This is a genomic window from Adlercreutzia sp. CNCM I-6207, from assembly GCF_977072305.1.
Window position 1 is genome coordinate 1 of sequence record NZ_CDRVLZ010000020.1, and the last position, 41,139, is coordinate 41,139.

Genomic DNA, 41,139 nt, shown 5'->3' on the forward strand with positions numbered 1-41,139 from the left:
CCTCCTCTCCGGTGCTTTCTCGACAATCGCATCGTAGCGGGAGGCCCCTTTCCGCGTGTACCGAAAGTGGGTCTATGTCAATGGTGGTTTAACAGCGGGCCCAAAGATTTTGTGCAGGATTTTGCGTTTGGGAGAGTCGCACGCTCCCTGCGAGCTCTCCCAAACGCAAAATCTTGCACCGAAAAGGCCCATAAGGAGTTCCGAGGCTCTCCCAAACGCAAAATCCTGCGCTTTTGCTCGTTAGCGAGGGTTCTGCTATACTTTCCGCGCTATTTCGGGACGTGGCGCAGTCTGGTAGCGCGCCTGCTTTGGGAGCAGGATGTCGCAGGTTCGAATCCTGTCGTCCCGACCATGAATTTAGGCTGCGAGCCCTGCCGAGCAATCACGTTTGGCAGGGCTCGCCTTTCCCTTACCAAAAAGCTCACCGAAAATAAAGAGCAGTTGGCCGATTTGCAGGTGACAAATAGGTGTCATCTCGTTTGCGCTGAGACAACTAAAGCTCCCAGCCCCTAGAGCGAACCCCAAGTTGTGGGACAGTAGATGCCGTCAAACACAACAGACCTTGTTACGACTTGGTGGGCCTCTGCTCTCGAAGCCGCGTGAGATCTTGTGTGGCTGGCACGTTTCTATCTGTATCCGATCTAGGATAGGAGAGCTTCTATGCAAGGAGTAAACGTCAAAAGCGAGATCGGCAATCTCAAGAAGGTCATCCTTCACCGCCCCGGCGACGAGTTGCTGAACCTCACCCCGAACACCTTGGAAGAGCTGCTGTTCGACGACATCCCGTTCCTTCCCGTGGCCCAGGAAGAGCATGACGCCTTCGCGAAGATCCTTCGCGACGAGGGCGTCGAGGTCGTGTACCTGGAGGACCTCATGGCCGAGGTCCTGGACGCCAAGCCCGAGCTGCGCCGCCAGTTCCTCGATCAGTGGATCTACGAGGCGGGCATCCGCACTGATATGTACCACGACATCATCACCGACTATATCGAGAGCAACTACCCGAACACCAAGGACATGGTCATGAAGACCATGGCCGGCATCAACCTGCAGGAGCTGCCGCAGAAGGACACGCACCTGCTCGTGGACATGGTGTCCGACCGCTGCAAGCTCGTGTGCGCCCCGATGCCGAACCTGTACTTCACCCGCGACCCGTTCGCGATGATCGGCAACGGCGTGTCCATCAACCGCATGTACAGCCAGACGCGTAACCGCGAGACCATCTACGGCGATTACATCTTCAAGAATCACCCCGATTTCGTGGGCACCCCCGAGTATTACAGCCGCAACGACACCTTCCACATCGAGGGCGGCGACATCCTGAACATCAACGAGCACGTGCTGGCCATCGGCATCTCTCAGCGCACCGAGCCCGACGCCATCGACCACATCGCTCACAACATCTTCAACGACGAGACGAGCCCGATCGACACCATCCTGGCGTTCAACATCCCGGTGTCCCGCGCCTTCATGCACCTCGATACCGTGTTCACGCAGATCGACCGCGATAAGTTCACCATTCATCCCGGCATCATGGGCCCGCTGACCGTCTTCGAGATCACCCCGGACGGCAAGGGCGGCACCAAGATCCGCGAGCGCAACGAGGATCTGGAGTCCGTGCTCTCCGAGTACGTCGGCGAGAAGGTCACGCTCATCCCCTGCGGCGGCGGCGACCGCATCGCGGCCGAGCGCGAGCAGTGGAACGACGGCTCGAACACCCTGTGCGTGCGCCCCGGCACCGTGGTGGTGTACCAGCGCAACAACGTCACCAACGACGTGCTGTACAAGAACGGCATCAACTGCCTGGTCATGCCGTCGGCGGAGCTCTCCCGCGGCCGCGGCGGCCCGCGCTGCATGTCCATGCCGGCCTGGCGCGAGGCGCTGTAAGGCAACCCATCGCGCGGCTTGAAGCGCTGCGCATTGCTTGAGAATTTCCCGGCGGCCGGCCTGTCGGTCGGCCGCCATCTCATTGAAAGGAACGTATTATGCCCGTGAATATTTCCGGCCAGTCCTACCTCCGCCTGCTCGACTTCTCCACCGAGCAGATCGAGTACCTGCTGAAGCTCTCCAAGAACTTCAAGGACTTGAAGCGCACCGGCACCCCGCACCGCTATCTCGAGGGCAAGAACATCGTGCTGCTGTTCCAGAAGACCTCCACGCGCACCCGCTGCGCCTTCGAGGTCGGCGCCATGGACCTCGGCATGGGCGTGACCTACCTTGATCCCGGTTCCTCCCAGATGGGCAAGAAGGAGTCCATCGAGGACACCGCCCGCGTGCTCGGCCGCTTCTACGACGGCATCGAGTTCCGCGGCTTCGCCCAGTCCGATGTGGAGGAGCTTGCCGAGAAGGCCGGCGTCCCGGTGTGGAACGGCCTGACCGATATGTGGCATCCCACCCAGATGCTCGCCGACGCGCTCACCGTGCAGGAGAACTTCAACTACGACATCAAGGGCCTGAAGTTCGTCTTCTTCGGCGACCTTAAGAACAACATGGGCCGCTCGCTCATGGTGATGTGCGCCAAGCTCGGCATGAACTTCGTCGGCTGCGGCCCGAAGGACTGCTGGATGGACGATGAGCTCATCAAGACCTGCGAGGGCATCGCCGCCGAGAACGGCTGCACCGTGAAGTGCACCGAGGACGTGAAGGAAGCCGCTACGGACGCCGACGTCATCTACACCGACGTGTGGGTGTCCATGGGCGAGCCCGACGAGGTGTGGCAGCAGCGCATCGAGCAGCTGCAGCCCTATCGCGTGACCAAGGAGATCATGGCCATGGCGAAGCCGACGGCCATCTTCCTGCACTGCCTGCCGGCCTTCCACGACACCAACACCACCACCGGCGCCGACATCGCGAAGCGCTTCGGCGTGACGGAGATGGAAGTGGAGGACGACGTGTTCGAGTCGAAGCAGTCGAAGGTCTTCGACGAGGCCGAGAACCGCATGCACACCATCAAGGCCGTCATGTACGCCACGCTGCAGTAGCTTTCGTACCGCTACGGTAGCTGGCACATAGTTCGACACCTCGGGGCCGTGCGGAGTCGGGAGGGGAACCGCACGGCCCCCGTGTTTTGTCAGTCATTCGATTAAGGAGGGATAACCATGGCAGCTGCAGAGAAAGGCAAGAAAAAGAGGGCGCCTCTGTCCTCGTTCACCATCTTGCTCATCATCTTGGTGGTTCTGGCGATTGTCACTGTTGTCATGTCCGCGTCGGGCGTCGAGGGCGTCCAGGGCGCGACGCTTTCCCAGGTGCTCACCGCGCCCGTGTTCGGCTTCCAGGACGCCATCGGCGTGTGCCTGTTCGTCATGATCCTGGGCGGCTTTCTGGGCATCGTCACCGAGACCGGCGCCCTTGACGCCGGCATCGCGGCCCTCGTGCACAAGCTGAAGGGCAACGAGCTCGTGCTCATCCCGATTTTGATGGCGATCTTCTCCATCGGCGGCACCACCTACGGCATGTGCGAGGAGACGGTGCCCTTCTACCTGCTGCTCGCCGCCACCATGGTGGCCGCCGGCTTCGACAGCCTGACCGGCGCGGCCGTGGTGCTGCTCGGCGCCGGCGTCGGCGTCATGGGCTCCACCGTGAACCCGTTCGCCGTCGGCGTGGCCGTCGACGCTTTGAACGGCATCGGCGTGTCCGTGAACCAGGGCATCATCATCGCGCTCGGCGTGATCATTTGGCTCGTGTCGCTCGCCATCGCCATCGTCTTCGTGATGCGCTACGCCAAGAAGGTGAAGGCCGACAAGGGCTCCACCTTCCTGTCGCTGCAGGAGCAGCAGGACATGATGAACGAGTGGGGCATGAAGGAGTCCGAGACCGAGGCCGCCGACGATGACGCCGCCGCGACGCCGAAGATGTCCGGCCGCCAGAAGTGGTCGCTCATCGTGTTCGCGCTCACCTTCGTCATCATGATCGTCTCGTTCATTCCCTGGGCCGACCTCGGCGTCACCATCTTCGATGCCGGCGCCACCACCCAGGAAGTGACGACCACCGTGACCGGCGAGGAGCTTGTGAGCGCCTACGACGAGGCGAACGGCACCACGACGACGCTTGCCGCTCCGGTTGAGGCCACCTCCGTTGCCGAGGAGGAGGTCACCCCGGCCTGGTCGAGCTTCCTGACCGGCGTGCCGCTGGGTAGCTGGTACTTCGACGAGGCCTCCACGTGGTTCCTGCTCATGGCGCTTATCATCGGCGTCATCGGCGGCGTGTCGGAGAGCCGCTTCGTGAAGGCGTTCATCAACGGCGCCGCTGACATGATGTCGGTCGTGCTCATCATCGCGCTGGCCCGCTCCATCACCGTGCTCATGGCCAAGACGGGCCTTGACATGTGGATCCTGAACAACGCCGCCGCGGCGCTGACGGGCATGTCGGCGATCATCTTCGCGCCGCTGTCGTTCCTGCTCTACATCGTCCTGTCCTTCCTGATCCCGTCCTCCTCCGGCATGGCGACGGTCTCCATCCCGATTCTGGGCGGCCTGGCCCACCAGCTGAACTTCTCGGTCGAGACCATGGTCATGATCTACTCCGCCGGCAACGGCCTTGTGAACCTGTTCACGCCGACCTCCGGCGCCATCATGGGCGGTTTGGCCCTCGCCAAGGTGGAGTACTCCACGTGGCTCAAGTTCGGCGCCAAGCTGTTCGTGGTCCTCGGCGTGGTCTGCATCGTGATCCTCACGGCGGCCATGGTGATCCTGTCGTAGCATCCAGGGCAAGCGCGCGAACTTGTGCACTTGCACAGTTCTGACCTGCGGAACCGTTAGCGGGAGCGCCCGGGCACAGTGCTCGGGCGCTCCTGTTTTTCTCGGGTCGTTCATGCTATTATGGCCGCTTATAGGCGCGATTGGGTACGGCACAGCCCGCGCGCGTGGTAACGCCGACGTACTGAAGACGTACAGAAGAGGAAGTTAGACCAATGGAAATTCGCGAATCCCTCGAAGCAATCATCGACGCCGCGATCGACGCGGCCCGTGCCGACGGCTCACTTGAGCTGGCGGAGGCCCCGCAGGCAGCTCTTGAGCGACCCCGCGACGAGGCCAACGGCAACTGGGCGAGCACCGTCGCCATGCGCACCGCGAAGCTCGCTCACAAGAACCCCCGCGAGATCGCCCAGATCATCGTGGATCACATTCCCGCAAACGACATGATCGCCTCCGTGGAGATCGCCGGCCCCGGCTTCATCAACATCCGCCTGTCCGATGCCGTGCTGCAGGGCGTGGTGCGCGAGGTGCGCGAGGAGGGCGACAACTTCGGTCGCGGCACCATTCCCGAGGGTGAGCGCTACGTGAACCTCGAGTACGTGTCCGCCAACCCCACCGGCCCCTTCCACGTGGGCCATGGCCGTTGGGCGTCCTTGGGTGATGCCATGGCGCGCGTCATGCGCCACGGCGGCTACGACGTGTACGAGGAGTACTACATCAACGACCACGGCAACCAGATGGATGTGTTTGGCAACTCCGTGAACGTGCGTTACCAGCAGCTGCTCGGCCGCGATGTTGAGATGCCCGAGGCGTGCTACGGCGGAGCCTACGTGAAGGACATCGCCCAGGACATCATCGACCAGGACGGCGACAAGTGGCTGAACGTCTCCGATGAGGAGCGCGTCGAGGCCTTCCGCGAGATGGCCTACGACATGACGCTCAAGAACCAGCGCGAGGTGCTGGCCAACTTCGGCACCACCTTCGACAAGTGGTTCTCCGAGCGCTCGCTGTACGTGGAGGACGAGAACGGCGAGAGCGCCGTGTCCCGCTCCCTGGACGCCATGCGCGAGAAGGGCTACCTCTACGAGAAGGACGGCGCCCTTTGGTTCCGCTCGACGGATCTGGGCGACGACAAGGATCGCGTGCTCATCAAGGGCGACGGCGAGGCCACCTACTTCATGAGCGACGTGGCCTACCACTACGACAAGATGATGCGCGGCTTCGACCACCTTATCGATCTGTGGGGCGCCGACCACCACGGCTACATCAAGCGCTGCGAGTGCATGCTCGAGGCTTGGGGCTGGCCCGGGGCGCTCGAGGTGCAGCTGGGGCAGCTCGTGAACCTGTTCCGCGATGGCAAGGCCGTGCGCATGTCCAAGCGCACCGGCGAGATGGTCACCTTCGAGGAGCTCATCGACGAGGTGGGCGTGGATGCCACCCGCTACCTCATGCTCTCCCGCTCGGCTGACCAGCCCATCGACTTCGATATCGAGGTGGCGAAGAAGAAGGACGCCTCCAACCCGGTGTACTACGTGCAGTACGCCCACGCGCGCATCTGCTCCATCCTGCGCAAGGCGGCCGATGAGGCCGACGCCGCCGCCGTCGAGGCGGGGGAGATGACGATGGGCGAGCTCGCCGAGAAGATCATTCCCGAGGATTGCGACCTGACGCCGCTCACCCATCCCTCCGAGCTGGCGCTCATGCGCAAGATGGCCGACTTCGGCAACCTCATCGCCCTGGCGGCCCGCGACCGCGCGCCGTTCCGCCTGACCCACTACGCGCAGGACCTGGCGTCGCTGTTCCACCAGTTCTACACCAACTGCCACGTGCTCACCGACGACGCCGACGTGCAGACGGCGCGTTTGGCCCTGTGCGACGCCACCCGCATCGTGCTGGCCTTGAGCCTGAACCTGCTGGGCGTGTCGGCTCCGGTGAAGATGTAGCCATCGGATTTTGTGCTTTCACCCATTTGAAATAATTTGAGTAATTGACTATCGGGAAGAACGGCCGTAATATCCTTCCCGTCGAACAACTACATAGCATCTTCAGGGCAGGGTGAGATTCCCGACCGGCGGTAAAGTCCGCGAGCCTTAGGGCTGACTCGGTGAAATTCCGAGACCGACAGTACAGTCTGGATGGAAGAAGATCTTCAGCGTGCGCGCGTATGCTCAAGGGCCCTGGAACCTCGTGTTTCAGGGCCCTTTGCAATGCGGGCGCCCCCCTGTCCTGAGGTGTCTTTGTGAAAGGAGGCATGATGGACGGAGGGCGCAGCGTCCCCGATGGGGCGCGAGGGGGCGTGCGATCGTCGGAAGTGGGTGCGCAATCAGCGGATGCCGACGGCTCGCTGCCCGCTGAGGCTGATGAGCGCTTCATGGCCCGAGCCGTTGAGCTGGCCCGGCGCGGAGCGGGATGGACGAGCCCCAACCCCCTTGTCGGCGCCGTCATTGTGCGAGACGGCCGTATCATCGGCGAGGGCTGGCACCACCGTTTCGGCGGCCCCCATGCCGAGCGGGAGGCGCTTGCGGCTTGCAGCGAGTCGCCGGCCGGTGCCACGGCCTATGTCACCTTGGAGCCCTGCTGCCATACGGGCAAGACGCCGCCGTGCACCGAGGCGCTTATCGAGGCCGGCATTGCGCGCGTGGTCGTGGGCGTGCTCGATCCCAACCCTCTTGTGGCGGGCAGGGGCAACGAGGCTCTGCGGCGGGCCGGCATCGAAGTGGCCGTGGGGGTCTTGGAGCCATCGTGCCGCGCTGTCAACGAACCGTTCCTGCACGCCATGGAGCAGCGCCGTCCCCTGGTGATAGCCAAATACGCCATGACCTTGGACGGGAAGGTGGCCACGCGGGAGGGGCTTTCTCGCTGGGTGACCGGAGAGGCGGCGCGTCGCCGCGTTCATGAGGACCGCCACCGCCATGCCGGGGTCATGGTGGGCATCGGCACGGCGCTCGCCGACGATCCTCTGCTGACGTGCCGCCTCGATGGACGCGAGGTCTCCCAGCCGGCGCGCGTCGTGGTCGATGCCGCCGCGCGCCTTCCCCTGGAATCCCAACTGGTTCGCACGGCAAGCGAGGCGCCCGTGATAGTGGCCGTGGCCGAGGGCGCGCTGCTGGCTCGCCGCAACGCTCTGGCCGAGCGCGGATGCGCGGTGGTTGCGGTGCCTGCGAGAGAAGGTCGCGTTGACCCTCGCATTCTCATGGAGCTGCTCTGGCAGCGCTTCTCTCTGGACTCCCTGATCGTGGAAGGGGGGCCGACGCTTCTCGGCAGCCTTTTCGACGAAGGTTTGGTCGATCGCGTCCAAGCCTACATTGCGCCCAAGATTTTCGGCGGCTTAGAAGCTTTGGGCCCCGTGGCGGGGCGCGGGGTGGGGGATCCGGCGGATGCGCCCGTCCTTTCCGAGGTGTCCCTGCAGATGATGGGAGGCGACGTGCTGCTGGAAGGGAGGCTTCAGCCATGTTCACCGGTATCGTAGAGGAAGTGGGACGCGTGCGTTTCCTGCGCGGCGGCTCCAAAGACGGCGTGCTACGCATTGCCGCCAAGCGGGTTTTGGGCGATGTGCGACTGGGCGACTCTATCGCAGTCAATGGTGTGTGTCTGACGGTGACGGACTTCGACGGCGGCTCTTTCACGGCAGATGTCATGCCCGAGACCCTGCGGCGATCGAATCTGGGAATGCTCCGCGCGGGGAGCCCCGTCAATCTGGAGCGCGCTCTGGTGGCCGACGGGCGCTTCGGGGGCCATATCGTATCGGGCCATATCGACGGTATGGGCACGATTGCCTCGGTGCGCCAGGAGGCGAACGCCGTGTGGTACGAGATAGAGGCGGCGCCCTCCCTCCTGCGTCTGGTCGTCGAGAAGGGCTCGGTTGCCCTCGACGGCATCAGCCTGACGGTGGCAAGCGTCTCGGACGCTTCTTTCACGGTTTCGGTCATTCCGCACACGCGGGAGCAGACAACCCTCGCCTCCAAGGGCGTCGGCGATAAGGTCAACATGGAGAACGATGTCATCGGCAAGTACGTGGAGCGTCTGCTGCCGCGCGCATCGCCCGGGAAGGACGAGCTTTGGGGAAAGGGTGGCGGCAGTCCGAAGGCGAGTCCGTCGTCACCGGGTCTCACGCGGGATTTTCTTGCGGCCCATGGGTTTTAGGCTCGCATCTGCACGGCAAGGCTATCAGAGAAAGAGAAGCATCATGAACGACTTCCAATTCGACACCATTGAACAGGCCTTGGGGGACCTGCGCGCGGGAAAGGTCATCCTGGTGACCGACGACCCCGATCGCGAGAACGAGGGCGATCTCATCTGCGCCGCGCAATTCGCGACGACGGAGAACGTGAACTTCATGGCGAGCGTGGGAAAGGGGCTCATCTGCATGCCTATGAGCGCAGAGCTGTGCCGCCGCCTGCGCTTCCCCCAGATGGTCACCGACAACACCGACAACCACGAGACGGCATTCACCGTGTCGGTGGATCATGCGGACACGACAACGGGCATCTCGGCGGCCGAGCGCGGCCTTACGGCGCGCAAAGTGGTGGATCCCACCTCGTCGCCCAGCGACTTTCGCCGGCCGGGCCACATGTTTCCCCTTATGGCGAAGCCCCTCGGCGTGCTGGAGCGCAATGGGCACACTGAGGCAACGGTGGATCTGTGCCGGCTGGCCGGCCTTGAGCCGTGCGGGCTGTGCTGCGAGATCATGGCCGATGACGGCACGATGATGCGCACGCCGCAGCTGATCGAGCTGGCAAGGCGGCATGGCCTGACGTTCGTGTCCATCAAGGCGCTGCAGGACTATCGCAAGAAGCACGAAGTGCACGTGGAACAGGTGGCCGACGTGTTCATGCCCACGGAATACGGCGAGTTCCGCGCCAAGACCTTCGTCAACCGCTTGAACGGCGAGCACCATATCGCCCTCGTTAAGGGAGCGATCGGCAACGGCGAGGACGTGCTGGTGCGCGTGCATTCCGAATGCCTGACCGGAGACGTGTTCGGCTCGCAGCGCTGCGACTGCGGCGCGCAATTTGCGGCGGCCATGGCCCAGGTGGAAGCGGCCGGCCGCGGTGTGGTGCTGTACATGCGCCAGGAGGGCCGCGGCATCGGGCTCGTGAACAAGATGCGCGCCTACGAGCTGCAGGAGCAGGGCCTCGACACGCTGCAGGCAAACGAGGCGCTGGGGTTTGCCGGCGATCTGCGGGAATACTATATCGGAGCCCAAATTCTGCAGAGCCTCGGAGTGAAGACCATGCGCCTGCTCACGAACAACCCCGACAAGGTGTATCAATTGGAGGATTTCGGCCTGGTCATTGCTGAGCGGGTGCCGATCCAGATCGCACCTACAGCCCACGACGGCTTCTACCTGAAGACCAAGCGGGAGAAGATGGGCCATATGCTCAAGGCGGAGGAGCCGCAGCCCCAGGTGGCGTAACAGACGGAAAATTCGAAAATTTGGAAACTCGAAAGGAATTGAGAGAAAGGCAAGATCATGACCGTATTTGAGGGAAAACTGGTATCCGAGAACGTCAAGGTGGGCATTGTGGCCTCCCGCTTCAATGAGTTCATAACGAGCAAGCTGATCGCCGGGGCCATGGACGGGCTTCTGCGCCATAATGTTCGCGAGGAGGATGTGGACATAGCTTGGGTGCCCGGTGCCTTCGAGGAACCGCTTGTGGCGCAGCGCATGGCCCGAAGCGGGCACTACGATGCCGTGATCTGCCTGGGAGCGGTCATTCGCGGCGCTACGTCCCACTACGATTTGGTTTGCAACGAGGTTGCCAAGGGCATCGCGCAGGTGGCGCTGGCATCGGATGTGCCGGTGATGTTCGGCGTCGTCACCACGGACACCATCGAGCAGGCCATCGAGAGGGCGGGCACCAAGGCGGGAAACAAGGGCTTCGATTGCGCCACGTCGGCCATCGAGATGGTGAACCTGCTGCGCGAGATCGAGGGCTAGCTGACGCGCGCCCTGGGAAAGGAGAGGCGAATGGGCGATCGACGAGGCACGGTGTTCTTCGACTACGATGGCACGCTGCACGATACGATGGCGCTCTACGGACCGGCTTTTCGCGCGGCCTGCGCATGGCTTTCGAAGGAGGGCTGGCTCGAGCGGCGCACCTACGCTGACGCCGACATTGCATGTTGGCTCGGCTGGACGACCGAGGAGATGTGGACCACCTTCGCCCCGCATCTTCCCGAGCCCGTGTGGCGCGAGGCCTCGCTGCGGGTGCGAGACGAGATGGAGCGTTTGCGAAAGGAAGGCCGGGCCCGGCTGTTCCCCGGCGTTGAGGAGGCCCTCGATGAGGTAGCTTCCCGAGGGGCGACCATGGTGCTGCTGTCGAACTGCTGGCGCTCCTACGGCGAGGATCACATGCGGGAGTTCGGCCTTGGCCGATGGATTGAAGGGCTTCACTGTGCCCAAGACTTCGACTGGATTCCCAAATGGCAGATCTACCGCGAGGTGGCTTCTTTCTATCCGTTGCCCCATATTATGGTAGGGGACCGATTCCACGATCGCGAGGTGGCCCTGCGCAACGACATTCCCTTCGTGGCCTGCGCCTACGGATTTGGCGAGCCAGGGGAGTGCGAAGGCGCAGACGCCATCGCCGAATGCGCGGAAGAGCTTCCCAGGCTAATCGCACAAAAGCTCGCCGCGTTTGAAAGATAGCGTCGTATAGCAAATGCGCCCGCCGGAAATATCCGACAGGCGCATGTCTGTTTTTGGTAGGGCCGCCCGGATTCGAACCGAGAACCAAGGGATTATGAGTCCCCTGCTCCACCGTTGAGCTACAGCCCCGTAAGTGCGTTGGCTATTCTAGCACACATTTGGAGACTCCATCGAAGTCCTACGGGTTGCAGCGCTTGCAGGGGTCGTAGCCGTTGGCGATGAGGTTCTCGCGGGTGTCCTCGACGTCCTCGCGGTTCTTGGGGCTCATCTGGCCGACCGACGAGCAGCTCGGCAGGTGGAACTTCCTCGAGTTTGTGTTCAGCACGTACTCGGCGACGCCCTTGCCCTCGTCGGAGCCCGTCGCGCCCTTCTCGGACGCTTCGCCGGCACCTGCGCCTTCGCTTGCGGTATCGGGCGCGCTTTCGGCTCCCGACACGTCGGGCAGGGGAGTGGCGTCCTCCTCGAGCATCGATTCGCCCGTGCCGTAGTCGATGACCACTCCCGGCTGCACGTTGTAGCAGAAGACGTTGAAGGCCACGCCCTCGCCGCCGTCTTCCACGGACTCCGCCATCATGTGCACGCCGCGGGCCACCAGCTCGCTTCCCTCGAAGACGGGCGCCACGGCCATGAGCACGTGGTTGCCCGTGGCATCCACATAGTCGGCCACGGCGTTTTCGAAGGGCAGCATGCCCTGGACGTTCAAATAGCGCGTGCCGGTGATGAGGTTTTGCGTATTGGCGTTCTCGCCCGTGAGCTGGTAGCCCAGAAGATGGCAGCGATTGAACAGGTACTTGCCCTCCACGAAATCGTACTTGGCCATCTGCCAGCCGGAGGGGCGCACCTCGCCGATGGAACCGCGCTTCTCCGTGGGCTGGGTCTCGGGGCCCGCGACGGCGAAGGCGGCGGTGCAGCGGCCTAACTCGTCCAGCTCGCCGTAACGCTCATACCCGGGCTCGGCCGCGCGCTGCTCGTCGGTGAACACCGGCTCGCCGTCGTTCACGTAGACGTAGGGATTGCCATCGAAGGCGGGGATGTCGCGGTAGGAAAGGGCGCCATCGTCGGTTGCGGATCGGTTTTCGCTAGCAGCTTCAGCATTCTGCTGGTTTGCGTCCTCTGGGGGAGTGGCCTGCGGCTCTTGTGAGTCGTCGGGCGCCCCTGTGCTCGCGAGCTCAGGGGTCGACTTATCGGTCGGCGCCTCATCAGCTGCCATCGAGGCACTGCATCCGGCCAAAGAGCTCATCGAGAGCAAGAATGCTAGAGCGATACCGATGGCGGGGGTCAAATTTTTGTGCTGCGAGGATTGTTGGGACATCGTCTTCTCCTAATCGGGGCCGCAAGCGCCTTCCCGACAAAAAACTGCGATAATATGGTCACAAAATCGAGTTTTGAACTCTCTATCTTCGATTCTGAACCCTATTTTGTTAGTTTAACGCCTCTTTTCCGCGTTTCACTGCTGAAAATGACGGGTTTGCGGTTCACGAAGAGTTCAAAAGTCGATTTTGTGACCATTTTTGCGAAACTTTTTGCAAGAGCGCCCGTGCCCGACACTCGACGCTCTTTAGGGAAGATGGGAGTGCTCTCGTGAATGACCTTTTCGCGCGGACGCGGCTGCTGCTGGGGCGAGATGGTCTCGACCGCTTGGCGGCGGCTCGGGTGGCCGTGTTCGGCATTGGCGGAGTGGGCGGCTATGCGGTGGAGGCGCTGGCTCGCAGCGGGGTGGGGGCGCTCGATCTCGTCGACTCCGACACGGTGGATCCCACGAACCTCAACCGGCAGATTATCGCCACGATGGGCGCTATCGGGCGTCCAAAGACGCAGGTGGCGGCCGAGCGCGTGGCCTCTATCAATCCGTCGTGCATCGTGCGTCCTTGCCAGTGCTTCTTCCTTCCCGAGACGGCTGACCAGTTCGATTTCGCGGCCTTCGATTATGTGATTGACGCGGTGGACACGGTGAGCGCGAAGATCGCTCTGGTGGAAGCTGCCTTTGCGGCAGGTGTGCCCATTGTGTCGTCCATGGGCGCGGGCAACAAACTCGATCCGACGGCGTTTCGGGTGGCGGACATCTACGAGACCTCGGTCGATCCGCTTGCCCGCGTCATGCGTCGCGAGCTGCGGCGGCGAGGCATTCCGTCGTTGAAGGTGGTCTACTCCACTGAGCCGCCGCTCGTTCCCGCGGATGACGACATGGCTGTGAAGGACGGTACGCGTCCGGCACCCGGCTCGGTTGCCTTCGTCCCCTCCGTAGCCGGCCTCATTCTCGGCGGGGAAGTGGTGAAGGACTTGGCGGCCTGCTAAAGCGCGCCGCTGCGTGCTCGTCGGCGCCGGGGTGCTCGGAAACGGTCGGACGGTGGCGAGACGAATCAACGGGCGACGGGAGTGGTGCCGGCAGCGGCGACGGGAGCGGCGCCCATGGCGCGGGGAGCGGCATAGGAAAAATAACTCTTGCACCCAGGCTCTCTGTTGCCTATAATTCTGCCTTGCGCGAAATGGTGGGTGTGGCCTAGTTGGCTAAGGCGCCAGATTGTGGCTCTGGAGATCGTGGGTTCGAGTCCCATCATCCACCCCAGCGCGCTTGAAAATTTAGGGCTTGCAATTCTGAAAAGCTTCGCCTAGAATATTCAAGCGCTTTGCGCAGGAACCAAGTGCACCATTAGCTTAGTTGGTAGAGCAGGGGACTCTTAATCCCAAGGTCGAAGGTTCGAGTCCTTCATGGTGCACCACCGAAATGCTAGGCCAGCGGCTTATCGTCGCTGGCTTTTTTGTTGCCTCGGCTGCCCCTATCCCACGACTTCCCGTATTCTCGGGAGGAAAGGCGCTTCTCAACGTTACGGCTTGACCTGAGTCCAAGATAGGTGCAGCATTTTAGGCCGAAGTGTGCCATACTGAGTGACAAAGGCCCCTTATCTCAAGCAAGGAATTTACCTCCCATGGAATCAAAGACAACCACTGAGTCGTCCGACCGCCGCTTCGCGCTGCTCATCGACGCGGACAACGTGTCGGCGCGCTACTTGAAGCCGATCTTGAACGAGCTGTCGAAGTATGGCACCGTCACTATCAAGCGCATCTACGGCGACTGGACGCTCACCCTGCACGCGAAATGGAAGGACGCGCTGCTGGAGAACTCCATCACGCCCATCCAGCAGTTCGGCTACACCCAGGGCAAGAACGCCACGGATTCCGCCATGATCATCGACGCCATGGACATCCTCTACACCGACAACGTCGATGGCTTCTGCCTCGTGTCCAGCGACTCGGACTTCACGCGCCTGGCCAGCCGTTTGCGCGAGAGCGGGCGCATGGTCATCGGCATGGGGGAGAAGAAGACCCCCACGCCCTTCCGGCGCGCCTGCGACGTGTTCACCACGCTCGAGCTGCTCGTGCAGAACAAGCGCAACGAGAAGGGCGGCGGCAGCAACGCGGTGCCGAAGGACTCCGTGGAGCAGGCCGTGGTGGACATCATCACCGACAACCAGAACAACGGCAAGGCCACTGGCTTGGGCGAGATCGGCAGCCGCCTGCAGAAGCGCTACCCCGATTTCGACGTGCGCAGCTACGGCACGAACCTGCTCTCGAAGCTGCTCGAGGAGTTCACGCGGGTGCGCATCACCAAAGACCACAGTTCGGTCACCGTGGAACTCGCCGAGGGCGAGGAGCGCCCCGAGAAGGCGGAGAAGCCCGAGCGTGCGGGGAAGCCCGAGAAGGCCGCGAAGGCCGCGAAGGTCGCTAAGGCAGAAGAGGCTGCCGACGTCGCCTCTGAGCTCGATGGAGAGGCGGCCGCGACTGAGGCGTCCTCGGCCGAGGCCGAGAAGCCCGAGATGGAGAAGTCCGAGATGGAGAAGCCCGAGAAGCCGAATCGCCGCTCGCGCAGCCATCGCGGTACGCGCCGGGTTGCGACGAAGGCCGTGGGGCGTTTGTCGGAGGGCCGCCAGGCCGCCGCGGCGTTGCCCGAGGGCGAAGCGGAGCAGTCGGATGTCTCCACCGAAGTGGCGGTGGAGGTGCCGGCGTCCGAGGCCGTCGAAGTGGTCGTGGAGGCAGCGCCGGAGACAGAACCTGTGGCACCGGAGGCTCAGAAGGACGTGCGGCCCGGCCGCCGCGCCCGCGCCGAGCGCAAGACCCGCCAGACGAAGAAAGCCGATGCCACCGAAGAGGCGAAGGCGCGCGAGACGAAGGAACCGACGGAGGCCGAGAAGCCCGCGGAGACGGAAAAGCCGACGCGGCGCCGCCAGGCGGCCAAGTCGAAGGCGGAGGAGAACCCGGCCGCCAAGAAGACTGCCGCGAAGAAGGAGACCGCCAAGAAGACTGCCGCGAAGAAGAACACGGTCAAGAAGGAGGTCCCCCAGAAGGCGCCGGCTCGCAAGAAGAAGCCCGCGGGCGACACCCCGGCCGGCTACATCCGCGAGCTGGTGGCCGGCGCTGGCGCCGAGGGCATCATGCTCTCCACCATCACCGACGCCCTGCGTGCCAAGTTCAAGGACTTCAAGGTGCGCGACCTCGGCTATTCCCAGATGCGCCAGTACATGGCCTCGGTGGGAGATTACGAGCTGGAGAAGAGCGGCCGCAACTTCCGCGTGCGCCTTTCCCAATAGGCCGCCATGCTCTAAAATATCTTATTCGCCCATTGCCGACACCCAAAAGGAGATGCAGTTGTGGAAGCGCTGACCCTCGGTCTGCTCCTGCTCGTCGCCGTCTTGGCGTCCTCGCTCATCGACCAGATTATCCCGCGCGTCTCGCTTCCGCTCATCCAGATCGTCATCGGGCTCCTCATTGCCGTTGTGGCCGGCGGCGAGGTGGAGGTGACGCTCGACCCGGAGCTGTTCCTCGTCATGTTCATCGCGCCTTTGCTCTACGACGAGGCGAAGCACGCCGACAAGCAGGCGCTCTGGCGCGAGCGCAAGCCCGTGCTCTCCCTGGCCATAGGCCTCGTGGTGGCCACGACGCTCGTCATCGGCTTCCTGCTGAACGCGTTCGTGCCCTCCATTCCGCTGGCGGCGGCCTTCGCCCTGGGCGCGGCCTTGGGCCCCACCGACGCCGTGGCGGTCTCGTCGCTTTCGAAGCAGGTGGACATCCCGAAGCGCCAGGCCTCCATGTTGAAGGGCGAGCTGCTCTTGAACGACGCCTCGGGTATCGTGTCCTTCCAATTCGCCATTGCCGCCGTGGTCACCGGGTCGTTCTCCCTGGTTGACGCCGGGGTCGACTTCCTCGTGGAATTCGTCGGCGGCCTGCTGCTCGGCATTCTCCTGGGGCTGCTCGGCAATTGGGTCGTCAAGCGCGCCCGCTCCATCGGCGTGGAGAACACGAACTTCCATGTGCTCTTCGAAGTGCTCATTCCCTTCCTCATCTACCTGGTGGCCGATGTGTGCCATGTGTCCGGCGTCATCGCCGTGGTGGTGGCCGGGCTCATCAACGTCACGTCCCCCAAGGGGGTCATCGGCCCTTCGGTCTCGCGCATGAACATCGTCTCGGGCAGCGTGTGGCACGTGCTCACCTATGCCCTGAACGGCATCGTGTTCGTGCTTCTGGGAACCCAGCTTCCCTTGGCCATGCAGGATACGTGGGAGAACGTGCGCATCACGAACTCCACGCTCATCCTGCTCGTCTTCGGGCTCACCTTCGTGCTTCTGGCCACGCGATTTCTGTGGGTGCTTGCCATGGATCTCTACCATGTGCGCCGCGACGAGAAGCGCCGCTTCGGGAAAGGCGATCTGCGCAGCGCGCTCATCACGACGTTTTGCGGAGCCAAGGGCACCATCACGCTCTCCATCATGTTCTCCATTCCCACCTATGCTGTTTACGGGCCGCCCAACGTGCCCTTTCCCCAGCGCGAGCTGCTGATCTTCCTCGCCTGCGGCGTCATCGTGTGCACGCTGCTTCTGGCCACGTTCGTCGTGCCGCTTCTGGCGCCGGCCCGCGACAAGGGGGAGGAGGAGCTGCACCGCATCGACCAGGACGCCGCCACCACCATGGACATCATGCGCGAGGTCATCGAGATGCTCGCGGCCCAGCAGACCCGGGAGAACCGCGCGGAGACCCGGGCGGTCATTCGCTCCTACAACGACCGCCTCGCGCGCATCAAGGCCAACAGCGGCATCGAGAGCGAGATGAATGTCGAGCTGCGCGTTCAGGCCCTTATGTGGGAGTATGAGCGCGCCATGGAGCTGATGGAGCGCGGCGTCGTTTCCGGCGTGGTGGCCTACCGCTACATGGGGCGCCTCGAGCAGGCTATGCAGCTTCTGCAGCACGGCAAGGGGCACGGCACGTTGAAGCGTTGGAACGGCCGCTTCCGGGCGCTGTGGCACCGCGGCGTGCGCGCGGTGCTGCGCGAGCTGCCGGGCAACACGGAGCTGGCCGAGCAGACCGAGGAGATGCGCTGGCTGCAGACGGCCACGCGCACCTATGCCGTGGAGCATTTGGAAGCGGCCGTCGCCTCAAGCCAGGTGCCCACCGAGGACGCGGCGGCGGTGCTCGTGGAGTACCAGCGCTCGGTGGCGGCGCTGCACGACGCGCGGCCCACGGTGACCTCCGTCATCAAGGCCGGCGATCGCACCGAGGACATCAAGCGCAAGGCCTACACCTTCGAGCTGGAGCAGATCCAGAGCGCCTACGAGGACGACCGACTCTCGCGCGCCCATGCCCAGCGCATGCGCGAGAGCGTCCAGCTCATGCAGATGGATCTGGAGGACTCCGTATAGAAAAACGGCGCCCCCTCCGCTAAGGGGACGCCGTGGTCGCGCGGTATCGATAAGCTTGCCCGCGGCGGCTAGTACACCATGCCCATGGCCTCGCGCACCTCGTCCAAGGTGGTGTTGGCGATCTCGTTGGCACGGCGGTTGCCCTCGTGCAGGATCTCGCGCACCATCTCCGGCTGGCCTTCCAGCTCGCGGCGACGCTCGCGGATGGGGGCCAGGTACGCGTTCACCGACTCGGTCACGTAGCGCTTGAGGGCGCCGGCGCCGTCATTGCCGATCTCCGCCGCGATGTCCTGCTCGGTGCGGCCGGTGGTCAGCGCCGCCGTGGTCAGTAGGGCCGACACGCCGGGACGATTCTCCTTATCGAAGGTGATCATGCGCTCGGAGTCGGTCTGCGACTTCTTGATGAGCTTGGCGGTCTCCTCTTCCGTGGCCGAAAGGGCGATGGCGTTGCCGTAGCTCTTCGACATCTTGCGCCCGTCGAGGCCGGGGATTTCCACGGCGTCTGTGAGAAGCCCGTGGGGCTCCGGGAACACCCGCCCGTAGCGCTCGTTGAAGCGGCGGGCGATCTGGCGGGTCTGCTCGATGTGGGGCAGTTGGTCTTTGCCGACGGGCACGACGTTGCCCTTGCAGAAGAGGATGTCGCAGGCCTGGTGCACCGGGTAGCTGAGGAGCAGCCCCGTGAGCGCGTGGCCCGAGGCCTCCTGCTCGGCCTTCACCGTGGGGTTGCGCATGAGCTCGGATTCGGTGACGAGCGACAGGAAGGGGAGCATGAGCTGGTTTAGGGCGGGCACGGCGGAGTGGGTGAAGATGATGGTCTTCTCCGGATCGATGCCGCAGGCCAGATAATCGATGACCATGTTGTGCACGTTGTCGGCGATGTTGGCCGTGGTGTCGCGGTCGGTGATGACCTGGTAGTCGGCGATGATGATGCGGGTGGTGACGCCGGCGTTCTGCAAGGCGACGCGCTCGCGGATGGTGCCGAAGTAGTGGCCCATGTGCAGACGGCCCGTGGGGCGGTCGCCCGTGAGCATGGTGTATTTCTCTGGGTGCACGGCCAGATCGGCCTTGATCTCGTCGCTGATCTTCTTGGAGGCGAGGAAGGTGTCGCTCGTCAAATCGCTTGCCATGGGGGCGGATCCTCTCTTTCTCGTGCGCCGTTTCGGGGTGGACGGCCTCGGCACTGAAAGCGCGGGAAGAGCCGCCAAACGGTGGAATTGTGAATATGTTGGGATAGTATACAAGATTCCCCCTTGCGCGCGTCGCGGAATCCGTGTAGTATATACAGCCGTCGCAAGTCACCAAGTGAGTTGCGAAAACCTTTCGGTCGCTTGGCTCAGCGGGAGAGCATCGCCTTCACACGGCGGGGGTCACAGGTTCAAATCCTGTAGCGACCACCATAAACAGCAGGCCCCTCCTCGGAGGGGCCTTTTCGTATTCAAAGAGCTTTTCGCCCGGGAAAGGAAGCCGTCGTGAAACGGATTGCATTTGCTGTGGTGACCGTGGTGCTCGGGGCTTGCGCCGGGGCATTTTGCTGGGCGTTCTTCTTTCTCATGAACGCGGGCCTCGATCTTTTGTGGGTGAAGGCGCCGGCGTGGCTGGCGGCGATAGGGATGCCCGCTGTCGTGTACCCGCTTGCCTTCTGCGTTGCCGGTGGCGTTGCCATCGGATTGTTTCAAAAGAACGTGGGGCCGTACCCTGATGATATGAACGCGGTGCTCGCCGAGGTGAAGAAAACCGGGCGCTACGATTACCGGCACTTGGGAGCCATGTTCTTCGGCGCTCTCCTGCCGCTTTTATTCGGCGGCAGCATCGGGCCCGAGGCTGGCCTCACCGGCGTGGTGGCGGGGCTTTGCAGCTGGGTGGGGGATCGACTCAAGTTCATGGGCGCCGAGATGCGCGAGCTGGCGAACGCGGGCACGGCGGCCATTTTGTCGGCGATCTTCTCGGCCCCGCTGTTCGGTCTGGCGGCGCCGCTGTTCGGCTATGCGGACGATGCCGACGGGCGTCGGCGCCGGATCGACTCGTTCACCGCGACGGTGGTTTCCGCGCCCCAGGTTTCCAAACCGGTCAAAACGGCGGTGTACCTGCTCTCCGTGGCCGGGGCGCTGGGGGCGTTCATGCTGCTCAACGAGGTGACTGGCGGCGGTTCGGGGCTGCCGCACTTCTCCGACATGGCCGTGGGGACATCCGAGCTCGCCTGGGCGCTTCCCGTCATTGCGCTTGGTGCCTGCGCCGGCTGGCTCTTTCATGGCTTCGGCTGGGCCGTGGGCAAGCTGTCCGCGCGGCTCGGCGATCGCGTCGTAGTGAAGGCGGTCGTTGCCGGTGCGATACTGGGAGTTCTTGGGATCTTTCTTCCCTTTACCCTGTTCGCCGGCGAGGCCCAGACCGAGATGCTGGCGCAGCAGTGGACGGCCCTCGGTGCCGGGGCGTTGCTCGCGACGGGGTTTCTCAAGGTGCTGGCCAGCCAGGTGTGCCTCGGACTCGGTTGGCGCGGCGGCCACTTCTTCCCGCTCATCTTCTCGGGGATCGCCATCGGCTATGCCGCCGCCGGGCTCTTTGGCATCGACCCGGTCTTCGCGCTTTCCGTCAGCACGGCGGCCCTCTTGGGCGCCGCTATGCGCCAGCCGCTGATGGTGGCCTTGTTGCTCATCCTGTGCTTTCCCGCGAAAGCCGTCGTCTTCGTCCTTGCTGCTGCGTGCTTGGGCGCCGCCGTTCCGGTTCCGAAGGCGTTCTCTCGAAAACTGCCTCATTAGATGCTGGAGATATCGCGATTCGTTAATTCTGTCTCTTCTAGACGCTTATAACTCGAGATCTCGTGCAGAAAAGCAGCACTTCGTGAACCGAAGGAGGTCGTGCGCAGGAATCGCGGGGCTCTCTGCTATGGTACGGAGGTGTTTGGAATAACCTACTCGAGGAGGCGGCCGTGGGGCACGCGCAATATGATACTGATGGGTTCGATCAAGCCGCGGCGTCGAGGCCGAGGGAGCGCGTTGCGGTAAAAGGCTGCATCTTCAAGGACGGCCGCATGCTGTTCCTGTTCAAGCCCGATGCGGCGCGCCGTCTCAGCATCGCGCCCGATCTCGAGGAGGATCTTCCGGGGGGATGTGTGGAAGCGGGCGAGAGCTGGCAGGAGGCGCTGGTGCGCGAGGTGCGCGAGGAGACCGGTCTGGAGATCGAGGTCGGCGAGCCCTTCGACGCCTGGACGTTGCGCGCCCCGGGGCGACGGATTCTCGGCGTCGACTTCGTTTGCCGCTGGCGCTCCGGCGACGTGCGCCTGAGCCATGAGCACGAGTCCTTCGCATGGCTCACCCTGGAAGAAGTGGAGGCGAAGGGCTGGGAGGCGGAGCCCGTCTACCGGAAGGCCTTCGAATTGGTTGAGGCATGAGGGGGTGCGGACGGTTCCCGATAAGCCCAACAGCCGTTTTCAGAAGTACCGGAAGGCATAGCGGGGCGCATCGTTTCTCGGATGCGTTACACTATGCAGTTGGCAAAAGCGGGGCGGCTTGGCGTCGTCCCTCGACGACTGATTCGGGAAGCGCTTATGGTCCTGCAAACTGAACATCTTTCGAAATCCTACGGCGGTCGCACGCTGTTCCACGACGTGACGTTCCGCTTGGAAGAGTACGACCGGCTGGCGCTTGTGGGCCCTAACGGCGCGGGCAAGACGACACTGCTCAACATCATCTCCGGCGAGGACGATCCGGACGAGGGCCGCGTGCTCTTCGCCAAGGGCGCGCGCGTGGGCTATCTTGAGCAGGAGGCCATCGAGATGGGCGACCTCCCCGTCTTCGAAGAGGTCATCTCGTCGCAAACCGAGGTGCTCGAAGCCGAGCAGCGCCTGCACAAGCTGGAGGCGGAACTGGGCGCGAACCCCACGGAAGCGCAGCTGGCGGCCGTGGGCCGGGCGCGGGATGCCTACGAGATGCTCGGCGGCTACTCTCTGGAGTCGAAGGTGCGAAGCGTGTTGTTCGGCCTCGGCTTCACCGAGCGCGACATGACCCGCTCCACCACCGAGTTCTCCGGCGGTTGGCAGATGCGCATCGCGCTGGCGAAACTGCTCATCCGCAATCCCGAGGTGCTCTTGCTCGACGAGCCGACGAACCACCTGGACTTGGAATCGGTGAAGTGGCTCGAGGGCTTTCTGCGCGGGTATGCCGGCACGGTCATCGTCGTCTCCCACGACCGCGCCTTCATGGACAACATGGTAGACCGCGTGGCGGAAATCGACAACGGGGAAGTGAACCTGTACAAGGGCAACTACTCGAAATACCTGGTGGCACGCGAGGAGCGCTTGGAGCGCATCAAGGCAGAGCGTGCGAAATCGTTGGAGGAGATCGCGCACCTGCAAGCCTTCGTCGACCGCTTCCGCTACAAGGCCACCAAGGCCAAGCAGGCCCAGGAGCGCGAGCGGCGCATCGAGAAGATCAAGGAGACGCTGCCGGTCATCCCCGAGGAGAAGAAGACGGTGCACTTCAACTTCGTGCAGCCGCCGCGCACGGGAGATGAGGTGGTGCGGGCGCGCGGCCTCGTGAAGCGCTACGGCGACCACACGGTGTACGACGGCATCGACTTCACGATGTACCGCGGCGACAAGGTGGCGCTCGTGGGCCCCAACGGCGCGGGCAAATCCACGCTCTTGAAGATGATCGCCGGGGTGGAAAAGCCCGATGCGGGCACCATCGACTATGGCGTGAACGTCGATCTCACCTACTACGCCCAGCACCAGCTGGAAGAGCTGCACGCGGGCAACACCGTCTTCGAGGAGCTGGATCATGCCGCGCCCGGCTGGTCCATCTCCCAGGTGCGCAGCCTGCTGGGCGCGTTTCTGTTCACGGGGGACGCCGTGGACAAGAAAGTGTCGGTGCTCTCCGGCGGCGAGAAGGGGCGGCTTGCCCTGGCGAAGATGCTCGTGGCCCCCAAGCCCCTGCTGTGCTTGGACGAGCCGACCAACCATCTGGACATCTCCAGCGCCGACGTGCTTGAGCAGGCCCTGCAGCACTTCGACGGCACCATCCTGTTCATCACCCACGACCGGCACCTCATTCGCGGGGTGGCCAACCGCATCGTGGAGGTGAAGGACGGCCAGATCACCAACTACGAGGGCGACTACGACTACTACCTGTACAAGTCGGGCCAGCTCGATGGCGACGTGGACGCCGACCGCTCGGTGGTGGACGAGGCCCTGGCCGATGCGGGCATCCACGGGAAGGGGAGCGGCGCGGCCCCCGAGAAGCGCCGCGCTGGTGCGGCGGCCCCCACGAAGATCACCGTGAACCGCCGCCGCGACCGCCAAGGCTCGAGCTCGACGGCTGCTCGGGATGGTTCCGTAGGGGCTGACCTCGGTCAGTCCTCCGCAGCTGTCAAGGGCTCCGGGGTCACGCCGGCCCCCAAGGGCGGTGATGTGCAGCTCACCGCGCCCAAAGGCAGCGCGCCGAAGACCAAGGAGCAGAAGCGCCGCGAGGCCGAGGCCCGCAACCGCGCCTACGCGGCCCTGAAGAACCACCGCAAGCGCATCGCCCAGCTGGACGAGCAGATGGAGCGAGACAACGCCCGCATGGAGGAGCTGCTTGCCATGATGGCCGACCCCGACTTCTACGTGAACGAGGATGCCTCCTCCGACGCCATCGCCGAGCATGCCAAACTGAAGCAGCGCCTGGCCGCCGCCGAGGAGGAGTGGTTCACCCTCACTGAGGAGCTGGAAGCCGAAATGGCCCGCCAACAGGAGCGGGCTTAGGGGATCCCTCCGGTTCGGGCTGCGGGGTACCGTTCAGTCGCTCAGACAGTCCTCGCTCGGCGGAAATGCCCACTGGGCATTTCCGTTCGCTGCGGAACTCGCTTGGTGAACGGCACCCCGCATCTCGAACCTGCTCTACCAACTATGAAAGGGTTGCAATGTTGAACATTGTTCTTGTGGAACCGGAGATTCCTCAGAATACGGGGAACATCGCTCGCACGTGCGCGTGTGTGGGGGCGCGGCTGCATTTGGTGGAGCCGATGGGGTTTCGGCTGACGGAGAAGAACTTGCGCCGGGCCGGTTGCGACTACTGGGATGATGTCGAAGTGGTGCGATGGCCCTGCGTCGAGGCGTTTCTGGAAGCCCATGGCGAAGATGAGCTGCATCTGTTCACGGGGCAAGCTTCGTGCGGCTACCGCGATGTCGTCTACGGGCCGGATGCGTTTCTGCTGTTCGGGCGCGAAAGCCGCGGGCTCGACCAAGGGCTCATCGACCGTTTCGCCGACTGCTGTCGCCGCATCCCCATGCGCGAGGGAGCCCGCTCGCTGAACCTTTCCAACGCCGTCGCCATCGCCGCCTACGATGCCTTGGCCCAGCGGAGCTTCCCGGGGTTGGTGTAGATGGAGACCTTCGAGCTGATCCTATTTCTGCTGACGGCGGTCATCGCCTCCAGCATTCTGGACAAGTTCCTGCCGCCGCTGTCGCTGCCGCTTGTGCAGATCGCCCTCGGCGCCGCGCTCGCGCTGGCGGTGCCCACGCCGTTGGAATGGGGCATCGATCCGGAGTTGCTGCTCATCCTGTTCATCGCGCCTCTGCACTTCAACGAGTCGCGCCACGTGGACTCCGGAGCCCTGTGGAAAAACCGCTGGGGCATCGCGTCGCTTTCCGTGGGGCTTGTTTTCGCCATCGTTGCTGCCTGCGGGGCGACGTTGCACGCGCTTTTGCCCGCCGTGCCCCTGGCGGCTGCCTGCGCGCTCGGCGGCGCCATGGGATCCACCGATGCCGTGGCCGTCACGGCGCTGACCCACGACCGCCGGTTCGGCCGCCGTCACGAGGCGCTGCTCAAGGGCGAGGCCCTGTTCAACGACGTGACGGGCACCGTGGTGTTCCAATGCTGCCTGACGATTCTGGCCACGGGATCGTTCTCGCTTTTGCACGCGGGCGAGGAGTTCGCCCTCGATCTGTTCGGCGGCTTCTTCGGCGGTCTTGTCATGGGGCTTCTTGCTTGGGGCCTTCTGCAGGTGCTGCGGCGCACGGGACTCGACAACCCCACGCTCCACGTGATGCTGGAGCTGCTTTTGCCCTTCGTCATCTATCTGGCGGCGAAATCGCTGCACATCGGCGCGGTCATCGCCGTGGTGGCTTCGGGGCTTATGCTGTCCCTACTGCCCCAGCGCCACACGGCTGCCACGGCCCGCACCAAGCTGCAGGCCCAAAGCGTGTGGACGACCTTGGAGTTCGTGCTGAACGGGATCATCTTCGTCGTGCTGGGCATGCAGCTGCCGCGCCTTCTGGAACCGGCGGCCGAGGGGAGCTTGGGCGATCCAGCGACGCTGCTGGGCGTCGTGGTGGCGCTGACTCTCGTGTTGGAAGGGGTGCGCTTCGCGTGGCTGCTCGCCATGGACGTGAGGGCTGCGGCCGCTCGGGGCGACGGCGTCCGCAGTTGCTTTGCGCCCGAGGCTCTGCGCGGCACGCTCGCCATGGCACTGGCCGGCGCCAAGGGCGGCATCACGCTTTCCCTCATGCTGACGCTGACGGCGAGTGCGGCGCTTTCTGCCGCGGGCCGGGCCACGCTCGTCTCCATCGCCTCGGGCATGATCGTGCTGACGTTGGTGTTGGCTGATTTCGCGGTGCCGGCGCTTACGCCCTCGAAGCGTTCGGCGAAGCGCACCCGCGATCGGGTGGACGCCGAGATCGACCTCGCCCTGGGCGTGATCGCCTCCATCGAGGCCGATGCGCATCTCACTGGAGCGGTGAAGGGCGCTGTCGCCGACGCTGTCGATGAGCCGGCCACGGTCGTCGTCATGCACCGCTATGCCGAGATGCTGGAAGATCTCGCGCCCGCGGCATCGCCCGCGGCGGCGGCCCGGGCCCGTGCGGAAGTCGCTCGGGTGCGCGGCCTTTACGATCAGCTGGACGACATCGCCCGCAGAGCGGCGCGGTGGGACGAGAGCGAGGACGACATGGAGGAGGGCCCAGACGATCGCCCGAGCTCACGTTCCTCGGCTGCCCCCAGCCTGTCCGACCAGTTCCATCAGATGCGCGAGACCCATGACGCTGTGGAGGACGTGCAGGCCCAAGCCCTCGTCCGCGAGCTGCAGCTCATCAAGGCCATGGTCGCCGATGACTCCATCGACGCGGCCCATGCCAAGGACCTGCGCAATGACGTCTACATCCAGCAGCTGGTACTCGACTAGCGCTTTCTCCTATTTGCCCAGATGGGAGCCGAGTCGGTATAATGGCGCAGATGACGTAGCGCAAGGAGGGAATGTGGGCATCGGAGAACAGGGGTCGGCGAGGGACCGCGCGACGGACAGTGCGGCGGCTGGTAAGGAGCGCCGGCCGGCCGTGCTGCGCAATTTCGACATTTCCTACATCGGGGTGTGCGCGCCGCAGATATGGATCTACTGCATCGCCCATCGCAGCGACGGGGCCCTCGGCGAGGTCGCGTTGGGCGTGCCTTTGTATTTGGCCCTTTCGGCGACGATGGCCGTCGTTATGATGCTGGTGCTGAGGGGGTGCGTGCCGAGTCTCCGGCGCCTCGCGTGGCCCTTGGCCGTTGTGCAGGGGCTTGCCAGCGTCGCTTTGGTGGTGCCGCTGCTCCCAGCATCACCCTCAGCTTCGATCTTTTATGCGGTCGCCGCCGCGCTCGCGGGCGCGGGCGTCGCGTGGCTCTATCTGCAATGGGCGCCGTTCTTCGCCAGCTCGGGAGCCAAAGATGTCATCGCCTGCGTGTTCATCGCCATGGCGGTAGGTTCCGCGTTGAAGGTGCCCCTCGATATGCTGCCGGCTCCCGCTGCGGCCATCGTGCTGGCGCTGCTTCCGGCCGTCTCGGTGGCCCTCGCGCGCCGCGCCGATGCCCGCCCCGTGCCCGCAGGGCGCGCGCCGCGCATGTTCCACGAGGTGAATCCCACGGCGATTCCCTGGAAGATTCTCTTCGGCGTGGCCGTCTACAGCTTTGCCATTGGGGCCGTGAAGGGTGTCCCCGTGCAATCCGACCCCGTGCCCTTCGTGGCGCTCACCGTTGTGCACCACGGCGTCGAGATCGTTCTTGCCGCAGCCATGCTGTGGTGGGTGCTCGTGCGCGGGCGGCTCATTAACTTCTCGGGGCTGTGGCGCGCCGTGCTGCTGTTCACGGCGGCGGCGCTGTTCTTTCTGCCCGTGGCCGGCCCCGCGGCCGTGCCCTGGTTGCTTCTCGGCGCCGGTATCGCCCAAACCCTCGTGGTCATGCTGCTGTGGGCAATGCTCGCCGATGTGGCCCACCATTCCACGGCCTCGCCCCTCGTGATCTTCGCCTCGGGATGGCTCGCCTACTCGCTACCCTTGGCCCTGGGCGAGACGGCGGGCGCGCTCCTCGGGCAGTTGGAATCTCCTGCGATTGCCGTGACGGTGCTGGCCTATGTCGTCACGGTGACGGTGGTGCTGGCCTTGAACGACAGCGCCTTCGCGCAGCGGCGCATCTTCGCCGATCTGGACGTCGCCGCTCCGGTGCCTGCGGTCTTCGAAAGTTTGGATGCGGGCTGCGAGCGCCTCGGCGCCGAGTGCGGCCTCACGGTGCGCGAGGTGGAGGTGCTCCAGATGCTCGTGAAGGGCCGTTCCAAATCTTATATCGCCGAGACGCTGTTCATTTCCGAGAACACCGTGCGATCCCATTCGAAGCACATCTACCATAAGCTTGGCGTTCACTCCAAGCAAGAGGTGCTCGACTTGCTCGGTCTTGGCGACTGAGATGCCGCCCCGCATCGTCCCCCCCGGCCGCCACGGTGCGGCCTTTTCCTTCGACAACGCTTTCGGGTTTTGCCCGTATTCTCAATGAACTGGGGAAACGTCCGTATCACCCCCTTCGTGTCATAGGGGTTCTCCGCGAAAACACACCGTTCGTGTACTAGTCCGCCCGCCGGGCCGGGCCCTAGGATGGCCTCATCGGCGGCGAGCAGACGGCTCAACCGCCCAAGGACATAGGGAGACCCGAGGAGGACACCATGAGCACTATGATTCAGAACCCCAACGAGATCGAGGCCTTCACGCGTCGTCAGCGCGCCCTCGCCCGTATCCATCGCAACATCACGGAGAAGTTCCAGCTGAACCGCCGCCAGTTCATCAGCGGCAGCCTCGCCACCATGGCGCTCGCCGCGCTCGGTCTTTCCGGTTGCGCGCCGAAGACCCCGGCGGCCTCCACGGGCGATGCCGCGCCGGCCTTCACTCCCGGCACCTACGAGGCGACCGCTCAGGGCCGCAACGGCGAGATCAAAGTGTCGGTGACCTTCGAGGCCGACCGCGTCGCCTCCATCGAGGCCGACCACATGGAGAGCCGCAACATCGGCGATGCCGCCGTGCGCCTTCTGACCGACAACTACCTGGAGACCCAGAAGCTCTCCGTCGATACCGTGACCGGCGCCACCCTCACCTCCATGGCCTTCGCCACGGCCGTGGCCGAGTGCGCCGAGGCCGCGGGCGCCGACATGCGCGCCATCATGAAGGGCGACGCCTCCGTGAACGCTGCCGAGCCCATAAGCGATGAGGCCGACGTGGTCGTCATCGGCTCCGGCGGCGCGGCGCTGGCCGCCGCCGTGACGGCCGCCGAGGCGGGCAAGTCCGTCGTCATGCTTGAGAAGATGGACATCTACGGTGGCAACACCAACGCCGGCGAGGGCACGCTGAACGCGCCGGATCCGGAGCGCCAGGAGCCCATGGGCATCGAGGACTCGCCGGACTTCTACTACACCCAGACCTTCGAGGGCGGCGACTCGGCGGGCGACCCGGCCCTCGTGCGCATCCTCGCCGACAACGCGCTGGACGCCGTGCACTGGATGGAAGACCACGGCCTTGTCTACGAGAAGGAGGTCTTCACGGCCATCGGCGGCCTGTGGCAGCGCGGGCACGCGGTCGAGGTCGAGCGCAAGGGCGAGCAGGGCGGCAGCTACTACGTCTCCTGCCTGATGGACGCCGCCCAGGCCACGGGCAACTTCACCCTGTACACCGATGCGAAGATCGAAGAGCTCATCGTGGAAGGCGGCGCGGTCGTAGGCGTGCGCGGCACCCGTCCGTCCTCCGGCGAGGCCGTGGAAGTGCGCGGAAAGTCCGTGGTGCTCGCCACGGGCGGCTATTCCCGCAACGCGGAGCTCGCCATGCAGTACGACAAGCGCGTGACCGAATCGATGCCCTCCTCTAACGTGTGCTCCTCCACCGGCGACGGCCTGGCTTTGGCCGAGGCCGCCGGCGCGGGGCTGCGCAACATGGAACTCGTGCAGATTCACCCCTTGGGCGACCCGCAGAACGGCGGCGTGGCCACCTTCGTGGGCAACTGGCTGGGTGTGGAGGACTACGTGATGGTCAACGACGATGCCGTCCGCTTCGTCCGCGAGGACGAGCGCCGCGACACCATCGCCGATGCCATCCTGGAGCAGCCGAACGACGAGATGTGGCTTCTGGTGGATTCCACGAACATCAAGGACGACCGCTTGGAGGAGATCGCCGACCTGGTGGCGAAGGGCCACAGCTTCAAGGCCGACACCATCGAGGACTTGGCGACCCAGATCGGCGTGGATCCCTCGACGCTCGCCGAGACCATCGAGGGCTACAACGCCTGCGTGGCCGCCGGCAAGGACACGCAGATCGCGCCCGGCAAGGAACTTTTGGGCGACGCGGTGTCCGATCCCTCCTTCTACGCCTCCAAGCGCATCCCGACCATCCACTACACCATGGGCGGCGTGTGCATTAGTCCCGAGGCGCAGGTGCTCACCGCTGCGGGCGAGGCCATTCCCGGCCTGTTCGCCGCTGGCGAGGTGACCGGCGGCGTGCAGGGGGCCAACCGCCTGGGCGGCAACTCCTACACCGATCTGATCGTGTTCGGCCGCATCGCCGGCGCCTCGGCCGCCGCTGCCGCCTAAGATCCCTGCGCCCCTCCTCTTTTGAGCCCCGCGACGTCCCCCTCCCTCCGTCGCGGGGCCCGCTGTCGTTCATCGGCGGTTTCTGTGGGTTTGGAAAGCGGCGCGATGATGAGGGCGCGCGGTGCGCTACACTTATGCGCTATGGTTAACATTCCCTACATCATCTGCTCGGTGCTGAGCTTCATCCCGGCCCTCGTGCTGCATGAGGTGGCCCACGGCTTTGCGGCCTACAAGCTGGGCGATCCCACGGCTAAGCGCTCCGGACGCCTTTCGCTGAACCCGCTCAAGCACATCGACCCCTTCGGCACGGTCATTCTGCCGCTTCTGCTCATGGTCATGGGCTGGCCGGTGTTCGGCTACGCGAAGCCGGTGCCCTACAATCCGCGCTACTTCAAGGACCCGCGCCGCGACGACGTCATCGTGGGCTTGGCCGGCCCGTCCGCCAACCTCGCCATGGCCGCGCTCGCCGCAGCGGTGGCCTGGGGCTGCTCGGGGCTCGTCGCCAACCCCGCCTTCGCCAACAACGAGCTGTTCGCCTACTTCTACGTGATGTTCTTGCCCACGTTCGCTCTCATCAACCTGTACCTTATGTTCTTCAACCTGCTGCCTATTCCGCCGCTGGACGGCTCCTCCATCTTCGCCATCCTGCTGCCGCCGAAGTACCTGCCGAAGTACTACCAGATCCAGCAGTACGCCTTCCCCGTGTTCATGATCGCCATCGTGGTGCTGCCCTACGTGTTCAACTTCAACCCGTTCTCGTGGTATCTGGGGGTCACGGCCGGCAATCTGTTCGATTTCATGTTCCCGCCGTTTTTCTCCTAAGAGACGGCGCCGCCCATGTCCTACAAAGTCCGCATCGACAGCTTCGAGGGCCCCTTCGACCTGCTGCTTTACCTCGTGAGCCGCCAGAAGGTGGATATCGGCGCTATCTCCATCACCGAGATCGCCGACCAGTACCTCGCCGAGGTGTCGCGCATGGAGACCCTCGATCTGGACGTGGCGAGCGACTTTTTGCTGGTGGCCTCTACGCTGCTCGAGATCAAGGCCCAAAGCCTCATCCCGCGCGAGCGCGACGAGCTTGACGACGACTTGGCGGAGCTCGCGCCTTCCGAGGCCCGCGATATGCTGGTCGAGCGCCTCATGGAATACAAGAAGTTCAAGAACGCCGCCGCGGTGCTCCACAACCGCTTCATAGCCGAGGGTCGCATGCACACGCGCCCCTTCGGCCCCGATGCCGACTTCCTCGGCCTCATGCCCGACTTCCTGGAAGGGGTGTCGCTGGACGCGCTGGCCTACCAGGCGGCCGCGGCCCTGGCCCGCCGCGAGGTGTTCCTGCTGGAAAGCGAGCACATTGCCGCCAAGCCCATTCCCGTGGAGGTGCACGTGCGCGCCATTCATCAGCGCATTCGCACGGCCAAGCACCTGCGTTTCTCGCAGCTTGTGGGCCCGGGCACCCCCAAGGATGTGGCGGTAGTGACGTTTCTGGCCATCCTCGAGCTGTACAAGCGCGTCATGGTGAGGCTCGAGCAGGACGAGCTGTTCGGCGATATCGCGATCGACTACATCGAGGGTTCGGGCGATTTGCGTTTGGAAGGCGACGACGCCCTCACGTCGGTGGGGGAGGAGTAGAGGCACATGTTTCAAGGATTGCAGGAAGACCAGCTGGCGGGCGCCCTGGAGGCGATGCTCTTCGTGACCGACGAGCCCGTGGGTACCATCGCGCTTGCCGAGATGCTCGAGTGCGAGGTGGGCGCAGTGGAGGCGGCGCTCGTGCGGCTACGGGACGATCTGGAGGCCCGCGGCTCCGGCATCCAGCTGCGCGAAGTGGCCGGCGGCTGGCGTTTGTTCACGCATCCGGCCTACCACGAGCTCATCGAGAAGTACGTGCTGTCCTGGGACACGCGCAAGCTTTCCGCGGCGGCCATGGAGACGCTGGCCATCGTGGCCTATACCCAGCCGGTGACCCGTGCCGGGGTGGCCTCGGTACGCGGCGTGAACTCCGATAGTTCCATCAACTCGCTGGTGGAGAAGGGGCTCGTGCGCGAGGTGGGTACAGAAGACGCGCCGGGCAACCCGGTGCTCTACGGCACGACTCGGGGCTTTCTGGAGAAGTTTGGTCTGCGCAGCCCTGCCGACCTGCCCGATTTGGCCGATTTCGCGCCCGATGCGGAGACGCGTCGGCTCATCACGGAGCGGTTGTCGGCCACGCGCAAGGACGCGGTTGTCTCCGACGAGCAGGCCCGCACCATGGCCCGCGCGCTCATGGGGGAGGACTTCGAGGCCGACGACGGCGAGGCCATGCTAACTGACGAGGAGCTGGCCCAGGGCACGGATGCGGCGGCCGAGGTGCTCGCGGACGCCCTGGAGGAGGAGCGCGGTGAGGAAGCGGCAGCGATAGCAGCTGGTCGAGCGAAGATCGAGGACGACGAGGCTGCCGAGGCTGCTGGGGGTGGAGAGGATGCCGGAGCTGCCCGTATCGCCGTGCCCGGCGCTGCCGCCGACGCGCTCGGCACCGCAGACGCCGACGCCATGTTCGCTCGCGCCATCGCATCCACGCTAGGCGTCGTCGACAAGATCGACTTCGACTCCCTCGTCTTCGAGACCGACGACGAGTAGGTCCCCTGCCATGGCCGAAATGAGGTTGCAGAAGTTTCTGGCCCGGGCCGGGGTGGCCTCGCGGCGCCATGCCGAGGAACTGATCGTGGCTGGTCGCGTGACCGTGAACGGCGCGCGGGTGACCGAGATGGGCGTGAAGGTTGATCCTGCTGCGGACATGGTGGCCGTGGACGGCGCGCCCGTCGCGCTGCCCGAGGAGAACGCCACGTTCCTGCTGCACAAGCCCGCCGGCTATGTGACCACCATGAGCGATCCCCAGGGACGTCCCACCGTGGCTGCGCTCATGGCCGACGAGCTGCTTGCCCATCCGGGGCTTTTCCCCGTGGGGCGGCTGGACACCGACACCACGGGGCTTCTGCTGTTCGCCGACGACGGACAGCTGGGCCATGGCCTTCTGCACCCGCGACGCCATGTGGAGAAGACGTATCTGGCCCTGGTGGAAGGGGTGCCCGACGCGGGCGACGTGCGGCGCTTGCGCGAAGGGGTTCTGCTGGATGACGGCCCCACGCTGCCGGCGGCCGTGCGCGTGCTCGAGGGCGCCGACGCCTGCCGGGCCGCGCAGCTTATCGGCGAGGGGGCCGGAGCCAGCGGGTACCGCCAGCGCCACGGGGGCAAGCGCGGCCGCGACGCGCTGGCCGCCAGGGGATCTTACGTGGAAGTGCGCCTGCGCGAGGGCCGCAACCGCCAAGTGCGTCGCATGCTGGAAGCCGTGGGGCATCCGGTGATCGCCCTGCACCGCGAGGCCTTCGGCCCGCTCGTCCTGGGGGATCTGCCCCGGGGCGCCTCGCGTCCGCTCGCGGAAGAGGAAGTGGCGCGCCTCAAGGAACTCGCGTCCTAGCCCGGATGCCGGCGAGGGCTTGGTTTGGCCCATGTTCCGGCGTCTGCGAGTATCTGAGCCGATCCGCGTCCCGGCGCGATCCGCGACGCGCGCCAACGTCGACCTCTTGTCGGGGCGCGGGTCGCAGCCGGCTTTCTTATAGATCGCAAGAATGGCAGTATCGGCAAATCTGATCGAAATCACCAACATTTTGGGATGCCGCGTCGGCGTCAGCGCTTATAATACGCGCCAGTGAAGGATACCGTTGCACCCGGGAAGGCTCGGGGCGACAGGATCGAAAGGAAGTAACCATGAGTGTTACCGTATCGACGTTTCTCAAAATGAAGGCCGAGGGCAAGAAGATCTCGATGATCACCGCCTACGACTACACCACGGCACGGCTCGTGGACGAGTCCGGCATTGATTCCATCCTCGTCGGCGACTCGCTCGGCAACGTCATGCTCGGTCTGGGCGACACCGTATCGGTGACGATGGAGGACATGATCCACCACGGGGCCGCTGTGGCCCGCGGCACGAAGAACGCGCTCGTCGTCGTCGATATGCCCTTCATGTCGTATCAGTCCAGCGTCTACGACGCGGTGGTGAACGCCGGCCGCCTCATGAAGGAGGCGCGCGCCAACGCCGTGAAGCTGGAAGGCGGTGTGGAAGTGGCGGACCGCATCCGTGCCATCGTCGACTGCCAGATCCCCGTGTGCGCCCATATCGGGCTCACGCCCCAGGGCATCAACGCGCTGGGCGGCTTCAAGGTGCAGGGCAAGACGGCCGATTCGGCCCGCAAGCTTCTGGAGGATGCCCATGCCGTGGAGGAGGCCGGCGCCTTCGCCGTGGTCCTCGAGGCCATTCCCGCCGAGCTCGCCGAACGCGTGTCGGCGGAGCTGACCATCCCCACCATCGGTATCGGCGCCGGCGCGGGCTGCGACGGCCAGGTGCTCGTGAACCAGGACATGCTCGGCATGTTCCACGACTTCACGCCGAAGTTCGTGCGCCGCTTCGCCGAGGTGGGCGACGTCATGCTCGAGGCCTACCGCGCCTACGACGCCGCTGTGAAGGACGGCTCGTTCCCCGCCGCCGAGCACACCTACGCCGCCCCCGCGGGCGTGCTGGAAAACCTCTAGGAGGCCGGCCATGGAGATCATTCGCACTGTTGCGGACATGAAGGCCCGCGCGGCCGCCTGGAAGGCCGAGGGGCTCTCCATCGGGCTCGTGCCCACCATGGGGTCGCTGCACGAGGGCCACGAGAGCCTCATGGACGCCGCCCGCGCGGCGAGCGACCGCGTCGTCGTCTCGGTATTCGTCAACCCCATCCAGTTCGGACCGGGCGAGGACTACGAGGCCTACCCGCGCGATCTCGAGCGCGATGCGCGCATCTGCGAGCGCCACGGCGTCGACGTCGTCTTCCACCCGGAAGTGGACGACATGTACGCCCCGGCCCACAACACCTTCGTGGTCATGGAAACGCTCACCGACTCGCTGTGCGGCGCCTCGCGCCCGGGGCACTTCCGCGGCGTGTGCACGGTGGTCACGAAGCTCTTCAACATCGTGCAGCCGCATCGCGCCTTCTTCGGGCAGAAGGACGCCCAGCAGCTCGCCATCATCAAGCGCATGGTGGCCGACTTGAACATGAACGTGACCGTCGTCGGCTGTCCCATCGTGCGCGAGGCCGACGGTCTGGCCAAAAGCTCGCGCAACGCCTACCTGAGCGCGGAGGAGCGCCAGGCGGCTCTCGTGCTGTCGCGGGCCATCTTCGCCGGGAAGGCGGCCGTGGAGGCGGGGGAGCGCGACGCCGCGGCGCTCAAGGCGCTCATGGGCGGCATCATCGAGGCCGAGCCGCTCGCGCGCATCGATTACGTGGAAGTCGTCGACGGTGTGACCATGCAGCCGACCGACGCCATCGGCGCCATGGCGCTCGTGGCCATGGCCGTCTACATCGGGAGCACGCGCCTCATCGACAACTTCCTGTACGAGGAAGGGGAGTAGCCCATGCTGCTGAACGTCCTGAAGGGGAAGATCCACCGCGCCCGGGTGGTGCAGGCCGAGCTTGACTATGTCGGCTCCATCACCGTGGACGCCGAGCTTGCCCGCGCGGCGGGCATCTTGGAGTACGAGAAGGTGCAGGTCGTCGACATCGACAACGGCAACCGCTTCGAGACCTACGTCATCGCCGGCGAGCCGGGAAGCGGCATGATCTGCGTGAACGGCGCGGCGGCCCACTGCGTGGAGCCGGGGCACAAGGTCATCATCATGTGCTACGCGCAGATGACTCCCGAGGAGTTCGCCGATCCCGACAACGCCCCGCGCGTGGTGTTCGTGGATGACGACAACCGCATCGCCCGCGTCACCCGCTACGAGAAACACGGACGTTTGGAAGATATGCAGTAGCGACTCCTCGGGGGGCGGGACCACGGGGCACCTTGATTCGCTCAGACAGTCCTCGATGGTATCGAAGGCCCAAGGTCGCCTTTTCCCTGCGTCGTTGCGCCTTCGATACCATCTGCGGAACTCGCTCGGTCAAGGCGCCCCGTGTTCCCGCTGCGCATTGCCACCGTTGAATATAGCAAGGAGGCTCTTATGAGGCCTATTGAAAATGTTGCCATTGTCGGGTTCGGGTCGCTGGGGGCCATGTATGCCGGCTGCTTCGGGGCCGCCATGGGGCCCGAGCGCGTTTTCGTGGTCGCCGATACGGCCCGCACCGAGCGCTATCGCGCCGAGGCCGCCACGTTCAACGGCGAGCCCATCCGCGTCACCTATCTGACCTACGATGAGGCTGCCGAGCGCGCCGCGGAGGAACCCTTCAATGTCGTCTTGTACGCCGTGAAGTACGGCGCACTGCCCGAGGCCATCGAGCAGTCGGCGCCGCTCATCGGCCCCGATACCGCCATCATCTCGGTGCTCAACGGCGTCACGAGCGAGGAGGTGCTCGCCGAGCGCTTCGGGTGGGATCGCGTCCTTTTGTGCGTCGCCCAGCAGATGGACTCCCGCAAGGTGGGCGCCACGGTGACCGCCGGCTGCGTGGGCGTGATGGCCCTGGGCGTCCACGATGCCGAGGACGCGGCCCAGCGGGCGAACCTCGAGCGCGTCACGGAATGGCTCACCGCCATCGACCAGCCCTTCATCACGCCGGATGACATCCGGCACCAGCTGTGGGGCAAGCTCATCTGCAACGTGGGGGTGAACCAGGCCTGTGCCGTCTACGACTGCTGCTTCAGCGGCATCCACGCACCCGGCGAGGCGCGCGAGGCCATGATCGCCGCCATGCGCGAGGTGGCGGCGGTGGGTCGGGCGGAAGGCGTGGATCTCACCGAAGAGGACGTGGCCTACTGGCTCGACATCATCGACCACTTGAACCCGGAGGGTCTGCCGAGCCTGCGCCAGGATGTGCTGGCGCGCCGTCCCACCGAGGTGGAGCTCTTCTCGGGCACCATCAACCGCCTGGGCGCGGCCCACGGCATCCCCACGCCGCAAAACGAGCGCTTCTACGCCGCCATCAAGGAACTCGAAAGCTCCTTCTCGTAGGGGCGAACCTCGATTCGCCCTCGTCAAGCACGTTGATCTCGCCTGAGAGGAGCGACCAAGGTCGCCCCCTACGGTTGGGTTGCGGGCCCTTTCAAGTTCACCGTCGAGTTACGTTCTCGTGACCGCTTGTTTTCAGTGATAAACTGGCGCAGGAATAACAAGCATGCACAAGGACGGCTTTTGGAGCGCAGAAAGTACATCGCCATCGTATCGGCCGCGGCGGTCGTCATCGTCGTCGCGGTCTGCGTCTACCTGGCCCAACTCTCCGCGACGGTCGCCGGCAACCTCATGACCTCCGTGGACGAGATATCCCGCCACGACGTGGAGACCATCGAGGGCACGCTGAACAATTGCTACGCGCGCCTGGGCTCGGTGGCCGACCGCCTCGAGGTCTACGACGTGCAGACGGTGCACGAGGCCCAGGAGCAGCTGAACCTGGAGGCGGCCTCATCGGCCATGTTCAACGCGGTCTATCTCATGGAAGCCGACGGCACGCTCTACAGCAGCTCGTACGTGTGCCTCGGTGCCGACGAGCACGCCTACGACGAGCTTATGGAAGACGGGCGCGAGCACTTCGCCATGCTCTACGACGACGAGAACGGCCGGCTGGAAACCACCAAGGAGTCCCTCATCTTCGGCATCCGTCTGCCCGATACGGAAATCGGCGGGCGAACCTTCGTGGCCATGCTCGCCCGCAGCGACTTGTCCACCATCTCCAGCCAGCTGGTCATCGAGAGCTTCGACGGCCAGGGCGTCTCCTCGGTCGTGAACGCGCGGGGCTATTACATCGTGAGCGCCAGCCCTGCCACCGACCTCGCCGGGCGCGACAACTTCTACGACACGCTCGAGGCCGGGCGCATCGACGACGGCGTCACGGTGGAGGACATCCGCCGCAACATCGCCGCGGGCGAGAGCTTCGTCATCAATTGCACAACGAGCGCCGGCGAGGATCTCGTCATGTCCTTCGCGCCGGTCGCAGGTACCGAGTGGTCGTTCATCATGACGGTTCCGACGGAGGTGTTCAGCCAGCGCTTCGCCCCCTTTATCGCCATGACGGTGGGCATGCTCGGGGCCATGGTGGCGGTCATCTCCGTCATGCTGGCGGTCATCTACCGGTTCATGAGGCAGTCGATCCAGGCTCGGGCGGAGGCCGTCGCGCGCACGGAGTTCCTTTCGAACATGAGCCACGAGATCCGCACGCCCTTAAACGGCATCATCGGCCTGAACCATCTGATGGAGCGGCACGTGGACGACGCCACCGCCATGCGCGACTACGTGAATCGGCTCGGCAAGGCCGCCCAGTACCTGCTATCGCTCGTGAACGACATCCTGGACATGTCGAAGCTGCAGGCCGGCAAGGTCGATTTGACGAGCGAGCCTTTCGACGTGAACGCGCTGGTCGACAATGTCTGCGAGATGCAGCGTGGGCCCATGGCTGACCGCGGGATCCGCTTCGAGCTGTCGCGCACGGTCGAGCACCCGTGGCTTCGAGGCGACGAGGTGCGCCTGTCGCAGGTTCTCATGAACATCCTGTCGAATGCGGTGAAGTTCACGCCCGAGGACGGCCGCATCACCATGAAGGTGCACGAGGCGGTGTACGCGTCGGGAAATGAGGCCGTGCTCACGGTGTCGATCGCCGATACCGGCTGCGGCATGACCAAGGAGTTCGCCGAGCACGTCTTCGACGCCTTCACGCAAGAGCGCAACCGCAACAGCGATTCCCAGAAGGGCACGGGGCTGGGCATGTCCATCAGCTACCTGCTCATGACGCAGATGGGCGGCTCCATCACGGTGGAAAGCGAGCCGGGGTGCGGTTCCTGCTTCACCGTCATCGTGACGCTTCCTACTGTCGCGAATGGTGATGGGTCGACGCCTGCTCAGGCGCCCTCGCTGATTTCGTCGAGCGTAGAAAGCGCGGAAGGCGTGGGAGGCTCAGAACGCGCGGAAAAGGTGGAAGCCGAAGTCGCCGAAACCGCCGAAGCCGTCGAAGCCCCCGGGGCCCCCGGAGCCGTTCGGGCTGTCTCCTCGCCGTCTGGTGCCGAAGCCGCTCGGGTGCCCGTCGAGATCCTCGTGGCCGAGGACAACGAGCTGAACGCCGACATCATCTCGTCCATCCTCACCGAGGAGGGCTTCTCCATCACCGTGGCCGAAAACGGCGAGGAGGCCGTGCGCCTGTTCTCCGAATCGCCGGTGGGACATTTCGCGGCCATCCTCATGGACGCCCAGATGCCGGTCATGGACGGCTACGAGGCCTCTCGCGCGATCCGCGATCTGAAGCGAGCCGATGCCAAGACGGTGCGCATCTTCGCCTGCACGGCCTCCACGTTCGCCGAAGATCGCAATCGCGCTCTGGCATCGGGCATGGACGACTTCCTCAGCAAGCCTTTGAACGTGACGGTCATGCTGCAAAAGCTTGAGGCCGTTCGGAAGAGCGGTGCCTCATGAGTAGCGAGAGCCGCAGAACGCATCGCAGGATGATCGAGCCGGCATTGTCGCCGACGCAAAGCGTCGCGCCGCCGATCCCTCGTCGCGGCATGACCCGCCGCGCCTTCTGCGCGGGAGCGGCCTTCCTCGCGGCCGCGGGGGCGCTGCCCCTTGCCGGTTGCAGCGGCCTGCCCTTCACGGGTGCCGCGCCCGTTCGTCTGGTGGTCAAGGTGCCCCGCACGGGCCACGATGTCGTCTTCGACGACTCCATCAGTCAGGTGGAGATGGTCATCCAGGGCATGGCCGACGAGTTCCAGCGCACCTACGCGCGCCCCGTCGACGTCGAGGTCATCGTCTTCGAGCAGAACCAGTACGACGAGGCCGTCGAGGGGTCGTTCGATACGGATAAGTCACCGGACGTGCTTTACGGCGACTACTTCAACATCTCCACCTACATTCGCACCGGGCGCGTCGTGCCGTTGGACGATGTCGCCACTCCGGCTATCCGCGACGACCTCTTCGACGATTTGTGGAACATGGGCGTGGTGGAGGGCCGCGCGTATATGATGCCCTATCTGGCGCGCCAGAACGTGCTCGCCTACAACAAGGAGATGTTCCGCAACGCGGGGCTTGGGGAGTTCATCGCCGAAGGGGAAATCACCGCCTGGTCGCTGAGCGAGTGGACGCGCATCTTGGACGCGCTTTCCGCCTCGCTTCCCGAGGGAAGCTTCCCGATGATGATGTACGCGGGCAGTTCCCAAGGCGACACCCATATCGTGACGCTTCTGCGCTCGGCCGGATCCAACATCTACGACGAGGCTGGCCACTTCAATCTCTCGGCACCCGAGGGTGTGTCGGCGTTCCGGTGGATTCAGGACGGCGTGGGACGCGGCTGGTTCCCGCCCCATGCGGAGAATCTCGAGATCGAAGACTGCTCCAGTTTGTTCCGCCAGGGGCAGTTGGCCATCTACATGGTGAACAACGCCTCCATCACCCGCTACGGCGATGCGGTGGGGCTCGTGAACTTCCCGGGGCCCGATGCCGACGGCAGCGCCACTGCCTTCGCCTCGGGCTTCCAGATCTTCGACAACGGCGATGCTGAGAAGCTGCAGGTGGCGAGGGATTTCCTCTCCTTTGTGTACGGCGATGGGTGCTGGCTCGACTACGCGGCGGGCGCGATACCGGCGAGCAAGCGCGTGTCCGACCGCTACGGGGCCGACATTCCCTTCTACGATCTGTTCCGCGCCAATGCCGGCAACGTATGGGATTTCACGGGCAACAACCCCGACACCCAAACAGTGCGCGAAATCTTCTATACGGGCATCCACGATCTGCTCATGGGCAAGACGACTCCCGAGGAGTGCGCCGCCTTTTTGGACGAGCGCTGCAACGCCGCCATCGACGAAGGCTGGGCCAAAAGCCAGCTGCATGAGTAGAGAGAAGTATAGCAAAGTTTCTCTAAAATACTAGTACAAATGTACGTTGCATTATGGTACCATATAACTGGCTGGGTGGCATGGTTGCCTCAGATAAGGAGGTTGCCATGGTTACTTGGACGCAATTGCTGACATTCGTCCTCGTGATTATTGCGGTGATCGATCTGACCGTAAGGGCCAGAAAGTGAAATAGCCGCTCCCGGTAAGTACGGAAAACGGCTACTTCGCCAAGCTACAAACTTGAAAACGAGGTAGCCGCCGTTCGCCCCGGCAAGCCACCCAGCCCCGTCAGTATATAACCCCAAACGGAATCCTGTCAAACATTGCGGAGGCGGAGGACGGCGTAAAGTTGATGGGGGTAATTCCTATCCCAGCACAGGGACCATGCCCTTGTCTATCCCCGCCGCATGGCGAACTTCGGCCGACTTGCCGACGA

31 protein-coding genes, 5 tRNA genes and 1 riboswitch are annotated in these 41,139 nt (G+C 64.5%); of the genes, 33 read left to right on the forward strand and 3 right to left on the reverse strand.

The window, feature by feature from the left end; translation table 11 throughout:
• Window positions 1-275 precede the first annotated feature (275 nt).
• The 10 genes from ACW4QM_RS09835 (at window position 276) to ACW4QM_RS09880 (ending at window position 11,343) form a co-directional block, all read left to right on the forward strand.
• Window positions 276-352, forward strand: a tRNA-Pro gene (locus ACW4QM_RS09835).
• Window positions 353-660: 308 nt separating this feature from the next.
• Window positions 661-1,884: an arginine deiminase gene (gene arcA / locus ACW4QM_RS09840; protein ID WP_022739639.1), complete on the forward strand. Its 1,224-nt coding sequence runs from the start codon at window positions 661-663 to the stop codon at window positions 1,882-1,884.
• Window positions 1,885-1,982: 98 nt separating this feature from the next.
• The gene (gene argF / locus ACW4QM_RS09845; protein WP_022739640.1) at window positions 1,983-2,978 is read left to right on the forward strand and encodes an ornithine carbamoyltransferase; all 996 of its coding nucleotides are present in this window, start codon (window positions 1,983-1,985) and stop codon (window positions 2,976-2,978) included.
• A 117-nt stretch (window positions 2,979-3,095) separates the two neighbouring features.
• The gene (locus ACW4QM_RS09850) at window positions 3,096-4,694 is read left to right on the forward strand and encodes a YfcC family protein (protein WP_455798412.1); all 1,599 of its coding nucleotides are present in this window, start codon (window positions 3,096-3,098) and stop codon (window positions 4,692-4,694) included.
• A 212-nt stretch (window positions 4,695-4,906) separates the two neighbouring features.
• Window positions 4,907-6,634 (forward strand): arginine--tRNA ligase, encoded by a 1,728-nt coding sequence (gene argS, locus ACW4QM_RS09855; protein WP_161127439.1) that lies wholly within the window; start codon window positions 4,907-4,909, stop codon window positions 6,632-6,634.
• Window positions 6,635-6,728: 94 nt separating this feature from the next.
• Window positions 6,729-6,842: riboswitch (FMN riboswitch) on the forward strand.
• A gap of 100 nt (window positions 6,843-6,942) precedes the next feature.
• Window positions 6,943-8,160: a bifunctional diaminohydroxyphosphoribosylaminopyrimidine deaminase/5-amino-6-(5-phosphoribosylamino)uracil reductase RibD gene (gene ribD, locus ACW4QM_RS09860; protein ID WP_225885598.1), complete on the forward strand. Its 1,218-nt coding sequence runs from the start codon at window positions 6,943-6,945 to the stop codon at window positions 8,158-8,160.
• Window positions 8,142-8,834: a riboflavin synthase gene (locus ACW4QM_RS09865; protein WP_022739644.1), complete on the forward strand. Its 693-nt coding sequence runs from the start codon at window positions 8,142-8,144 to the stop codon at window positions 8,832-8,834. Before ribD ends, ACW4QM_RS09865 begins: the two co-directional genes overlap by 19 nt.
• Window positions 8,835-8,877: 43 nt before the next feature.
• Window positions 8,878-10,107, forward strand: a complete 1,230-nt coding sequence (locus ACW4QM_RS09870) for a bifunctional 3,4-dihydroxy-2-butanone-4-phosphate synthase/GTP cyclohydrolase II (RefSeq protein ID WP_022739645.1) — start codon at window positions 8,878-8,880, stop codon at window positions 10,105-10,107.
• A 57-nt stretch (window positions 10,108-10,164) separates the two neighbouring features.
• On the forward strand, window positions 10,165-10,632 hold the full coding sequence (gene ribH / locus ACW4QM_RS09875; RefSeq protein ID WP_022739646.1) for a 6,7-dimethyl-8-ribityllumazine synthase: 468 nt from the start codon (window positions 10,165-10,167) through the stop codon (window positions 10,630-10,632).
• Between the two features lie 30 nt (window positions 10,633-10,662).
• A complete protein-coding gene (locus ACW4QM_RS09880; RefSeq protein ID WP_022739647.1) occupies window positions 10,663-11,343 on the forward strand; it encodes an HAD family hydrolase in 681 nt (226 codons plus the stop codon).
• Window positions 11,344-11,397: 54 nt separating this feature from the next.
• Here the strand turns inward: ACW4QM_RS09880 and ACW4QM_RS09885 are convergent.
• Together ACW4QM_RS09885 and ACW4QM_RS09890 are read right to left on the reverse strand one after the other, a co-directional pair.
• Window positions 11,398-11,472 (reverse strand) — tRNA-Ile (locus tag ACW4QM_RS09885).
• Window positions 11,473-11,521: 49 nt separating this feature from the next.
• Window positions 11,522-12,553 carry a DNA/RNA non-specific endonuclease gene (locus tag ACW4QM_RS09890; protein WP_455798413.1) on the reverse strand — a complete coding sequence of 344 codons (1,032 nt, stop codon included), beginning with the start codon at window positions 12,551-12,553 and terminating at the stop codon, window positions 11,522-11,524.
• Window positions 12,554-12,924: 371 nt separating this feature from the next.
• Between ACW4QM_RS09890 and ACW4QM_RS09895 the strand changes: the two genes are divergently transcribed.
• The 5 genes from ACW4QM_RS09895 (at window position 12,925) to ACW4QM_RS09915 (ending at window position 18,032) form a co-directional block, all read left to right on the forward strand.
• Window positions 12,925-13,638 carry a tRNA threonylcarbamoyladenosine dehydratase gene (locus tag ACW4QM_RS09895; RefSeq protein ID WP_161127442.1) on the forward strand — a complete coding sequence of 238 codons (714 nt, stop codon included), beginning with the start codon at window positions 12,925-12,927 and terminating at the stop codon, window positions 13,636-13,638.
• Between the two features lie 194 nt (window positions 13,639-13,832).
• Window positions 13,833-13,909 (forward strand) — tRNA-His (locus tag ACW4QM_RS09900).
• Window positions 13,910-13,987: 78 nt separating this feature from the next.
• Window positions 13,988-14,063 (forward strand) — tRNA-Lys (locus ACW4QM_RS09905).
• Between the two features lie 207 nt (window positions 14,064-14,270).
• Window positions 14,271-15,929 carry an NYN domain-containing protein gene (locus tag ACW4QM_RS09910; protein ID WP_161127443.1) on the forward strand — a complete coding sequence of 553 codons (1,659 nt, stop codon included), beginning with the start codon at window positions 14,271-14,273 and terminating at the stop codon, window positions 15,927-15,929.
• 60 nt (window positions 15,930-15,989) lie between these two features.
• Window positions 15,990-18,032 carry a Na+/H+ antiporter gene (locus ACW4QM_RS09915; protein WP_161127444.1) on the forward strand — a complete coding sequence of 681 codons (2,043 nt, stop codon included), beginning with the start codon at window positions 15,990-15,992 and terminating at the stop codon, window positions 18,030-18,032.
• A 68-nt stretch (window positions 18,033-18,100) separates the two neighbouring features.
• Here ACW4QM_RS09915 and trpS read toward each other — a convergent pair whose 3' ends face one another.
• Window positions 18,101-19,159 (reverse strand): tryptophan--tRNA ligase, encoded by a 1,059-nt coding sequence (trpS, locus tag ACW4QM_RS09920; RefSeq protein ID WP_161127445.1) that lies wholly within the window; start codon window positions 19,157-19,159, stop codon window positions 18,101-18,103.
• Window positions 19,160-19,354: 195 nt separating this feature from the next.
• Between trpS and ACW4QM_RS09925 the strand changes: the two genes are divergently transcribed.
• The 18 genes from ACW4QM_RS09925 to ACW4QM_RS10010 all read left to right on the forward strand — a co-directional run bounded on the left by ACW4QM_RS09925 (window position 19,355) and on the right by ACW4QM_RS10010 (window position 40,703).
• Window positions 19,355-19,429: transfer RNA gene (locus tag ACW4QM_RS09925), tRNA-Val, on the forward strand.
• Window positions 19,430-19,501: 72 nt separating this feature from the next.
• Window positions 19,502-20,785 carry a chloride channel protein gene (locus ACW4QM_RS09930; protein ID WP_306506397.1) on the forward strand — a complete coding sequence of 428 codons (1,284 nt, stop codon included), beginning with the start codon at window positions 19,502-19,504 and terminating at the stop codon, window positions 20,783-20,785.
• 170 nt (window positions 20,786-20,955) lie between these two features.
• Window positions 20,956-21,417 carry an NUDIX domain-containing protein gene (locus ACW4QM_RS09935; RefSeq protein WP_157012812.1) on the forward strand — a complete coding sequence of 154 codons (462 nt, stop codon included), beginning with the start codon at window positions 20,956-20,958 and terminating at the stop codon, window positions 21,415-21,417.
• Window positions 21,418-21,573: 156 nt separating this feature from the next.
• A complete protein-coding gene (locus tag ACW4QM_RS09940) occupies window positions 21,574-23,766 on the forward strand; it encodes an ABC-F family ATP-binding cassette domain-containing protein (protein WP_157012813.1) in 2,193 nt (730 codons plus the stop codon).
• Between the two features lie 158 nt (window positions 23,767-23,924).
• The gene (locus ACW4QM_RS09945) at window positions 23,925-24,386 is read left to right on the forward strand and encodes a tRNA (cytidine(34)-2'-O)-methyltransferase (RefSeq protein ID WP_157012814.1); all 462 of its coding nucleotides are present in this window, start codon (window positions 23,925-23,927) and stop codon (window positions 24,384-24,386) included.
• On the forward strand, window positions 24,387-26,183 hold the full coding sequence (locus tag ACW4QM_RS09950) for a cation:proton antiporter (RefSeq protein ID WP_157012815.1): 1,797 nt from the start codon (window positions 24,387-24,389) through the stop codon (window positions 26,181-26,183).
• Window positions 26,184-26,256: 73 nt separating this feature from the next.
• Window positions 26,257-27,714 carry a helix-turn-helix domain-containing protein gene (locus ACW4QM_RS09955; RefSeq protein ID WP_306506396.1) on the forward strand — a complete coding sequence of 486 codons (1,458 nt, stop codon included), beginning with the start codon at window positions 26,257-26,259 and terminating at the stop codon, window positions 27,712-27,714.
• Window positions 27,715-27,968: 254 nt separating this feature from the next.
• A complete protein-coding gene (locus ACW4QM_RS09960) occupies window positions 27,969-29,876 on the forward strand; it encodes a flavocytochrome c (RefSeq protein WP_232325747.1) in 1,908 nt (635 codons plus the stop codon).
• 141 nt (window positions 29,877-30,017) lie between these two features.
• Complete coding sequence (locus tag ACW4QM_RS09965) at window positions 30,018-30,698, forward strand: site-2 protease family protein (protein WP_157012817.1); 681 nt, start codon at window positions 30,018-30,020, stop codon at window positions 30,696-30,698.
• A 15-nt stretch (window positions 30,699-30,713) separates the two neighbouring features.
• On the forward strand, window positions 30,714-31,505 hold the full coding sequence (locus ACW4QM_RS09970) for a segregation and condensation protein A (RefSeq protein WP_022739663.1): 792 nt from the start codon (window positions 30,714-30,716) through the stop codon (window positions 31,503-31,505).
• Window positions 31,506-31,511: 6 nt separating this feature from the next.
• Window positions 31,512-32,492 (forward strand): SMC-Scp complex subunit ScpB, encoded by a 981-nt coding sequence (scpB, locus tag ACW4QM_RS09975; RefSeq protein ID WP_198161063.1) that lies wholly within the window; start codon window positions 31,512-31,514, stop codon window positions 32,490-32,492.
• A 10-nt stretch (window positions 32,493-32,502) separates the two neighbouring features.
• Window positions 32,503-33,330, forward strand: coding sequence for a pseudouridine synthase (locus ACW4QM_RS09980; protein WP_455798414.1), 828 nt, complete (start codon window positions 32,503-32,505; stop codon window positions 33,328-33,330).
• Window positions 33,331-33,620: 290 nt separating this feature from the next.
• Window positions 33,621-34,445 (forward strand): 3-methyl-2-oxobutanoate hydroxymethyltransferase, encoded by an 825-nt coding sequence (panB, locus tag ACW4QM_RS09985; RefSeq protein WP_022739666.1) that lies wholly within the window; start codon window positions 33,621-33,623, stop codon window positions 34,443-34,445.
• Between the two features lie 10 nt (window positions 34,446-34,455).
• Complete coding sequence (gene panC / locus ACW4QM_RS09990) at window positions 34,456-35,307, forward strand: pantoate--beta-alanine ligase (RefSeq protein ID WP_114549692.1); 852 nt, start codon at window positions 34,456-34,458, stop codon at window positions 35,305-35,307.
• 3 nt (window positions 35,308-35,310) lie between these two features.
• Window positions 35,311-35,709, forward strand: a complete 399-nt coding sequence (gene panD, locus ACW4QM_RS09995; RefSeq protein ID WP_157012819.1) for an aspartate 1-decarboxylase — start codon at window positions 35,311-35,313, stop codon at window positions 35,707-35,709.
• A gap of 189 nt (window positions 35,710-35,898) precedes the next feature.
• Entirely contained in the window at window positions 35,899-36,843 is a 945-nt protein-coding gene (locus ACW4QM_RS10000; protein ID WP_157012820.1) for a ketopantoate reductase family protein, read from the forward strand.
• A 180-nt stretch (window positions 36,844-37,023) separates the two neighbouring features.
• Window positions 37,024-39,288: a hybrid sensor histidine kinase/response regulator gene (locus tag ACW4QM_RS10005; RefSeq protein WP_237974045.1), complete on the forward strand. Its 2,265-nt coding sequence runs from the start codon at window positions 37,024-37,026 to the stop codon at window positions 39,286-39,288.
• Window positions 39,285-40,703, forward strand: coding sequence for an ABC transporter substrate-binding protein (locus ACW4QM_RS10010; protein WP_157012822.1), 1,419 nt, complete (start codon window positions 39,285-39,287; stop codon window positions 40,701-40,703). Before ACW4QM_RS10005 ends, ACW4QM_RS10010 begins: the two co-directional genes overlap by 4 nt.
• Window positions 40,704-41,139: the final 436 nt, after the last annotated feature.

Coding starts and splice junctions, on each gene's coding strand:
- ACW4QM_RS09870 (WP_022739645.1), top strand. CDS start 8,878: ATGAACGACTTCCAATTCGACACCATTGAACAGGCCTTGGGGGACCTG.
- ACW4QM_RS09970 (WP_022739663.1), top strand. CDS start 30,714: ATGTCCTACAAAGTCCGCATCGACAGCTTCGAGGGCCCCTTCGACCTG.
- panC (WP_114549692.1), top strand. CDS start 34,456: ATGGAGATCATTCGCACTGTTGCGGACATGAAGGCCCGCGCGGCCGCC.
- ACW4QM_RS09940 (WP_157012813.1), top strand. CDS start 21,574: ATGGTCCTGCAAACTGAACATCTTTCGAAATCCTACGGCGGTCGCACG.
- ACW4QM_RS09880 (WP_022739647.1), top strand. CDS start 10,663: ATGGGCGATCGACGAGGCACGGTGTTCTTCGACTACGATGGCACGCTG.
- ACW4QM_RS10000 (WP_157012820.1), top strand. CDS start 35,899: ATGAGGCCTATTGAAAATGTTGCCATTGTCGGGTTCGGGTCGCTGGGG.
- ACW4QM_RS10010 (WP_157012822.1), top strand. CDS start 39,285: ATGAGTAGCGAGAGCCGCAGAACGCATCGCAGGATGATCGAGCCGGCA.
- ACW4QM_RS09965 (WP_157012817.1), top strand. CDS start 30,018: ATGGTTAACATTCCCTACATCATCTGCTCGGTGCTGAGCTTCATCCCG.
- panD (WP_157012819.1), top strand. CDS start 35,311: ATGCTGCTGAACGTCCTGAAGGGGAAGATCCACCGCGCCCGGGTGGTG.
- ACW4QM_RS09890 (WP_455798413.1), bottom strand. CDS start 12,553: ATGGCAGCTGATGAGGCGCCGACCGATAAGTCGACCCCTGAGCTCGCG.
- ACW4QM_RS09910 (WP_161127443.1), top strand. CDS start 14,271: ATGGAATCAAAGACAACCACTGAGTCGTCCGACCGCCGCTTCGCGCTG.
- ribD (WP_225885598.1), top strand. CDS start 6,943: ATGATGGACGGAGGGCGCAGCGTCCCCGATGGGGCGCGAGGGGGCGTG.
- ribH (WP_022739646.1), top strand. CDS start 10,165: ATGACCGTATTTGAGGGAAAACTGGTATCCGAGAACGTCAAGGTGGGC.
- argS (WP_161127439.1), top strand. CDS start 4,907: ATGGAAATTCGCGAATCCCTCGAAGCAATCATCGACGCCGCGATCGAC.
- ACW4QM_RS09950 (WP_157012815.1), top strand. CDS start 24,387: ATGGAGACCTTCGAGCTGATCCTATTTCTGCTGACGGCGGTCATCGCC.
- ACW4QM_RS09945 (WP_157012814.1), top strand. CDS start 23,925: ATGTTGAACATTGTTCTTGTGGAACCGGAGATTCCTCAGAATACGGGG.
- ACW4QM_RS09960 (WP_232325747.1), top strand. CDS start 27,969: ATGAGCACTATGATTCAGAACCCCAACGAGATCGAGGCCTTCACGCGT.
- panB (WP_022739666.1), top strand. CDS start 33,621: ATGAGTGTTACCGTATCGACGTTTCTCAAAATGAAGGCCGAGGGCAAG.
- ACW4QM_RS09850 (WP_455798412.1), top strand. CDS start 3,096: ATGGCAGCTGCAGAGAAAGGCAAGAAAAAGAGGGCGCCTCTGTCCTCG.
- scpB (WP_198161063.1), top strand. CDS start 31,512: ATGTTTCAAGGATTGCAGGAAGACCAGCTGGCGGGCGCCCTGGAGGCG.
- trpS (WP_161127445.1), bottom strand. CDS start 19,159: ATGGCAAGCGATTTGACGAGCGACACCTTCCTCGCCTCCAAGAAGATC.
- argF (WP_022739640.1), top strand. CDS start 1,983: ATGCCCGTGAATATTTCCGGCCAGTCCTACCTCCGCCTGCTCGACTTC.
- ACW4QM_RS09865 (WP_022739644.1), top strand. CDS start 8,142: ATGTTCACCGGTATCGTAGAGGAAGTGGGACGCGTGCGTTTCCTGCGC.
- arcA (WP_022739639.1), top strand. CDS start 661: ATGCAAGGAGTAAACGTCAAAAGCGAGATCGGCAATCTCAAGAAGGTC.
- ACW4QM_RS09980 (WP_455798414.1), top strand. CDS start 32,503: ATGGCCGAAATGAGGTTGCAGAAGTTTCTGGCCCGGGCCGGGGTGGCC.